The organism is Aeromonas dhakensis (assembly GCF_002285935.1).
GTDB lineage: Bacteria > Pseudomonadota > Gammaproteobacteria > Enterobacterales > Aeromonadaceae > Aeromonas > Aeromonas dhakensis.
Genome location: NZ_CP023141.1, coordinates 4,735,001 through 4,777,500, shown reverse-complemented (window position 1 = coordinate 4,777,500; position 42,500 = coordinate 4,735,001). Strand labels below are relative to the sequence as shown.

The window sequence follows — 42,500 nt, the reverse complement described above, 5'->3', positions numbered from 1 at the left end:
AAGCTATTTAGGTAGCGCCTCGGACGAATACTACTGGGGGTAGAGCACTGTTTGGGCTAGGGGGTCATCCCGACTTACCAACCCCATGCAAACTCCGAATACCAGTAAGTAATATCCGGGAGACACACGGCGGGTGCTAACGTCCGTCGTGAAGAGGGAAACAACCCAGACCGCCGGCTAAGGTCCCAAAGTTCTGGTTAAGTGGGAAACGATGTGGGAAGGCTCAGACAGCTAGGATGTTGGCTTAGAAGCAGCCATCATTTAAAGAAAGCGTAATAGCTCACTAGTCGAGTCGGCCTGCGCGGAAGATGTAACGGGGCTCAAACCAGGCACCGAAGCCGCGGATTCACGCTAAGCGTGAGTGGTAGGGGAGCGTTCTGTAAGTCTGCGAAGGTGTGTCGAGAGGCATGCTGGAGATATCAGAAGTGCGAATGCTGACGTAAGTAACGATAAAGGGGGTGAAAAGCCTCCTCGCCGGAAGACCAAGGGTTCCTGTCCAACGTTAATCGGGGCAGGGTGAGTCGACCCCTAAGGTGAGGCCGAAAGGCGTAATCGATGGGAAGCAGGTTAATATTCCTGCACGACTTGTAATTGCGATGGGGGGACGGAGAAGGCTAGGTGGGCCAGGCGACGGTTGTCCTGGTGAAAGTGCGTAGGTGGTGTTTCTAGGCAAATCCGGAGACACAACACTGAGACACGAGACGAACGCACTACGGTGCGGAAGCCATTGATGCCCTGCTTCCAGGAAAAGCCTCTAAGCTTCAGATTACAAGTCATCGTACCCCAAACCGACACAGGTGGTCGGGTAGAGAATACCAAGGCGCTTGAGAGAACTCGGGTGAAGGAACTAGGCAAAATAGTACCGTAACTTCGGGAGAAGGTACGCTCTTGTTGGTGAAGTCCCTTGCGGATGGAGCTGACGGGAGTCGCAGTGACCAGATGGCTGGGACTGTTTATCAAAAACACAGCACTCTGCAAACACGAAAGTGGACGTATAGGGTGTGACACCTGCCCGGTGCCGGAAGGTTAATTGATGGGGTTAGCGCAAGCGAAGCTCTTGATCGAAGCCCCGGTAAACGGCGGCCGTAACTATAACGGTCCTAAGGTAGCGAAATTCCTTGTCGGGTAAGTTCCGACCTGCACGAATGGTGTAACCATGGCCATGCTGTCTCCACCCGAGACTCAGTGAAATCGAATTCGCCGTGAAGATGCGGTGTACCCGCGGCTAGACGGAAAGACCCCGTGAACCTTTACTACAGCTTGGCACTGAACATTGAACCTAAATGTGTAGGATAGGTGGGAGGCTTTGAAGGCGTGACGCCAGTTGCGCTGGAGCCGTCCTTGAAATACCACCCTTGTATGTTTGATGTTCTAACGCAGGGCCCTGAATCGGGCTCGCGGACAGTGCCTGGTGGGTAGTTTGACTGGGGCGGTCTCCTCCCAAAGAGTAACGGAGGAGCACGAAGGTTGGCTAATCCTGGTCGGACATCAGGAGGTTAGTGCAATGGCATAAGCCAGCTTAACTGCGAGACGGACAGGTCGAGCAGGTACGAAAGTAGGTCATAGTGATCCGGTGGTTCTGAATGGAAGGGCCATCGCTCAACGGATAAAAGGTACTCCGGGGATAACAGGCTGATACCGCCCAAGAGTTCATATCGACGGCGGTGTTTGGCACCTCGATGTCGGCTCATCACATCCTGGGGCTGAAGTCGGTCCCAAGGGTATGGCTGTTCGCCATTTAAAGTGGTACGCGAGCTGGGTTCAGAACGTCGTGAGACAGTTCGGTCCCTATCTGCCGTGGGCGTTGGATGATTGAAGGGAGTTGCTCCTAGTACGAGAGGACCGGAGTGAACGAACCTCTGGTGTTCGGGTTGTCACGCCAGTGGCACTGCCCGGTAGCTAAGTTCGGAATCGATAACCGCTGAAAGCATCTAAGCGGGAAGCGAGCCCTGAGATGAGTCATCCCTGACCCCTTGAGGGTCCTAAAGGGCCGTTGGAGACCACAACGTTGATAGGTGGGGTGTGTAAGCGCGGCGACGTGTTGAGCTAACCCATACTAATTACCCGTGAGGCTTAACCATACAACACCCAAGAAGTGTTCGAAGACTTGTAGCAGATACCGAGAACGAATAACTAAATCAGCTTTTTCAGATTGAAGATTTTGCCTGGCGGCAATAGCGCAGTGGAACCACCTGACCCCATGCCGAACTCAGAAGTGAAACGCTGTAGCGCCGATGGTAGTGTGGCATTCGCCATGCGAGAGTAGGACACTGCCAGGCACCCAATTGAAGAAGCCCGCTCATCTGAGCGGGCTTTTTTATTGCCTGAAATTAAGCCATGCCTGCACAATTTCCCGTGCTATTCCCCTTCTGCTTGCTCCGCAACGGGCAGTGCCATATTGATTCTGCATGATTCCATTCGAGCCCCTTCGAGACATCTCTCCAGCCCTAGGTCAGCATTTCTCCCCCTCCACTGCTAGCCAATTTCCTGATGGTGCAACAATATGGCCATTCTTTTTGTTGATGATCACTATTGCCCTGGCAGGGGATGACAAGGGCTGCGGGATCCTTAGACTATGAACTTCATCGACAAGGGAGCTGTGTATGTTGGGGATCCACGATCTGGCGTTGTTTATCCTGTCAGGCCTGCTGTTGAACATGATGCCGGGGCCCGACTCCCTGCTCATCATGCTGCGCAGCGGCTCCCAGGGCTGGCGGGCAGGCTCCATGGCGGCACTGGGGATAGGGACCGGCACCATGGTGCATGTGCTGGCTACTGCGTTGGGGTTGTCCGCTCTGCTGAGCGCCTCGGCCGAGCTGTTTGCCGTCATTAAGTTGATGGGGGCGCTTTATCTGGTCTATCTCGGCTTATCCATGTTCAGGCAAGGGGGAGGAGGCCGGGTATCGGCTAAAGAGGCTGTGTCCCTGCCTGTGCTCTCCTATGGCCGGATCTTCCGGCAAGGGTTACTGACCAATGTGCTCAACCCCAAGGTGGCCCTGTTCTTCCTTGCCTTTGTGCCCCAGTTCATCGCGCCAGATGCGCCGCAAAAAGCGCTGGCATTCATCGTGCTGGGCTGCATCTTCAATTTCAACGGCATGATCTGGTGCCATCTGCTGGCTTTCTCGACCGCCTATGCGAGCCGCAAGGTGAGGCTGCCTGCAAAGCTGAGTACCTGGCTTAACCGTGTGATGGGAGGCTTGTTCGTGGGGCTTGGCATCAAGCTGGCGGTGGAGTGAGAAGATAAACGTCGTCCATAGAAAAAGGCGTATCCCATCGCTGGGATACGCCTTCGTCTGCACTGCTGCAGGATGACTGAAATCAGTTCATGCCGTAGCGCTTGAGTTTCTTGCGCAGAGTACCGCGGTTGATCCCCATCATCACGGCAGCGCGAGTCTGGTTACCACGGGTGTACTGCATGATCACGTCCAGCATGGGAGCTTCGACTTCGGAGAGAACCATATCGTACAGATCAATCACTTCCTGACCGTTCAACTGGGCCAGGTAGTTACGCAGGGCCTGTTGCACAGAGTCACGCAGGGGGCGCTGGGTCGGCTCGGCAGCGTGATTGTGAGTAGTTGTTACCAATGCATCAGAAGTCAGGGTTTGTTCGAACATATTCGGTCGGCTCTTTAGTTATGCGTTAACCTAATCCATCGAAATACGCTTCGAGTGCCTCGAGTTGTGCGTCTGCACAATCCAGGGCATTGAAGTGCTTACGGAATTCTCGGCCCGTCTCTTCTTCATCGAGATACCAGCCCACATGTTTACGGGCAATGCGCGCTCCCAGATATGCACCATAAAACTGGTGCAGGTTGGTTACATGCTCGTTCATCAGGGTGCGAACCTCTTCCCTGTCGGGAGGTGGCAGCTTGGTGCCCGTCTCAAGAAAATGACGGATTTCCCGGAAAATCCAGGGTCGTCCTTGCGCAGCACGGCCGATCATCACGGCATCAACACCGGTATAGTCGAGGACATACCGGGCCTTCTCCGGGCTGTCTATGTCGCCATTGGCGACAACAGGAATCGATACGGCCTGCTTAATCGCCCTGATAGTGTCGTACTCCGCTTCGCCCTTGTAGAGACAGGCACGGGTACGACCATGCACGGCGAGGGCCGCGATACCGCAATCTTCGGCGATTCGGGCGATCTCCTCGCCATTGCGGTTATCCGGATCCCATCCTGTGCGGATCTTCAAGGTGACAGGCACGTCCACGGCGTCCACCACGGCCCGGCAGATGGATCTGACCAGGTCGGGTTGGCGCAACAGGGCAGAACCTGCCAGCTTCTTATTCACTTTTTTTGCCGGACATCCCATGTTGATGTCGACGATCTGAGCGCCCTGCTCCACGTTGTAGCGGGCGGCAAACGCCATCATCTCGGGGTCGGCTCCGGCAATCTGGACCGATCGCAAGCCCCCTTCAGCAGAGTGATCCATTCTCATCCGGGTTTTCTGGGTATCCCAGACATCCGGGTTGGCCAGCAGCATCTCGGAAACGGCCATGCCGGCACCCAGCCGCAAACAAAGTTCACGGAATGGTCGGTCTGTTACACCGGCCATGGGAGCCACGATCAGGGGAGTTTCAAGCGTGTGGGGACCTATCTGCATTCCACGGTTACCATCGGCTTAGGGCGGCGTATATTACGCATTTTTTAGTCAGGAGAAAAGGTTAGTATTTGAGCGTCAGCCATTTTTTTCTGAAAAAAACGTCGCGCCAAGGCTTGCAAAATCAGGAGTGCTTGAAAATCGGACAGATTGTCGAAGCGAAGCGGCGGGGCAATTGGATGAGGGGGACCATGATTTGCCTGTCCCCATCCCGGACGGGTTTGCGTTATGATAGCGAGCTTGTATCGAGCAAAGACTCCAAACAAATTCATTACAAACAGATTGGGGACGTATGACGGCAAGGTTCATCAAATCTCTCTACCCGTGTCTGCTTGGCGCCATGCTGGGCTCGGCCCAGGCCCAGACGGTCAGTTTCAGCGAAGCCTGGAGTCGGGTCATTCAACAGGATGACGGGCTGGCGGCGGAACAGGCCGGGGTGGAGCGGGCGCAACAGCTGCGCGAAGCCGCCAAGGCCATGTATCTGCCCAAGGTGGACGTGGGGGCCAGCTACACCCACCTCGATCAGCCGGTGGAGCTGGACATGATGGACCTCAACCCCATCGCCAGTCATCCTGAGTTCGGCAAGGTACTGGCGCCCATCATGCAGGCGCTCAAGCTGACGCCCAATGACTTCGTCACCCCCCTCACCAAGCAGAACGTGGTGACCAGCTCGGTCAAGATGCTGTGGCCGCTGTTCACCGGTGGCCGCATCGATGCGGCGCAGGACATTCGCCAGGCCCAGGTGAGCGAGGCGAAGCAGTTGCTGGTGCTCAAGCAGCAGTCCACCTTCGAGAGCCTCTCCCAGACCTATTTCGGGGTGGTGCTGGCGGCCCAGGTGGTGCAGACCAAGCAGGAGATCGAGCAGGGGCTGGCTCACCATCTGGAGCATGCCAAGAAGTTGGAAGCCCAGGGCCAGATCGCCCGGGTTGAGCGTCTCTCCGCCCAATCGGCCTATGACCGGGCCCGTATCGATACCCAGAAGGCGCGTCGCAGCCTGGAGATTGCCCAGCTGGCCCTTGGCCACATGCTCAAGCTCAAGCAGGCGGAGCCCGATACCCAGCTCTTCATCAATCCGCAGATGCCTGAACTCGCAGCCTTCGTGCAGGAGACGCTGGCGGTGCACCCCGGCCTCAAGTTGCTGACGGCCAAGAAGGAGCAGGCGCAAGGGATGATCAAGCTGGAGAAGGGCAAGTACGCCCCAGAGCTGTTCCTGTTCGGCAACTACAACCTCTATGAGGATGACTCGCTGGCCTCCAAGACTACCCCGGACTGGCTGGTCGGGGTGGGCGTCAGCATGCCGCTGGTGAGCCGTGACGGCCGCTCCGAGACGGTACAGGCGGCCAAGAGCGCCGAGCTGCAGGTCAATCTGCTGCAGGCCAAGACCCGCCAGGATCTGGAGTTGCTGGTCGAGAAGACCTGGCGCGAGGCGGCGCAGGGGCTGGAAGAGTTCCAGTCGCTCTCTTCCACCCAGGCGCTGGCCGAGGAGAACGTACTGCTGCGAGACAAGGCATTCGGGCAGGGGCTCTCCACTTCCCTCGATGTGGTGGATGCCCGCAACCAGCTGGCCGGGGTCAAGACCCAGCGCGCCGCTGCCGCTTATCAATACGTCATTTCGCTGGCCCGCCTGTTGGCCCTCTCCGGGCAGATGAACAGTTTCAACCAGTATCAACGCGGGCAGGCGATCGAGGTGAACTCATGATCGCGGCCTGCCTTGCTCCCATTTTCATGTCTGTTTCGACCGCCAAGGGTCGCCCGTTTGCCGAGGTGAATTCATGAGTCATCCCCCCATCAAGAAGAAGATGAGCCAGGGCAAGCCGCTGCTGCTGCCATTGGCGCTGGTGTTGCTGGTCATCTGGCTGGGCTGGCGTTTCTGGCTGGCCTATCAACCCGAGCCGGTGCGTCTGCAGGGGCAGATCGAGGCGCAGCAGTACTCCGTCTCCTCCAAGGTGGCGGGCCGCATCGAGGAGGTGCTGGTGAAGAAGGGGGATCAACTGGCCAAGGACCAGCTGGTGTTCACCCTGGCGAGCCCCGAGATTGAAGCCAAACTGAGCCAGGCCAAGGCGGGCCAGGCCGCGGCCGGTGCCATGGCCGAAGAGGCCGAGAAGGGGGCGCGCGCGCAGCAGATTGCCGCCGCCAAGGATCAGTGGCAAAAGGCCAAGGCGGCCGCCTTGCTGCGCGGCAAGACCTACGAGCGCATTGCCAGCCTGCACCGGGATGGCGTGATGCCGCTGCAAAAACGCGATGAGGCCTGGACGGCCTGGCAGGCGGCCAGGTACAGCGAAGGCATGGCCTGGCAACAGTATCAGATGACCCTGGAAGGGGCGCGGGAAGAGACCAAGATCGCGGCCCGCGAGCAGGCCAAGATGGCGGCAGGTTCGGTGGCTGAAGTGGAGGCCTACCTGGCCGACACCCGCATCAATAGCCCGCATGCGGGTGAAGTATCCCAGGTGCTGCTGCGCAGCGGCGAGCTGGCCCCGCAGGGCTTCCCGGTGGTGACCCTGCTCGACATGAGCGATGCCTGGGCCCAGTTCCACGTGCGCGAAGATCTGCTGCCCCGCTTCGCGCTGGGCACCGAGTTCGATGCTCGCATCCCCGGTCTTGGCGAGCAGACGGTGCGTTTCAAGGTGACCCATGTGGCCGTGATGGGGGATTTCGCCACCTGGCGTGCCACCGACACCCGTCAGGGCTTTGACATGAAGAGCTTCCAGGTGGAGGCGCGCCCGCTGCAACCGGTCGAGGGGCTGCGGGTCGGCATGAGCGTGCTGGTTGAGCTCTGATGGGACGCGAATGGCGGTTGTTGTGGCAGGATCCGTTCGGCCGGGCGCTGGCAAGCTGGCTGCCCCTGCTGCTGATGGGGATCCTCTGCTGGATCTTCTCTGCCGGGTTGGCGCGGGATCTCAAGGTCGGTCTGGTGGATCTGGATCAGAGCGTGCTGTCGCGCCAGCTGGCCTATTCGCTGGATGCCTCCGCCGGGCTCAAGGTCGCGCGACAGTTCGACTCCATCGCTGAAGGGGCCAATGCCCTGCGGGGAGGCGACATCTACGCCCTGGTCGTGCTGCCTGACCATCTCGAGCGGGATGCCAGGCAAGGCACCCAGCCGCGGGTCACCGTGTTCAACAACGGCCAGTTCATCCTGATCGCCAAGCTGGTCAACTCTGCGCTGGCCCAGGTGGTGGGAACCCTCAACGGCCAGGTCGGCGTGCTGACGGCGATGGCTGACGGCAAGGCGCTGCCCGGCGCGCTCGGCCAGGCGGTGCCCATCAACAGTCAGGTGACGGCGCTCTACAACCTCAATGCCAGTTACGCCCAGTTTCTGCTGAGCGCCATCCTGCCTGCGGTGTGGCAGATCCTGGTGGTGCTCTACGGACTCAATGCGCTGGCCCGCACCGACCGGCTGGGACTGGACTGGACCACCAAAGGGGTCTGGTTCGGGCTCTGGCGAACCCTGCTGCCCCACGTGCTGATCGGCTGGGGCTGGGGGCTGCTCTGGACGCTGTTGCTGTTCAAGGGCTTTGCCTATCCCATGCACGGCAGCTGGCTGATGCTGACGGTGGGGTTGGGGCTGGCCTCGGCCGCCTGCGTCAGCATGGGAGCCTTCTTCTACGCCGTCATCCGGGATCCAGCCCGGGCTCTGTCGCTGGCGGGGGCCTACACGGCGCCGGGGTTCGCCTTCATGGGGGTCACCTTTCCGGTCAGCGCCATGGGGGATTTCGCCCAGTTCTGGCGCAGCCTGCTGCCCATCTCTCACTATGTCGAGCTGCAGATCGGCCAGACCAACTACGGTCAACCGCTGGCGGCAGCGCTGCCGCAGTTCGGCGCCCTGCTGCTGTTTCTGTTTCCCCTGCTGCTGGTCGTGCGCCGCTACCGGGCACAGGGGAGCACGACCCAGTCACAAGAGGAGCTCAAGCCATGATGGGATTCCGGGATCTGCTGCGCCTCGAGCTGCGTACCCTGCTGGCGGACAGGGCCATCATGCTGACCCTGTTTGGTGGCGTCTTCTTCTACTCCTTCCTCTATCCGCAGCCCTATCTGCACCAGCTGCCGCGGGAAGAGGCGGTGGTGGTGGTCAACGAGGATGGTAGCCAGCTCTCCCGTCAGCTGGAGTTCATGGCCGATGCGACGCCGCAGGTAAAACTAGTAGCCCGGGCCAGCTCGCTGGATGAGGCTCGCCAGCGGATGATGGCCGGTGAGGCGAGCGGGATCCTGCACATCCCCAATCACTTCTATCGGGATCTGATGCTGGGCAAGAGCGTGACCCTGAGCTATGCCGGCGATGCTTCCTACTTCCTGGTTTACGGCACCATCGCCGAGGGGCTGGCCCAGGCGGGCGGCACCCTGGCCGCCCAGGTCAAGGTGGCCAGGCTGCTGAGTCACGGCGAGGCGCTGCCGCAGGCGGCCATGGGTTGGAATGCGGTGGCCCTCAACGTACTGCCGGTGTTCAATCCGACCATGGGCTATGTGAACTACGTGGTGCCGGCGGTGTTCGTGCTGATCCTGCATCAGGTGCTGCTGATGGGCACCGGCATCCTGGGGGCGACCCAGAACCAGCGCAGCCAGCGCGGCGAGTCAGGCTATTGGCAGGATGCGCCCGTCCTGCCACTGCTGCTGGCCCGTACTCTGGTGGTGGGGGGGCTGTTCGTGCTGCCGGTGAGCTACTTCTTCGGCTTCTGCTTCGATCACTACGATATCGCGCGCACCGCCGAGCCGGCCACACTCTGGCTGTTCACCCTGCCGTTCCTGCTGGCCACGACCTGGTTTGGCGTCGCGCTGGGGGCCCTCTTTACCCGGCGCGATCTGCCGACCCAGGTGGTGCTTGTCTCCTCCCTGCCGCTGGTCTTTCTGGCCGGCTTCATCTGGCCGCTGGAACTCATTCCGGCGCCGCTCAACTGGCTGGCCCAGTGGGTGCCGAGCACTCCGGCCATCGAGGGTTTTTTGCGTCTCAACCAGATGGGGGCCGAGTTTGCTCAGGTCTCCCACTACTGGTGGCAGTTGTGGGGGCTGGCGCTGCTGTATGGCGCCCTGGCGTGTCTGCTGCTGGGCTGGCGTCAATCCCAGAGGCGAAAGGTTCGCCCGGCCGCTCTGGCGCGGGATGCTGTGAGCGAGCCCTCCTCCGGTTAGGTGTTCCCCGAAAGCAAAACGGTCAGCCCCAGGGCTGACCGTTTTGCTATGGCGGTGGCTCATGCCCGGCTGAGGCTTGGGTCGCCGATGGCGTAGATCTGGCCTGCTGTCGCCTCGTCGGTCAGCAGACGCAGCCCGCAGGCGGCGACGTCGGCCCGGCGCACCAGACCGTGCATCTCCTTGCCCTGACTCAGCACCGCCTTGCCGGTCGTCTCCCCATCCTGCAGGCCGGCCGGGCGCAGTATGGTCCACGCCAGCGTGCTGGTCTGCAGCCAGATCTCCGCCAGACTCTTGAGCCGCACCTCGTAGCCGAAGGCGGTCCGTGCCCGCTCGGGCAGATATTGCCAGCTGTCGCCACAACCGAGGGAGGTGACCAGCAGCAGGCGCTTGAGTCCGGCCCGCTCCATCTCGTCGATCACTTGGCGGTTGCCAAGATAGTCGACGGGCTCGGCCTGGCGAAAACTGCCGAGGGTAGAGACCACGTGGGCATCGCGACCCGCGTGCCGGCAGGCGGCTGCTACCGCCTGCGGGTCCAGGGCATCGCCGCTGACGACGTCAACGCCCAGTGATTGCAGCTCGGCGGCCATGTCGGCATGGCGCACCAGTGCGACGACCCTGTGGCCAAGTTGCAGCGCTTGCTCGGTGAAGGCGCGGCCCAGCCCGCGGCTGGCTCCGAAGATGAGTGTGGTTGGCATGGTGCGGCTCCCTTGAGTGAAAGGGCTAGCCTAGAGGGCGGAAGAGATGTTGTAAATGAGAGTTGTTTTTATTTGCCTGACAGGAGAGAAAACGGTGAGCCGAGGGAAGCCCGGCTCACGCAGCATCAGCCGTTGTAATGGCCGATATTGGGACGACGGCTGGGGCCGCTCAGGTGGATATCCACCGGGTTGAACGCCTTGATCGCTTCGAAGCTGAAGTCGCCGATGGCCTGATGCAGGCTCTGGGGGTTGTGGTTGGTGATGAGGATGACGCTTTTTGAGAGGTTGCGGCGACGGCGCAGCAGGTGGCCGAGGAAGCTGGACTGGCTCTCCGCCATCTTGGCGCGATTGGCCGCGACCTCATCGATGATCAGCAGGTCAACCTCTTCCAGGGCGCGCCGGTACTGGTTGCGCTCCTCCTGATCCTGGATGACGTTGAAGAACAGCCGATCAACGATGGAGGCCCACTGCTGGAAGATCACCGACTTCTGGTGGCGTTCGATCAGCTCGTGCGCCACCGCGCCGGCCAGGGTCGACTTGCCGGTGCCGTAGTCGCCATAGATCAGCATGCAGCCACCGCCGCTCTTCTCCCAGTGTTCGAAACCGCTGATGAAGTAGCGGGCCGTCTCGATGGGGTATTGCAGCGCGGGGTCGCCGGCATCCATGCGCTCGAATATCCAGTCCGGGTTGAGGTCGGCTTGGGCGATCAGTTTCTGGATCCGCTCCTGCCGCGCCACCTTCTGCAGTTCGCGCACCTCGGCGTTGGCCTTGGCGTCGTACTCCTTGCGCAGGGTCTCATAGTCGTACTGGCTGCCACCGGTCTGGGCCTGCAGGCGGCGAATGCGCTCGAGCAGGCCACTGACGTGGCGGCTTAATTCGGGGTCGTGCATCCGTTGCTCCTGCTTGGCCTTGGCGATCTTCCGGCGTTTGGCCTCGATCTCTTCCAGCTCCTGGCGCAGGGGATCGTGCGGATCAGTCATGGAGTGCTCCTTCTGCTCGGTCTGGGTGGGGACTGGGGTCTGATTTTGCCTGCTGGCAGGGGCCTTCTTCAATCATTATCCGGATCCTGGCGCTGCGCGGCCAGCCGCTTGGCCTCTTCGATCATCTCCTGCGCCCGCTTGCTCGGGCCCGCCTCCACCGGCTCCGGGGTGACTTGCTGATAGCCGGTTACGCTCATCGGCTGACGGCGGGCGTAACGGCGGGTCTTGAGGGCGCGAATGAACTTGAGCATCCACTGATGCTGGGAGTCGAACACCTCGGGCCGCCCCAGCCAGTAGGCGATGAACTCGCCGAGATCCTCTTCGCTGTAGCTGGCATCGATCACACCGCACAGGCGGGCGAGGGCGGACAACTCTTCATCCGGGCGCCACTGCAGGTGCATCTGGAAGGGGCGCTCCGGCAGGGGGCTGCGCACCCGCTGGGTCAGCAGCGGCAACTGGAACGGACACTGATGGTAGTGCTCACTCTCGGTCTGGCTCTCGACCTGCAGCAGGCCGGCCTCCATCAGCTCGTCAAACAGTTCGGTCAGCTGGCGGGCATTGACCTGAAAGGAGAAGCCGCTGGGATCGCCCGGATCGACCACTGCCAGCGCCCGCCCAAGCTCCGGGTAGTTGAGCCTGGCCAGCTGATTTTCCAGCACCAGCCGACGCAACTGCAGGGTATAGAGGCTGCGGGCAGGGTGGGACAATCTGGGGTGGGCGAGAGCGCTGTATTCGGCTGGGGTCATGGCATGCTTCATCGACGAAATTGAGGGGCATTATCCCCCATGGCGGAGCTGCATACAATTGATGGTGGCTGGGGTGAGATGCTGCAGGGCGGGGGCGCAGCCGATCTCTGCCCGCGCGCGTCAGGGGAGTGGTTGTCTCTCGTATGCTCCCCTTGCTGGGCGAAGCGATGCCCGCAGGGCAAGGCGGGTTTTCGAGCAACCTCATTACCTGCTTTATTTCAAACAGTTGACGGTCTAAATAGCTATCTGGCATAGCTTTAATGGAGATTATTCTATCATCCGATTGGTCAGTGCAGTCGGTTATGGTCTAGGCTTGAAGCTAAATAACTGGTTGACTAATAAGAGCTTTATCAAGATGTCAAAAGCCGGATTACGGATCCTGGTGGTGGAAGACGAGGTCGTTTTTCGCCACTCCTTGGTAAATTATCTCGAGCACGATGGCGCCTGCGTCTTCCAGGCTGAAGACGGTATCGAAGGTCTCTCCGCCGCCGCGCTTTACCACCCCGATGTTGTCTTGTGTGACCTGAACATGCCCAACATGGATGGCCATGAGGTCATCGCCTGTCTCTCTGCCCGCTATCCTCATACCCCTGTCATCGTCATCTCGGCCCAGAGCAAGATGGAGGCGGTCGAACGGGCGCTGCGTGCCGGCGCCCGCGACTTTCTGCTCAAGCCCATCTCGGACTTCGGTCAGGTGCGCCGCAGCATAGAGCAGTGTCTGGCGGCCAACCACGGTTATGGGCAGCAGCTGGAGTTGATGGATCACATGGATTTTTTCCGCGAGCACGACAAGGCGGCGACCCGGTTGCTGGCCTGGTTGAAGCCACCCGGTCTGCAGGAGTGGGGCCCCTGGCAGGTGACCTTCAAGGGGATGGGCAACCTGTTCATTCCCGATACCTTCAAGGTGGATGACAAGCTGCTGGTGCTGGTGATGGAGCTGCCGGTGCTCGGGGTGGATGCGGCGTTTTGCGGAGCCCTGGTGCGCTCCCTGATGAACGGGCCCTATCGCCAGTTTCAGCGCGGCGAGAGCCTGTTGCTGACTCAACCCCATCGGCTGCTCGATTATCTCAATCTGCAGCTGATCGAATCCGGCTTGCGCCACTCGTTTGCCATGGCCGCACTGCTGTTTGATCAGGAGGACGGGCTGGTCTTTGCCAATGCCGGGCTGACCTCGCCCCACTGGCTGGTGCGCTCCGGGGGGCTGCCGCTCGGTCTGCTGCGCACCAGCCACTACGCCTTGCACAGGCGCAGCTGGCATGAGCCGTTTGACCTGCAGTTTCGCAGCGACAGTGGCAGTGCCCTGCATGTGCAGGTTCGACATCATTGAGGCCTTGTCAGACGGCCACAAACAAAGAGGGCGCCCGTGGGCGCCCTCTTTGTTGCTGACAATCTTGACCGCTTAGACGGCGGCAGATTGCAGCTTCTTGTCGTGTTCCTGCGGCTCTTTGGCCGGGCCTTCGGCGCCGTGCATCCAGTAGACCAGGCGGTTGGCCATGGTCAGCAGGATCAGGGCGCTAATGACGGCTGCCAGCGCGATGCCACCGAAGATGGCCATGGCGCCGGACTCGCCGACGAAGGAGCCGATGAAGCCGGCAGCATAGTTGGCGAGAGCCACGAAGCCGAACCAGGCACCCATCATCAGGGAGGCCAGACGCAGCGGAGCCAGTTTGGTCACCATGGAGAGGCCGATCGGGGAGAGGCAGAGCTCGCCCAGAGTGTGGAACAGGTAGGCGCCGACCAGCCAGAACATGGAGGTCTTGACGGCCTGATCACCACCTTGCTCCAGCACGGCACCGATCATGAACAGGAAGCCGATGGCCAGGAACAGCAGACCCATGGCGAACTTCACCGGGGAGTTCGGCTCTTTCTTGCCGAGCTTGATCCAGATGGCGGCCACGATGGGGGCCAGCGTGATGATGAAGAAGGGGTTCAGGGACTGGAACCAGGCGGTCGGGACTTCGAAGCTACCGATCATGCGGTCGGTATACTCCTGTGCGTACAGGTTCATCAGACCGCCAGCCTGCTCGAAGCCGGCCCAGAAGATGATGGTGAACAGACCCAGCACCAGGATGACCTTGATGCGATCCACTTCCTGCTTGGTCAGTGGAGCCTTCTGCTCTTTGGAACGCTGCTCGGCGGCGCGCTGGGCGGCCGGCACGCGGCCGATATCACCGAGGAAACGCTGGGCCATGGTGGCTTGCACCACCAGGGAGAGCAGCATGCCGATACCGGCGCTGACGAAGGCGGCTTGCCAGCCGTAGGCGGTGGCGGCTGCGCCACAGATCACGCCGGCCAGCAGGGAACCCAGGTTGATGCCCATGTAGAAGATGGTGAAGGCACCGTCGCGACGGTGGTCACCTTCCTGATACAGATCACCCACCATGGTGGAGATGTTCGGTTTGAACAGACCGTTACCCACGATCAGCAAGCCAAGACCTGAATAGAACACGGTGTTGACCATGTCCGGGAACATGGCGTGGGGCAGGGCCAGCGTGAACTGGCCGGCGGCCATCAAGACGGCACCGAACAGGATGGCGCGACGCTGACCCAGGAAGGTATCAGCCAACCAGCCGCCGATGATCGGGGTGATGTAGACCAGACCGGTATAGATGCCGTACAGCTTGAGGGCATCGGCCTGAGTCCAGCCCATCCCGCCGTTGGCAGTCATGTCAGTCAGATAGAGCACGAGCACGGCACGCATGCCGTAGTAGGAGAATCTCTCCCACAGTTCGGTACTAAAGAGCAAAAAAAGCCCTTTAGGGTGACCTAAAAAGGTCCCTTTGGACGGATTATTCATTGGAACTTCCACCTGTGTCTTATATTTTTTTAGAAATTTTATGCAAGGGCTAGGAACAAGCCTTAATCCTTATAGAACAAGCGTGATTAAATTACAATATTATGATTTAGCGATATTTTATCTATCAATGGTTGAATATTTGTTTATAAAATGAAAAAGGGCATCGAATGATGCCCAGTATAATATTCTTTCGTTTGGTCAAATATTCAGCGATTACAGCTGCTTGGCAAACTGCTTCAGCCAATTGATAAATTCGCCGTTCAGCTCCGGATGGCGCGCGGCATATTCCACGTTGGCTTTCATGTAACCCAGCTTGCTGCCGCAGTCGTGGCTGCGCCCTTTCATGAAGTAGGCGTTGACCTGCTCCTGCTCCATCAGCATGGCGATGGCGTCGGTCAGCTGGATCTCGTCACCGGCACCGGCGGGGGTGCGTTCCAGCAGCGGCCAGATGTTGGAAGAGAGCACGTAACGGCCGACCACCGCCAGATTGGAGGGGGCTTCATCGCGAGGCGGCTTCTCGACAATGGCCTGCATTGGCAGGGACATGCCCTCGCTCAGCACCTCACCTTTGATGTCGGCGATACCGTATTTGTCCACTTCGCTCTCGGGGACGGCTTCCACCATGATCTGGCTGATGTGGTTCTCTTCGAACATGTGCACCATCTCGGCCAGATTGTCCTGCTTGAGATCGCTGGCCACCTCGTCGATCAGCACGTCCGGCAGCAGCACCGCAAACGGGTTGTCGCCGATCAGCGGGCGGGCGCAGAGTACCGCGTGACCCAGCCCTTTGGCTTCACCCTGACGCACGTGCATGATGGTGACGTCTTTCGGGCAGATGTGTTGCACCTCTTCCAGCAGCTGACGCTTGACCCGTTTTTCCAGGGTGGCTTCCAGCTCGAAGCTCTTGTCGAAGTGGTTTTCGATGGAGTTCTTGCTCGAGTGGGTAACCAGGATGATCTCTTTGATGCCGGCCGCGATAGCCTCGCGCACCACATACTGGATCAGTGGCTTGTCGACGACGGGCAGCATCTCCTTGGGGATGGCCTTGGTGGCGGGGAGCATGCGGGTACCCAGGCCGGCGACGGGGAGAACAGCCTTGCGGACCACAAGAGGATTATTTTTCATGGATCAGTTCCAAAGGATACAAAGTGGGCCCATGATACCCGAAGAAAAATAGGGCAGCCACAGGCTGCCCCCAGAATGGAAGTGGTGGAAACCGGTTACTTGACGATAATCATGTCCCGATTTGCTTCCAGCGTGGCCGGCCCGATACCGCTGACATCGGCAAGCTGGTCAACAGTGGTGAACTTGCCCTGTTTCTCGCGATAATCGACGATGGCCTGTGCCTTCTTCTCGCCGATGCCCTTGAGTGCAGTCAACTCGTTGATACTGGCGGTATTCAGGTTCACCTTGCCACTCTCCTTGGCGGTGGCAACCGTGGTGGCCGGTTTGGCGGCGGGCTTGTCGGCGGCCAGCAGGGGCTGGCTGAGCAGCGGCAGGCAGCTCAGCAGCAAGGTGGCGGTCAGGGTCTTGTAGTTCATGGCGTCACGTCCTTGTGTTGTGGGTTTCGCTATTGAGGATTAGTCGAGTCGCGCCACTTTGGGTCTGTCATATCTGACACTGTATAAGTCAGAGCTAACGGCTATAAGCCTCCTCTATCCAAAATGGGTACACTGCTCCAACCATTTGACCAGGATGTCTTTTTCCATGTTTTTTCCCGCAATCTCCGAGCTGGAGCCCATCGCCCGTGCCGCCGGTGAGGTCATCATGGCCATCTACAGTCAGCCCTTTGCGGTGGAGTACAAGGGGGACGAGAGTCCGCTGACTGCCGCCGACAAGGGGGCACACGAGCTGATTGTCGCGGCGCTGGCCCGGCTCACCCCCGACATTCCCGTGCTGTCGGAAGAGTCCTCCCCCGAGGTGATGGCGGCGCGACTCGGCTGGTCCCGCTATTGGCTGGTGGATCCGCTCGATGGCACCAAGGAGTTCATCTCCCGCAACGGCGAGTTCACCGTCAATATCGCGCTGATCGAGCATGGCCAGCCACTGTGGGGTCTGGTCTATGCCCCCGTGCTGGACAGGCTCTGGTATGGTGGCAAGGGGGTGGGGGCCTCGCGCATTGCCGATGGCAAGCATGAGGCTATCCAGACCCGACCTCATCAGGAAGGCACACCCTGGCGCGTGGTGGGCAGCCGCAATCACCTGTCACAGGAGACCCTCGATTACCTGGCGCGCTTTGGTGACATGGAGCGGGGCGAGATAGAGCTGGTCTCCATGGGCAGTTCGCTCAAGTTCTGCATCATCGCCGAGGGGGGCGCCGAACTCTATCCGCGCCTCGCACCGACCTGCGAGTGGGATACGGGGGCGGCGCAGGCGATACTGGAAGGGGCGGGCGGCAGTGTCACCCAGCTCGATGGCTCGCCGCTGCGCTACAACAAGCCCGAGATCCTCAACCCCTGGTTCGTGGCCAAGGCATAACGGGACGGTGGAATGCAAAAAGGCCGGACGGGAGTGAGTCTCCAGTCCGGCCTTTTTATTTCTCTACTGCCCTTGGGTCAGAAGACCTTCTTGAACGGCTTGATGGTCACCTTGGCGTAGACACCGGCCGCCACATAGGGGTCGGCATCGGCCCAAGCCTTGGCATCCGCCTGGCTGGCGAACTCGGCGATGACGGTGCTGCCGGTAAAGCCGGCATCGGCCGGATCCTCGGCATCGATGGCCGGGTTGGGGCCGGCGGTGAGCAGCCGTCCCTCATCCTGCAGCGCCTGTAGCCTGGCCAGATGGGCCGGGCGCGCCAGCTTGCGCAGCGGCAGGCTGCCCTGAACATCTTCGGAGTAGATGAGATACCACATGAGAGGATCCTTTTCTGATGGCGGTTATTTTTTCAGTTCGTCTTCTTGCTTGGTCAGCTGCTCGGCAGGCAGGTGGCGGTAGAGATAGACACCGCTCAGCAGGGTGAACACCAAGGTCATGCCAAGCAGACCGAACACCTTGAAGTTGACCCACACCTCCTGTGGCAGGTTGAAGGCCACATAGAGGTTGAGCAGGCCGCAGACGGTGAAGAAGCCGACCCAACCGAGATTGACCCGATCCCAGACGGGATCCGGCGCCTGCAGCTCCTTGCCCAGCATCTGCTTGATGAGGTTCTTGCCAAAGCCGTAGCGGCTAATGAGCAGGCCCAGCGCGAACAGTACGTTGATGACGGTCACTTTCCATTTGATGAAGGTGTCGTCGTGGAAGATGACTGTCAGGCCGCCAAAGAAGCCGACTAGCAGGAAGGTGAACAGCTGCATCTTCTCGACCTTGCGATAGCGAACCCAGCTGTAGGCGAGCTGCAGACCGGTCACCACCACCAGGGCGCCGGTGGCCATGTAGATGTCGTAGAACTTGTAGACCGCAAAGAAAACGATAAGGGGAATAAATTCAATAAATTGCTTCATGTCTGGCTCGTCGCCCTCAAGAGTGGAACGCAAAATTTCATCCAGTGTACCTGCCCGATGGGCAACGGCAAATGAATAAGACCGCTCATTCGCCAGCCAGTTCCTCAGCCAAATAGCTGCCCTGCGATCTCATCGCCCAACCGTTTCTGATCTGCCAGCAGATCGCGAATATGACGCTCTTCGATGAGGGGGTTGAGCAGCACGGCCCGCAGCAGGGTGAGCGGTTGGGCACCGTAGCGACCCACGGCCCGCTGGGTGCGGGAGACAAAACTGTGTCCCTCGGCGCGTTGGGCTTTTTGCAGCGCGACGTTGAAGGCATTGACCTGTTCATTGGCGGCTTCGTCCAGCACCTTGCCCTGCAGATGAGGGGGGATGCAGCGATAGGAGAGCAGGTTCATCACCGGGGCCGACATCAGCTCGAAGGCCGGATCCTGGTCGATGAGGCTGGCCATCAGGCGGGCCCGGTCGTAGTTGGCCTCGATGAGCTCGGCATAGCCCTGCTGGCCGAACAGCTGGAAGGCGGCATCCAGATAGAGGGCGTTGGCCGGGCGGGTTCCCTCCAGGGTGAAGCGCCCCTGATCAAAAGAGCTGGCGCGGATGGCGTAGGGGGCCTCCCGCTTGACTGCCATCATCAGGTCCGGCTGGCGGCAGAGCAGCATGCCGGTACCGAGCGGTACCAGCAGTTGCTTGTGGCCATCCAGGGTGACGGTGTCGGCGTGCTCGATCCCCGCCAGCAGCCCCTGATAACGGGGAGAAAAGAGGGTCGGGCCACCCCAGGCGGCATCCACGTGGAAGTGGATCTGCTCGCGAGCGGCGATGGCTGCCAGCTCAGGCAGCGGATCGATGGAGCCGAAATCGGTGCTGCCGGCCACACCGACCAGGGCCAACACCTTGAGTTTCTGCTCCTTGCACTGGGCCAGCGCCTGCTCCAGCGCGGCCAGACTGAGCCGGTTATGCTGGTCGGTCTCGAGGCGCCAGACGCTGCGCGCCCCCAACCCCAGCAGATCCATCCCCTTGTCGAAGGAGTAGTGCATCAGCCGCGAGCCCAGGATGACGGCGCCGCGATACCCCTGCTCGTAGAGGGCGAACAGGTTGTCGCCGCAGGCGCGGTTGCGGGCCAGCCAGAGGGCGGTGACGTTGGCGATGGTGCCACCGCTGGTCATGACGCCGAGCGCCGCATCCTTGGCATGCATATGGGTGCCGTAAAAGGGCTCGTCGGCGCGATAGACGAGGCGGTGCAGCTTGGCCAGCACCTCCCGCTCCAGAAAGCTGAGCAGACGGGAGGACTCCATCTTCATCGGGTTCTGGTTGAGCATCACCACCAGACGGGAGAGCTCGGCGGTGAAGGCCGGCAATGGTGCCGTCATATGGCCCATGTAGCGTGGCGAGGTCAGGTGGGAGGCGCCGGGCACCAGGGTTGCCAGCCTGGTCAGGTAGTCCGCCATGGCGAGCCCCGCTTCCGGCATGCCCGATTGTTCAAGCTGGTGGGTGAACTGGTCGCGCTGATAGGGAGCCTGACTGTCATCCGAGTGGTGGAAGGTCTCCAGCAGATCCGTCATGGCCTGGCCAAAGGCCGGATCCGGTTGTGCAAACAGCTCAGTCAACTTCATCAGGTTCTCCAGACCGGGTTGCCGGGGAGTCGGGGGTGAACAAGGGGCGGCAACAGCTAAGTGGGCATCGGCCGCAGAGCATACACCAAAGGTTAACGGCTGACAGCCATGTGCGCGGTGGGGAAACATCGCAAATGGGGACGGCTCATCTTTAAGCTAACACTTGTACTCTGAAATGACGGCAGCTAGAGTGAGCGCAGTTTGGGCAGGAGTATGCAATGAGCAGTGTGACGGATTATTCGCCCCGCGAGGAGCTGGCCAACCGCCTCAGCCACGGGCTGGGGCTGGTGCTGGGGATCCTGGGGTTGGTGTTGTTGTTGAACAAGGGCTGGGCGCAGGGCACCCAGGCACTGATCAGTTATAGCCTCTATGGTGGCAGCCTGGTGCTGCTCTATCTGGCCTCGACCCTCTATCACAGCATGGCGGAGGGGCCGGCCAGGCGCTGGTGCAAGGTGTTTGATCACTGTGCCATCTATCTGCTGATCGCCGGTACCTATACCCCTTTTCTGCTGGTGGCGCTCGACACGCCGCTGGCACAGGGGCTGATGGTGGTGATCTGGGGGCTGGCGCTGGCAGGGGTGGTGTTCAAGCTGCTGTTCATCAACCGCTTCAAGAAGCTGTCGCTGTTTACCTACCTGATGCTGGGCTGGCTGTCGCTGCTGGTGGTCTATCAGCTTTATATCCATCTGGAGGGGGAAGGCTTGCTGCTGCTCGGGCTGGGTGGTCTCATCTACAGCCTGGGGGTGATCTTCTATGTGGCCAAACGTATCCCCTACAACCATGCCATCTGGCATCTGTTCGTGCTGGGGGGCAGTGTTTGTCACTTTATGGCCATTTATGGTTACGTCGCATAACTAGCCCTTAATTGGTATTTTTTGCCGCGCAAAAGGATAAATTCGTGCGGTATCACACAGTTGACCGCGGCGTTTGCTGACAAGCTAGGGACAGTTCAATTCGCAAAGGATGCACGAAATGAGTGATATCGCGCTTTCCATCAGCATGTTGTCGCTGGTGGCAGTGCTGGGGCTCTGGCTGGGGAACTGGCGAGTCTATGGCGTTGGTCTCGGGATCGGAGGGGTGCTGTTCGGCGGCATCATAGTGGGCCACTTCGCCGGCCTCTCGGGGCTGGCGCTGGATGAGCAGACCCTGCACTTCATTCAGGAGTTCGGCCTGATCCTGTTTGTCTACACCATAGGCATTCAGGTCGGTCCCGGCTTCTTCTCCTCCCTGCGCAGCTCCGGCCTCAAGCTCAACGGGTTTGCCGCCCTGCTGGTACTGCTCGGCTGCGCCGTGGCGGCAGCCCTGCATCAGCTGTTTGACGTGCCGCTGCCGGTGATCCTGGGGGTCTTCTCCGGCGCCGTGACCAACACCCCTTCCCTCGGTGCCGGTCAGCAGATCCTGGCTGAGCTGGGGGCCGCCCCCGGCTCCACCGGCCTGATGGGGATGGGCTATGCGGTCGCCTATCCGTTTGGCATCTGCGGCATCTTGTTGACCATGTGGCTGATCCGCATGTTCTTTCGCATCAAGATCGACGAAGAAGCCTCCCAGTTTGAACAACAGGCCGGCAAGACCAAGGAGAGTCTGCAGACCATCAACATCGCGGTGCGCAACCCCAACATCCACGGTCTGATGCTGAACGAGATCCCGAGTCTCGACGAAGCCGATGTCATCTGTTCGCGCCTCAAGCGCGGCGAGGAGCTGATGGTGCCCAAGCCTGAATCGCGCATCGAGCTGGGCGACCTGCTGCATCTGGTGGGTGAGCGACACGCCCTGCGCAAGGTACTGCTGGTGCTGGGGGAGGAGGTGGAGACCTCGCTCTCCACCCGCGGCACCGACTTGCGGGTCGAGCGGGTGGTGGTGACCAACGAGCAGGTGCTCGGCAAGAAGATCCGCGATCTCGACATCAAGCAGAAGTACGACGTGGTGATCTCGCGCCTCAACCGGGCCGGCATCGAGCTGGTGCCGACCAGCCAGACCAGCCTGCAGTTCGGTGACATTCTCAACCTGGTAGGGCGACTCGACGCCATCGAGGCGGTCACCAATGTGGTGGGCAACGTGCAGCAGAAACTGCAGCAGGTGCAGATGCTGCCGGTGTTTATCGGCATCGGTCTCGGCGTGTTGCTCGGCTCCATCCCCTTCTACCTGCCGGGCTTCCCGGCCGCGCTCAAGCTGGGCCTGGCGGGCGGGCCCCTGGTGGTGGCGCTGATCCTGTCGCGCATCGGCAGCATCGGCAAGCTCTACTGGTTCATGCCCCCCAGTGCCAACCTGGCGCTGCGGGAGATCGGCATAGTGCTGTTTCTGGCGGTGGTGGGCTTCAAGTCTGGCGCCGGCTTCATCGATACCCTGATCAACGGTGACGGCCCGGCCTGGATGATGTACGGGGTGGCGATCACCTTGATCCCGCTGCTGGTGGTCGGGGTGCTGGCCCGTCTGTACGGCAAGATGAACTACCTCACCCTGTGCGGTCTGCTGGCCGGCTCCATGACGGATCCTCCCGCCCTGGCGTTTGCCAACGGCATGCATCCCACCAGTGGTGCCAGCGCGCTCTCGTACGCGACCGTCTATCCGCTGGTGATGTTTCTGCGGATCATCTCGCCCCAGTTGCTAGCCATCCTGCTGTGGGCCGGCAGCTGAATATGACCCCGAATGGGAGCACTGGAGGTGCTCCCTTCATATTTTTGCAACACATTGATCATCTTGATTTTATTTTTTATTCCCACCGCTATTGACCCTTCTGTTTAACCGACCGTTCCGGCCTCGAATCAGTCTATCCATTCGAATTTTCTAACTGGTTTCTGGTGCCGTTCACGGGCACATTAGACGGTGGAATATTGCATGCCAATAGAGATTCAGGAGAGAACATGAGCAACCACGAAATTGCATTGGATCAGGACGTTGTCGTTACCCAGTTGAAAGGCAAGGTTTACCTGGTCGCCGCAGATGGCAGCCAGCAACCGCTCGCCGAAGGCGATATCCTGCCCAAGAATGCCGTGTTGATCACTCCTGAGGGCGCCAGCTTCAAAGGTGGCAACCAGACTTTCACCCTGAGCCCGACCAACGAGCAGCAGGCTGAGGATGAAACGTCTCAAGAGCCGCTGCTTGCCCAGAACGTGCCGAGCGACAATCCCAATGACATTGCTGCCCTGCAGCAAGCCATTCTGGGTGGCGCCGACCCGACCAAGGCGTTTGAAGCCTCTGCTGCCGGTGGGGCTCCTGCCGCCGGTGGCGGTATTGGCGGCGTAGCCGGCGCCAGCGGCAATGGTGGCTTCGTCACCATCGACCGTACCGGCGATGCCACCATAGCGGCGGCGGGTTTTGATACTACCTATCAAACCGATGCCGGCGTGACTGCGGATGCACTGCCGGGTGAAGAGAACCGCCTGATCGATCTGGTGCCGCCGGTGATCACTGTCTCTGCGCCTGACAATACCAACGACACTACCCCGACCATCACGGGTACCACGGATGCCGCCGCCGGCAGTACCGTGACCCTGCTGGTGACCGATGCCAATGGCAACCAGCAAACCCTGATCACCACCGTCAATCCGGATGGCACTTTCAGCGTGGATGTCACCACGCCGCTGCCGGATGGTTCCTACACCGTCACGGCGAGCGTCACCGACCCGGCCGGCAACACCGGCACCGCGACCGACGACGGCAGTGTGGATAGTACCGCTCCCTCGGCACCGCAAGTGGACATCCAGGACGGGGCGGACAATGTCATCTCCGCCAATGAGCGCGAGAACGGGGTGGATGTCATCATCCGGCTGCCGGGCGATGCCAAGGCCGGCGATCGTCTCGATGTGGACTGGAATGGTGATGGCGTACCCGACTCCAGCAGAATTCTGACGACCGACGATATCGGCCGCACCCAGGTCACCCTGACCATCCCCACCACGGATCTGCCGGTCAACGGCCCCATCACGGTGGATGCCACCCTGACCGACCCGGTGGGCAACACCTCGCCCAAGGGAACCGACAACAGCGTGGTGAATGCCGCCCCCCAGCCGGGCGACGACCAGTTCACCGTGGCAGAAGATGGCACCGTCACCATCAATGTGCTTGGCAACGACACGGATGCGGATGGTGATCCTCTCACCATCACCGCCATCAACGGCCAGGCCATTGCCGAAGGCGGCACGGTTGCGATCAGCAACGGCTCCGTCACCCTGAACAATGGCCAGTTGATCTTTACACCGGCTCCGGATTTCAACGGCAACATCGCATTTGAATACACAGTTACCGATGGCCTGAACAGCGCCACAGGCGGCGTGACCGGGACTGTTACGCCGGTCAACGATGCCGCAGTGATCTCCGGTACTGACACCGGTGGCGTGACCGAAGACGAAAGCAACCCGACCCTGACCGAGACCGGTACCCTGACCGTGTCCGACGTGGACGGGGCGGATGAAGCCAAGTTTGTGGCAGGCAACGGCGTGGCCAGTACTGGTGCACTGGGCAGCCTCTCCATCACCGAAGGCGGCACCTGGACCTACAACGTCGACAACAGCAAGGTGCAGTACCTGGGCGAGGGCGAGACCAAGGTCGAGACCTTTGTGGTCGAGTCTGTCGATGGCACCACCCACACCGTCACCGTCACCATCACCGGCGTCAACGATGCCGCGGTGATCACCGGTACCGACATCGGTGGCGTGACCGAAGATGAGACCAACCCGACCCTGACCGAGAGCGGTACCCTGACCGTGACCGACGTGGACGGCGCCGATGAGGCCAAGTTTGTGGCCGGCAACGGCACCCCGAGCGCGGGTGCACTGGGTAGCCTGACCATCACCGAAGGCGGTGTCTGGACCTATAACGTCGACAACAGCAAGGTGGAGTACCTGGGCGAGGGCGAGACCAAGGTCGAGACCTTTGTGGTCAAGTCCGTGGACGGCACCGAGCACACCGTCACCGTCACCATCACCGGCACCAACGACCAGGCGATCATCAGCGGCGATGCCGAGGGCACAGTGACCGAGGGCAATGGCAACATCGTCCTGAGTGACAGCGGTACCCTGACGGCCGTGGACGTGGACGGTAAGGATGCCGACAACACCTTCCGCACCGACGTGGCGGCGGTGGCGCACCCGACCGAGGGTGCCCCGCTGGGCAGCCTGACCATCACCGAAGGCGGTGTCTGGACCTATAACGTCGACAACAGCAAGGTGGAGTACCTGGGCGAGGGCGAGACCAAGGTCGAGACCTTTGTGGTCAAGTCCGTGGACGGCACCGAGCACACCGTCACCGTCACCATCACCGGCACCAACGACCAGGCGATCATCAGCGGCGATGCCGAGGGCGCAGTGACCGAGGGCAATGGCAACATCGTCCTGAGTGACAGCGGTACCCTGACGGCCGTGGACGTGGACGGTAAGGATGCCGACAACACCTTCCGCACCGACGTGGCGGCGGTGGCGCACCCGACCGAGGGTGCCCCGCTGGGCAGCCTGACCATCACCGAAGGCGGTGTCTGGACCTATAACGTCGACAACAGCAAGGTGGAGTACCTGGGCGAGGGCGAGACCAAGGTCGAAACCTTTGTGGTCAAGTCCGTGGACGGCACCGAGCACACCGTCACCGTCACCATCACCGGCACCAACGACCAGGCGATCATCAGCGGCGATGCCGAGGGCGCAGTGACCGAGGGCAATGGCAACATCGTCCTGAGTGACAGCGGTACCCTGACGGCCGTGGACGTGGACGGTAAGGATGCCGACAACACCTTCCGCACCGACGTGGCGGCGGTGGCGCACCCGACCGAGGGTGCCCCGCTGGGCAGCCTGACCATCACCGAAGGCGGTGTCTGGACCTATAACGTCGACAACAGCAAGGTGGAGTACCTGGGCGAGGGCGAGACCAAGGTCGAAACCTTTGTGGTCAAGTCCGTGGACGGCACCGAGCACACCGTCACCGTCACCATCACCGGCACCAACGACCAGGCGATCATCAGCGGCGATGCCGAGGGCGCAGTGACCGAGGGCAATGGCAACATCGTCCTGAGTGACAGCGGTACCCTGACGGCCGTGGACGTGGACGGTAAGGATGCCGACAACACCTTCCGCACCGACGTGGCGGCGGTGGCGCACCCGACCGAGGGTGCCCCGCTGGGCAGCCTGACCATCACCGAAGGCGGTGTCTGGACCTATAACGTCGACAACAGCAAGGTGGAGTACCTGGGCGAGGGCGAGACCAAGGTCGAGACCTTTGTGGTCAAGTCCGTGGACGGCACCGAGCACACCGTCACCGTCACCATCACCGGCACCAACGACCAGGCGATCATCAGCGGCGATGCCGAGGGCGCAGTGACCGAGGGCAATGGCAACATCGTCCTGAGTGACAGCGGTACCCTGACGGCCGTGGACGTGGACGGTAAGGATGCCGACAACACCTTCCGCACCGACGTGGCGGCGGTGGCGCACCCGACCGAGGGTGCCCCGCTGGGCAGCCTGACCATCACCGAAGGCGGTGTCTGGACCTATAACGTCGACAACAGCAAGGTGGAGTACCTGGGCGAGGGCGAGACCAAGGTCGAGACCTTTGTGGTCAAGTCCGTGGACGGCACCGAGCACACCGTCACCGTCACCATCACCGGCACCAACGACCAGGCGATCATCAGCGGCGATGCCGAGGGCGCAGTGACCGAGGGCAATGGCAACATCGTCCTGAGTGACAGCGGTACCCTGACGGCCGTGGACGTGGACGGTAAGGATGCCGACAACACCTTCCGCACCGACGTGGCGGCGGTGGCGCACCCGACCGAGGGTGCCCCGCTGGGCAGCCTGACCATCACCGAAGGCGGTGTCTGGACCTATAACGTCGACAACAGCAAGGTGGAGTACCTGGGCGAGGGCGAGACCAAGGTCGAGACCTTTGTGGTCAAGTCCGTGGACGGCACCGAGCACACCGTCACCGTCACCATCACCGGCACCAACGACCAGGCGATCATCAGCGGCGATGCCGAGGGCGCAGTGACCGAGGGCAATGGCAACATCGTCCTGAGTGACAGCGGTACCCTGACGGCCGTGGACGTGGACGGTAAGGATGCCGACAACACCTTCCGCACCGACGTGGCGGCGGTGGCGCACCCGACCGAGGGTGCCCCGCTGGGCAGCCTGACCATCACCGAAGGCGGTGTCTGGACCTATAACGTCGACAACAGCAAGGTGGAGTACCTGGGCGAGGGCGAGACCAAGGTCGAGACCTTTGTGGTCAAGTCCGTGGACGGCACCGAGCACACCGTCACCGTCACCATCACCGGCACCAACGACCAGGCGATCATCAGCGGCGATGCCGAGGGCGCAGTGACCGAGGGCAATGGCAACATCGTCCTGAGTGACAGCGGTACCCTGACGGCCGTGGACGTGGACGGTAAGGATGCCGACAACACCTTCCGCACCGACGTGGCGGCGGTGGCGCACCCGACCGAGGGTGCCCCGCTGGGCAGCCTGACCATCACCGAAGGCGGTGTCTGGACCTATAACGTCGACAACAGCAAGGTGGAGTACCTGGGCGAGGGCGAGACCAAGGTCGAGACCTTTGTGGTCAAGTCCGTGGACGGCACCGAGCACACCGTCACCGTCACCATCACCGGCACCAACGACCAGGCGATCATCAGCGGCGATGCCGAGGGCGCAGTGACCGAGGGCAATGGCAACATCGTCCTGAGTGACAGCGGTACCCTGACGGCCGTGGACGTGGACGGTAAGGATGCCGACAACACCTTCCGCACCGACGTGGCGGCGGTGGCGCACCCGACCGAGGGTGCCCCGCTGGGCAGCCTGACCATCACCGAAGGCGGTGTCTGGACCTATAACGTCGACAACAGCAAGGTGGAGTACCTGGGCGAGGGCGAGACCAAGGTCGAGACCTTTGTGGTCAAGTCCGTGGACGGCACCGAGCACACCGTCACCGTCACCATCACCGGCACCAACGACCAGGCGATCATCAGCGGCGATGCCGAGGGCGCAGTGACCGAGGGCAATGGCAACATCGTCCTGAGTGACAGCGGTACCCTGACGGCCGTGGACGTGGACGGTAAGGATGCCGACAACACCTTCCGCACCGACGTGGCGGCGGTGGCGCACCCGACCGAGGGTGCCCCGCTGGGCAGCCTGACCATCACCGAAGGCGGTGTCTGGACCTATAACGTCGACAACAGCAAGGTGGAGTACCTGGGCGAGGGCGAGACCAAGGTCGAGACCTTTGTGGTCAAGTCCGTGGACGGCACCGAGCACACCGTCACCGTCACCATCACCGGCACCAACGACCAGGCGATCATCAGCGGCGATGCCGAGGGCGCAGTGACCGAGGGCAATGGCAACATCGTCCTGAGTGACAGCGGTACCCTGACGGCCGTGGACGTGGACGGTAAGGATGCCGACAACACCTTCCGCACCGACGTGGCGGCGGTGGCGCACCCGACCGAGGGTGCCCCGCTGGGCAGCCTGACCATCACCGAAGGCGGTGTCTGGACCTATAACGTCGACAACAGCAAGGTGGAGTACCTGGGCGAGGGCGAGACCAAGGTCGAGACCTTTGTGGTCAAGTCCGTGGACGGCACCGAGCACACCGTCACCGTCACCATCACCGGCACCAACGACCAGGCGATCATCAGCGGCGATGCCGAGGGCGCAGTGACCGAGGGCAATGGCAACATCGTCCTGAGTGACAGCGGTACCCTGACGGCCGTGGACGTGGACGGTAAGGATGCCGACAACACCTTCCGCACCGACGTGGCGGCGGTGGCGCACCCGACCGAGGGTGCCCCGCTGGGCAGCCTGACCATCACCGAAGGCGGTGTCTGGACCTATAACGTCGACAACAGCAAGGTGGAGTACCTGGGCGAGGGCGAGACCAAGGTCGAGACCTTTGTGGTCAAGTCCGTGGACGGCACCGAGCACACCGTCACCGTCACCATCACCGGCACCAACGACCAGGCGATCATCAGCGGCGATGCCGAGGGCGCAGTGACCGAGGGCAATGGCAACATCGTCCTGAGTGACAGCGGTACCCTGACGGCCGTGGACGTGGACGGTAAGGATGCCGACAACACCTTCCGCACCGACGTGGCGGCGGTGGCGCACCCGACCGAGGGTGCCCCGCTGGGCAGCCTGACCATCACCGAAGGCGGTGTCTGGACCTATAACGTCGACAACAGCAAGGTGGAGTACCTGGGCGAGGGCGAGACCAAGGTCGAAACCTTTGTGGTCAAGTCCGTGGACGGCACCGAGCACACCGTCACCGTCACCATCACCGGCACCAACGACCAGGCGATCATCAGCGGCGATGCCGAGGGCGCAGTGACCGAGGGCAATGGCAACATCGTCCTGAGTGACAGCGGTACCCTGACGGCCGTGGACGTGGACGGTAAGGATGCCGACAACACCTTCCGCACCGACGTGGCGGCGGTGGCGCACCCGACCGAGGGTGCCCCGCTGGGCAGCCTGACCATCACCGAAGGCGGTGTCTGGACCTATAACGTCGACAACAGCAAGGTGGAGTACCTGGGCGAGGGCGAGACCAAGGTCGAGACCTTTGTGGTCAAGTCCGTGGACGGCACCGAGCACACCGTCACCGTCACCATCACCGGCACCAACGACCAGGCGATCATCAGCGGCGATGCCGAGGGCGCAGTGACCGAGGGCAATGGCAACATCGTCCTGAGTGACAGCGGTACCCTGACGGCCGTGGACGTGGACGGTAAGGATGCCGACAACACCTTCCGCACCGACGTGGCGGCGGTGGCGCACCCGACCGAGGGTGCCCCGCTGGGCAGCCTGACCATCACCGAAGGCGGTGTCTGGACCTATAACGTCGACAACAGCAAGGTGGAGTACCTGGGCGAGGGCGAGACCAAGGTCGAAACCTTTGTGGTCAAGTCCGTGGACGGCACCGAGCACACCGTCACCGTCACCATCACCGGCACCAACGACCAGGCGATCATCAGCGGCGATGCCGAGGGCGCAGTGACCGAGGGCAATGGCAACATCGTCCTGAGTGACAGCGGTACCCTGACGGCCGTGGACGTGGACGGTAAGGATGCCGACAACACCTTCCGCACCGACGTGGCGGCGGTGGCGCACCCGACCGAGGGTGCCCCGCTGGGCAGCCTGACCATCACCGAAGGCGGTGTCTGGACCTATAACGTCGACAACAGCAAGGTGGAGTACCTGGGCGAGGGCGAGACCAAGGTCGAGACCTTTGTGGTCAAGTCCGTGGACGGCACCGAGCACACCGTCACCGTCACCATCACCGGCACCAACGACCAGGCGATCATCAGCGGCGATGCCGAGGGCGCAGTGACCGAGGGCAATGGCAACATCGTCCTGAGTGACAGCGGTACCCTGACGGCCGTGGACGTGGACGGTAAGGATGCCGACAACACCTTCCGCACCGACGTGGCGGCGGTGGCGCACCCGACCGAGGGTGCCCCGCTGGGCAGCCTGACCATCACCGAAGGCGGTGTCTGGACCTATAACGTCGACAACAGCAAGGTGGAGTACCTGGGCGAGGGCGAGACCAAGGTCGAGACCTTTGTGGTCAAGTCCGTGGACGGCACCGAGCACACCGTCACCGTCACCATCACCGGCACCAACGACCAGGCGATCATCAGCGGCGATGCCGAGGGCGCAGTGACCGAGGGCAATGGCAACATCGTCCTGAGTGACAGCGGTACCCTGACGGCCGTGGACGTGGACGGTAAGGATGCCGACAACACCTTCCGCACCGACGTGGCGGCGGTGGCGCACCCGACCGAGGGTGCCCCGCTGGGCAGCCTGACCATCACCGAAGGCGGTGTCTGGACCTATAACGTCGACAACAGCAAGGTGGAGTACCTGGGCGAGGGCGAGACCAAGGTCGAGACCTTTGTGGTCAAGTCCGTGGACGGCACCGAGCACACCGTCACCGTCACCATCACCGGCACCAACGACCAGGCGATCATCAGCGGCGATGCCGAGGGCGCAGTGACCGAGGGCAATGGCAACATCGTCCTGAGTGACAGCGGTACCCTGACGGCCGTGGACGTGGACGGTAAGGATGCCGACAACACCTTCCGCACCGACGTGGCGGCGGTGGCGCACCCGACCGAGGGTGCCCCGCTGGGCAGCCTGACCATCACCGAAGGCGGTGTCTGGACCTATAACGTCGACAACAGCAAGGTGGAGTACCTGGGCGAGGGCGAGACCAAGGTCGAGACCTTTGTGGTCAAGTCCGTGGACGGCACCGAGCACACCGTCACCGTCACCATCACCGGCACCAACGACCAGGCGATCATCAGCGGCGATGCCGAGGGCGCAGTGACCGAGGGCAATGGCAACATCGTCCTGAGTGACAGCGGTACCCTGACGGCCGTGGACGTGGACGGTAAGGATGCCGACAACACCTTCCGCACCGACGTGGCGGCGGTGGCGCACCCGACCGAGGGTGCCCCGCTGGGCAGCCTGACCATCACCGAAGGCGGTGTCTGGACCTATAACGTCGACAACAGCAAGGTGGAGTACCTGGGCGAGGGCGAGACCAAGGTCGAGACCTTTGTGGTCAAGTCCGTGGACGGCACCGAGCACACCGTCACCGTCACCATCACCGGCACCAACGACCAGGCGATCATCAGCGGCGATGCCGAGGGCGCAGTGACCGAGGGCAATGGCAACATCGTCCTGAGTGACAGCGGTACCCTGACGGCCGTGGACGTGGACGGTAAGGATGCCGACAACACCTTCCGCACCGACGTGGCGGCGGTGGCGCACCCGACCGAGGGTGCCCCGCTGGGCAGCCTGACCATCACCGAAGGCGGTGTCTGGACCTATAACGTCGACAACAGCAAGGTGGAGTACCTGGGCGAGGGCGAGACCAAGGTCGAGACCTTTGTGGTCAAGTCCGTGGACGGCACCGAGCACACCGTCACCGTCACCATCACCGGCACCAACGACCAGGCGATCATCAGCGGCGATGCCGAGGGCGCAGTGACCGAGGGCAATGGCAACATCGTCCTGAGTGACAGCGGTACCCTGACGGCCGTGGACGTGGACGGTAAGGATGCCGACAACACCTTCCGCACCGACGTGGCGGCGGTGGCGCACCCGACCGAGGGTGCCCCGCTGGGCAGCCTGACCATCACCGAAGGCGGTGTCTGGACCTATAACGTCGACAACAGCAAGGTGGAGTACCTGGGCGAGGGCGAGACCAAGGTCGAGACCTTTGTGGTCAAGTCCGTGGACGGCACCGAGCACACCGTCACCGTCACCATCACCGGCACCAACGACCAGGCGATCATCAGCGGCGATGCCGAGGGCGCAGTGACCGAGGGCAATGGCAACATCGTCCTGAGTGACAGCGGTACCCTGACGGCCGTGGACGTGGACGGTAAGGATGCCGACAACACCTTCCGCACCGACGTGGCGGCGGTGGCGCACCCGACCGAGGGTGCCCCGCTGGGCAGCCTGACCATCACCGAAGGCGGTGTCTGGACCTACAACGTCGACAACAGCAAGGTGGAGTACCTGGGCGAGGGCGAGACCAAGGTCGAGACCTTTGTGGTCAAGTCCGTGGACGGCACCGAGCACACCGTCACCATCACCATCACCGGCACCAACGACCAGGCGATCATCAGCGGCGATGCCGAGGGCGCAGTGACCGAGGGCAATGGCAACATCGTCCTGAGTGACAGCGGTACCCTGACGGCCGTGGACGTGGACGGTAAGGATGCCGACAACACCTTCCGCACCGACGTGGCGGCGGTGGCGCACCCGACCGAGGGTGCCCCGCTGGGCAGCCTGACCATCACCGAAGGCGGTGTCTGGACCTACAACGTCGACAACAGCAAGGTGGAGTACCTGGGCGAGGGCGAGACCAAGGTCGAGACCTTTGTGGTCAAGTCCGTGGACGGCACCGAGCACACCGTCACCGTCACCATCACCGGCACCAACGACGCACCGACCCTGAATATCGACAAGGGGGTTGTGGTCTCTGAAGAGGGGCTTGCCGGCGGCATTGCCGATACGGCGGGCAGCAGCGATACTACCGACAGCGTGGCCGCCAGCGGCAAGATCACGGTCGGCGACGTCGACAGCCAGGATACCCTCACCATCAGCCTGAACGGGCCGGCTGGCCTGACGGCTGGCGGTGCCGCGGTGCAGTGGAGCTGGAATGCCGCTACCAAGGTGTTGACCGGTTATACCGGCACTCCGGGCGGCGCCGATTACAAGGCGGTCATGGATGTGAAGCTGACCGCACCTGCCGGCAACGGCAAGGGAGACTGGAGCTATGACGTGACGCTCAAGGCCCCGCTGGATCACCCGGTCAAGGGCAGTGAAGACGTACTCAACTTCCAGATCGGTGTGACCGTATCGGATGGCAAGACCACCACCACCGGCAGCCTGCCCATTTCGGTCGAGGACGACTCACCGGTGGCTGGCGACATGGCGGCCGTCTCCGTCATCAAGACCAACATCCCGGATACCCTGACCGGCCTGTTTGATCTGACCAAATACAGTGGCAGCAACCAGACGACCCTGAACGTGAGCGGCTTCAGCATCACGGCGCTGGGCTTTACCTCGTCGACCAACTCGGCCCTGACGACGGCCAATGTCAACGGTTCCAGCGCCGGCCTGGGGGTTTCCAGCGTTGGTTCACCGAACCACAACCTCGCCAACGAGGTGGACTTCCGCCACTTCGCAGACGGCACTTCGGCATCCGAGCAGCTGATCATCAAGCTGGATGCGGGCAAGGTGGCCTATGGCGCCAACATCAAGTTCAGCCAGATGTTCGGTGGCGAGCTGGAGAGCGGGGTGGTCGAGTTCTACCGCGGTGGCGTGCTGATCGGTACCCAGACCTTCAGCTCCAACGCGGCGGGTGGCGACTATGCCGGTAACTTCCAGGTGCAGCAGGGTGGCTTCGATACCATGGTCATCAAGGCCACCAACAATGGTAACGGCCTCTACGCCGACAACAGCGACTTCACCGTGAAGAGCATCGAGTTCCTCGGGGCGACCACGGCACCGGCCATCGCCTACGGTTCCGGCACGGTTACCCCGCAGTGGGGCGCTGACGGCAAGGGCTACATGCAGCTGGTCGGTTCTACCGAGACCGGGCTGACCACGGCGACCGGCAAACTGATCACCACCTCGATGGAATCGGCCAATACCCTGATCGGCACGGCCAGCGATGGCACCCTGGTGTTCCGTCTGGAATTTACCCCGGCCACCGGCAAGTGGGAGTTCTTCCAGTATCAGAACATGTCCAAGCCGCTGGGCGATGGCGACATCGACTTCCAGGTCAAGGTGGTGGATGGCGACGGCGACTACAGCCTGGGCTCTTTCGCAACCAAACCGCTGTTTACGCCCATCGTGCAGTCGGTCTCCAGCGAGAGCGCGACCGAGGGTGGCAACCTGCTGCACACGGTGACGCTGTCGGATGCGACCCAGGAAGCGACCCAGTATGACTTCGGCATCAAGGGCAGCGGTACCAACCCGGCTTCCAGCCTTGACTGGGGTACTGCCCAGTTCAGCAACGGGGTGACCTACAACAGCGCCACCGGCAAGATCACCGTGCCGGCCGGGGTGTCGGGCTTTACCGTGACCATCCCGACGGTGGACGATCGTCTGGTCGAAGCGAATGAGACCCTGACGGTGACTGTGGGCGGTCAGAACGGCATCGGTACCATCATCGACAACGATCGTGCGCCGACGGCGGCCGGGGGCCATAGTGCCGGGCAGGAAGACAAGCCCCAGGTGCTGACCTGGGCCCAGTTCGGTGCCAGCGATGATCAGGTTACGAGCGATCTCAGTGTGAAGATCGGCACTCTGCCTCTCAGTGGCAAGCTAGAGTACCTCAATGCTGCAGGCCAGTGGGTTGCCGTGTCGAGTGGTGCCCTCATCTCTTATGCCGATGTGAGTGCTGGCCATCTGCGCTTCGTGCCTGGGGTGAACGAGTCGAGCTCAAGTGCCAGCGATGGCGGCGGTGTCGTCATCGGTAACATGAAGGGGGACTACGCCAGCTTCGATTATCAGATCAGCGACGGTGCCAACCTCAGCAACAGCGGCAAGCTGGTGATCGATATTGATGCGGTAGCAGATAGACCCACGGTCAATGTCACCCTAACGGGGAATGGCATACCGTCTTACAACCTGAGCTTCCCGAGCGCGAGCGTCACCACGGATCAGTTCCAGTCAGGTAATTTCAACAAGATGGCTTTTGGCATCACCAATTGGCTGACAGACAGTAGCAGTGGTCAGGAGCGGGTTGATGGCACCAAGGTCAACGACTATATCGTCAGTGTGAAGGGCGGCGGTGACCACTTTGTCGGTGGCCTAGGCAATGACGTGCTGGTCGGTGGCAATTCTGTGACGGGTGATACCCTCGACGGGGGAGACGGCAATGATGTGCTGGTATCGGGCCTCGGCAGCGACGGCCTCTATGGTGGTGCCGGTACTGATATCGCGGTGCTGACTGGCAACCGTGCCGACTACGCCATCAAGAAGGGCAGCGGATATTCGGTCAATGATCGCTGGTTCGACTTCTCCGTCACGGAGAAGGGCGCCGGCATCACCAAGGCACTGCACGACGTGGAGTATGTCCAGTTTGCCGACGGTATCTACCAGCTCAACCAGAGCACGGGTGAGCTGACCCTGGTACAGCCAGTGGTTGTTGATTACCCGCTGGAGGTGAGTGCCTCCCTGACCGACCGGGATGGCAGCGAAGTGCTCGATAGCTTAGTACTGAGCGGGATTCCGAAGGGAGCTGAACTCTACAGCGGTAGTCAGTTGCTGGGCACCGTCGGAGTTGATGGCCAGCTCATTCTCACCGCCAGCAGCGGTCTGTGGAATACGAGTGCGCTGGATGTGAAGCTGACCGGACTGACTCTGCGAGTGCCGGGCGGCAGCGCCGGTCTGGTGGATCTCCAGGTGGATGCTACCGCCAAGGAGGTGGGTACCGATCAGACCAGTACCGCGACCGACAGTGACAGCATTCGTCTGAGCTACTTCCAATCCACCGAAGGGGAGCCGGGGGATCAAAACCGTATCTACGGCAGCGAGCACAATATCGTGGTCGGGGATCTGGATGGCAGCGTGGTGCTGCCGGGCCAGAACTACAACATCGCCTTCATGGTCGACAGCTCGGGCAGTATCGGCACCAGTGCCATGAACACCATCAAGAGTCAGCTGGCACAGGTGTTCTCCAGCCTCAAGGCGAGCGCCGGGACCGATGGGGCCGGGATGGTCAACATCTTCCTAGTGGACTTCGACACCATGGCCAACAAATCGGTCAGCGTGAACCTGAAGGACAGCAATGCCCTGAGCCAGCTGCAAGCCATTCTCGACAGCATGGATGGCAGCACCAACAGTGGCGGTGGTACCAACTACGAAGATGTGTTCAAGACCACGGCCAACTGGTTCAACAGCTCAACCACTCAAGGTAACACCAATGCCAAGAACCTGACCTACTTCATTACCGATGGTAAGCCGACTTACTATCTCAGTAGTGAGGGTAGCAATCCGCTGATCGATGACTATCCGAATGATTCTCGTGATGTCTATCTCAATCAGCTGCTGCAGAATGGCTATGTGCCAGGTCAAGTTTACAAGAGCAGCGGATATACCATTATCGATGCTCAGGGGGCCGTGTATAAGGTCGATACCAAAGGCGCGTCAACCAAGATTGGCTATATGCGTCCCGATGGTCTGGGTGGTTATACCTACTCGACATTGGACGGTGATGGCCGTAATACCACCAATACTACGATTACGAACTCCGTTGCCGGCTTTGCCTTGCTGACAGGAATGGGGGTTACGGTAGAAGCGATCGGACTGGGAGCCAACATCTCCTACAACGATCTCAAGTCCTACGACTCTGACGGCGTCATCATGACCGGTGTCAACGCCAACGACCTGGCCAACGCCATTCTGGGTACCTCGGTGAACAACCTGCCGGGCAGCGACCGGATCGACGGCGGTGCCGGTGACGACATCCTGTTCGGTGATGCGATCCACTTTGCCGGTATCAACGGTGAAGGCTACGCGGCCATCAAGCAGTATGTGGCCGGCAAGCTGAGCGCAGGCTCGGTGACCGATGCCCAGGTCCATGACTACATCACGGACCATGCCAGCGAGTTTGATCAGTCCTCCAGCAACGACAAGGCGGACGTGCTGATCGGTGGCGATGGCAACGACATCCTGTTTGGTCAGGGTGGCGATGACTTCCTGTTCGGCGGGGCCGGCAACGACATCCTGTTCGGTGGTGCCGGCAACGACACCCTGTATGGCGAGAGCGGCAACGATACCCTGTACGGTGGCAGCGGCAACGATACCCTGTTTGGCGGTAGCGGCGACGATACCCTGAGCGGTGGTCTGGGCAATGACATCCTGGTTGGCGGGCTTGGCAATGACATCCTCAAGGGGGATGGCGGCGCCGATACCTTCACCTGGCTGCAGGGCGATACTGCTGCGGGCAGCGTGGCCAAGGACTACGTGGTCGACTTCTCCAAGGCGGAAGGTGACAAGCTGGATCTGAGCGACCTGCTGGATCACGATGGTTCTCGCAACCAGAACGATCTGAAGAGCCTGCTCTCTGTCTTCCAGGACAGTGAAGGAGTGCATCTGCAGGTCAAGGAGAGCAGCGCCGCCCCCGTGACCCAGGAGATAGTGCTGATGAACCACACGTTCGACAGCCTCACCGGCAGTGCCGCGGCCACCTCGTCTCAGGTGATCGACTACATGCTCAACAACAACATGCTGGATATCGACAAGTAATCCGGTCGACCCCAGGCAAAAAGCGGCAGAGCAATCTGCCGCTTTTTTATTAGCGTTGTTTCCCGTCCTGAATATGATTTACACCTTGCTTTCGGTTATACCGAGACCTCGATGGAATAAGACATGGAGCAAATACAGTGTGACTGATTACTGAGTTTTAAACTGGCTTAGGTCGAGTAGATTGAAAAAGGTAAGCTGACATAGAAACAGGCACAAGTTTGTTATCGGGCCTGACTAGATTTTGCCGGTGGTGTCTGAGCTAATTCGGGGGCTGATATTATCTGTCTGCCGGACAAGAGCGAACCTTTAAACCTTAGTTTGGTGATGAATACCTGTTCATGTAAGAAAGTAGGCTACCACTCGGACTTGGGGGGATATTGCTCGCGCTTGTATCCGTCGGTGCATGAGTGGCATAGGTCCAGTACTCGATGACGGATGGCTATGGTTGAAATCAGGATACATAGGCGGAACGGGCGACCGAGATTTTGCAAGGAGAGTTGCTGTTACAAAGCCCTCGGAACCAGGCACAAGCGGGGGAAATGGTACATGACCTGAAGTGACCACATCAGGCATTGAAATACAGAGCCCCCGATGTGGTGCATCAGGGGTTCTCAGTGCTAAAAATGCGAACCTATTTCAGGGCTAGACACATTATTATCCCTGCGTTAGTTCAGGTAGGGAAGGGGGCCGGAGCATCGAAGGTCATCCGTTCGCCGCTGCGGGGGTGGCTGATGGTCAGGCTGGCCGCGTGTAGGTAAAGATGAGGCGCCGCCGCCAGTGCCTCCGGATTGGCGTAGAGGTTGTCGCCGAGGATGGGGTGCCCCAGCTCCAGCATATGAACCCGTAGCTGATGGGAGCGACCGGTAATAGGGGTCAGCTTGATCAAGCTGTTGCCATTTTCCACCTTCAGCTTCTGCCACAAGGTCAGGGCGTGACGCCCCTCCTCAAAGTCCACCTTCTGCTTCGGGCGGTTGGGCCAGTCGACACAGAGCGGCAGATCCACTTCACCCGCATCCAGTTCCGGCTCGCCCCACACCCAGGCCAGATAGTGCTTCTCGGTTTCCCGCTCGCGGAATTGCCGGCTCAGCTCCCGGTGAGAGTTGGGATTGAGGGGGATCACCAGCACGCCTGTGGTCGCCATGTCGAGACGATGGGCGGCCGCCGCCTTAGGGTGCTGTTGCTTCACCCGATGGAGCACGCTGTCTTCATTCTCGGGGCCGCGCCCGGGGACGCTCAGCAGGCCAGTGGGCTTGTTGACCACCATGATGTCCTTGTCCTTGAACAGGATATCGAGCCAGGGTTCCAGGGGCGGTGAGTATACAAACATAGCGTCTCGCATCTTTGGTCAAAGCGGGGGCAAGCCCCCATCAGTTATGGATTACCACGATAAAAGTGCATGGCAGCCAACTCGCGTTGGGTCTGGTCGTTATCAACCAGACGATGCTTTCACAGTTTTATCAGTTATGGGTAACCACGATAAAAAGTGCATGGCATCCAACTCGCGTTGGGTCTGGTCGTTATCAACCAGACGATGCTTTCACCGTTTCATCAGTTATGAGTAACCACGATAAAGCGGATGGCATCCAGCTTGAGTTGGGTCTGGTCGATCAGGTGGTGCAATTCTGCCTGCAGATTGCGCAGATAATCCAGTTCGCTGTCGCGCACGTTCGGGTTGACCGCCTTGAGCGCCTCCAGACGATCGAGATCCTGCTGCAGAGTTTGCGCCATCTGAGAACGGGCCTGGTCGACAATATTCGCCTTCAGTCCTTCGGCAATCGCCTGACCCTGGCCAATCAGACCGTGGATCACTGGCTGGGAAGCGGTGACCAGCTTGCTGCCCAGGTGGCGGTTGACCGGCGTCAGCTGGCGGTTGAAGGCATCGAACGCCACCTTCTCACCCAGGTTGTTGCCGTTCTTGTCCATCAGCAGCCGAATCGGGGTAGGCGGCATGAAGCGGTAGAGCTGGGGATGGGTTGCAGACTCGGCAACGAAAATCAGCTCCAGCAGGATGGAACCGACCGGCAACGCCTTGTTCTTGAGCAGAGCCACCGAGGTGGCACCGATCTCTGAACCCAGGATCAGGTCGATACCGCCGCGCATCATGGGGTGATCCCAGGAGAGGAACGATATGTCGTCCCGCGACAGGGCGGTGGTGCGATCAAAGGTGATGGTCATGCCGTCTTGCGGCAGGCCCGGGAAGCTCGGCACCAGCATGTGATCGCCCGGCATCAGCACCAGCGCGTTCTCGCCGCGATCATCCTGATTGACGCCGATCTCGTCGAACATCTTGAGGGCGAAGGAGATCATGCCGGTGTCGTCATCTTCGGCGGCCAGCTTCTCGACCAGCTGCTGGGCGGCTTCGCCACCGCTGGAGTGGATCTCCAGCAGACGATCGCGGCCCTGTTCCAGTTTGGCCTTGAGGGGCTCGTGCAACTCGCGGGTGCGGGTCAGTAGTGCTTCGAGGGTTGTCTGCTCACCAGTGTTGGCGGCCAGCAGCTCGAACAGCTCGTCACGCACCGCTTCAAACACCGGGCGGGCGGTCGGGCAGGTCTGCTCGAACGCATCGAGGCCATCGTGATACCAGAGTTGCAGGGCGCGCTGGGAAGTGCCCTCCAGATAGGGAACGTGGATCTCGACGGTGTTCTGCTGGCCGATGCGATCGAGACGGCCGATTCGCTGCTCCAGCAGATCCGGGTTGAGGGGCAGGTCGAACAGCACCAGATGGCTGGCAAACTGGAAGTTGCGACCCTCGGAGCCGATCTCGGAGCAGAGCAGCACCTGGGCGCCCCCCTCAGCTTGAGCGAAATAGGCGGAGGCCTTGTCCCGTTCCAGGATGGACATCCCTTCGTGGAAGACGGCGGCGCGGATCCCCTCGCGAGTACGCACGGCCTCTTCCAGCGCAATGGCGGTGGCCGCTTCGGAGCAGATCACCAGTATCTTCTGCTGACGGGCAGAGATCAGCAACTCAAGCAGCCAGTCGACGCGCGGGTCAAACTGGGTCCAGCTGGCGTTGTCGCCTTCAAACTGCTGGAAGATCTTCTCGGGATAGAGGTAGCGCAGGGCACGGGTCTGCAGATCGCCGCCGTTGCCACCCATCATGCCCATCACCTTGATGGCGGTCTTGTACTGCTCCGGCAACGGCATGGGGTAGACGTTGAGATGACGCTCGGGGAAGCCCTGAATGTTGGCGCGGCTGTTGCGAAACAGCACGCGACCTGTGCCGTGCTGATCCAGCAGCTTGGCAACTGCCTGCTGACGGGCGGCCGCATCAGTGAGATCCAGACCATCCAGCTGGCCTGCCAGGGTCTGTTTGGCCGCTTCGCTCAGGGCCTCGCCATCCAGCAACTCCTGGGCGGCACTGGCGACTTGACCATAAGCCTGCTCCTCGGCGAGGAAGGCCTCGTAGTCGTAGAAACGCTCGGGGTCGAGCAGGCGCAGACGGGCAAAGTGGCTCTGGTGGCCCAGCTGGTCAGGGGTCGCGGTCAGCAACAGCACACCCGGCACCTGTTCGGCCAGCGCTTCCACCATCTCATAGGCACGGCTTGGCGCCTCCTCGCTCCACTCCAGGTGGTGTGCCTCGTCGACGACCAGCAGATCCCATTCGGCTTCCAGCAACTGCTCGAAGCGGCGGCGTTTCTTGCGCAGGAAATCGAGGCTGCAGATCACCAGCTGCTCGGTTTCGAAGGGATTTTCCGCATCGGCAAAGGCCTCGATGCAGCGCTCCTCGTCAAACAGGGAGAAGTGCAGGTTGAAGCGGCGCAGCATTTCGACCAGCCACTGGTGCTGGAGTGTTTCGGGCAGCAGGATCAACACGCGATGGGCGCGGCCGGAGAGCAGTTGCTGATGAATGATCATGCCCGCTTCAATGGTCTTGCCGAGCCCCACTTCGTCGGCCAGCAGTACGCGCGGTGCATAACGGTGGCCTACTTCATGGGCGATATAGAGTTGGTGCGGGATCAGGCTGACCCGGCCACCGGCCAGACCGCGGGTCGGATTGCGACGACGTTTGTGCTGGTTGACCAGCGCTTCGTAGCGCAGGGTAAAGCGGGACATCCGGTCGATCTGGCCGGCGAACAGGCGGTCCTGCGGCTTGTTGAACTTGATGAAGTTGTTGAGAAACACTTCCTTGAGGGCAACCGGCTCATCATTGTCGGTGCGAACACCTACATATATAAGCAGGCCATCTTTCTCCTGCACTTCATCGACCATCATGGTCCAGTCTTCGTGACTGGCTATCTGATCGCCCACATTGAAGCTGACCCGGGTGACCGGCGCCTCTTCTTTGGCATACATGCGGTTTTCACCGGTAGCCGGAAACAACAGGGTAACCATGCGTCCTTCAACAGCAACGACAGTCCCCAAACCCAGATCCGTCTCTGTATCACTAATCCAACGCTGGCCAAGTGCAAAAGGCATTAAACTCTCCAAAGCCCAAGAGTGTGTGAATCGCAAAGGGGCGCTATGTTACCCGAAGGCGTGAGCGCGATCACCATGGATATGGCGATGGTGGCAGCCATTTCATCCTGCTGTTGATCCAACTCTTGTCCTGCATGATTGAAGATAGATGGCGTTGACTACGGTCGAGGAAATTGCTGGATTAAGCGACTTCTTGATTGATTGTTGAGCGGTTGAACGATTTCTTCGAATTTAATGCGAATTGTCGCTTGCAAGCGTGATCCAGATCCCTATAATGCGCCTCCATCGACACGGCAAGCGGCAACGCAGAAAGCCAAGTCGGTAGCCTCGAAAAACCTTTGCAAATAA

23 protein-coding genes and 2 rRNA genes (1 of these 25 cut by a window edge) are annotated in these 42,500 nt (G+C 61.0%); 12 read left to right on the top strand and 13 right to left on the bottom strand.

Features of this window, described 5'->3' with window-relative positions:
• The 3 genes from CK627_RS22010 to CK627_RS22000 form a co-directional block, all read left to right on the top strand.
• Positions 1-2,081: ribosomal RNA gene (locus CK627_RS22010) — 23S ribosomal RNA — on the top strand (it extends 808 nt beyond the left edge of the window).
• A gap of 83 nt (positions 2,082-2,164) precedes the next feature.
• Positions 2,165-2,279: ribosomal RNA gene (gene rrf / locus CK627_RS22005) — 5S ribosomal RNA — on the top strand.
• 324 nt (positions 2,280-2,603) lie between these two features.
• On the top strand, positions 2,604-3,236 hold the full coding sequence (locus tag CK627_RS22000; RefSeq protein WP_010636277.1) for a LysE family translocator: 633 nt from the start codon (positions 2,604-2,606) through the stop codon (positions 3,234-3,236).
• A gap of 82 nt (positions 3,237-3,318) precedes the next feature.
• On the opposite strand, the gene fis is transcribed toward CK627_RS22000, so the two are convergent.
• Both fis and dusB read right to left on the bottom strand, forming a co-directional pair.
• The gene (fis, locus tag CK627_RS21995; RefSeq protein ID WP_005309538.1) at positions 3,319-3,615 is read right to left on the bottom strand and encodes a DNA-binding transcriptional regulator Fis; all 297 of its coding nucleotides are present in this window, start codon (positions 3,613-3,615) and stop codon (positions 3,319-3,321) included.
• Positions 3,616-3,640: 25 nt separating this feature from the next.
• Positions 3,641-4,606, bottom strand: coding sequence for a tRNA dihydrouridine synthase DusB (gene dusB, locus CK627_RS21990; RefSeq protein WP_005309541.1), 966 nt, complete (start codon positions 4,604-4,606; stop codon positions 3,641-3,643).
• Positions 4,607-4,943: 337 nt separating this feature from the next.
• Between dusB and CK627_RS21985 the strand changes: the two genes are divergently transcribed.
• From CK627_RS21985 to CK627_RS21970, 4 genes are all read left to right on the top strand, one after another.
• Positions 4,944-6,302 (top strand): TolC family protein, encoded by a 1,359-nt coding sequence (locus CK627_RS21985; protein WP_095593389.1) that lies wholly within the window; start codon positions 4,944-4,946, stop codon positions 6,300-6,302.
• Between the two features lie 73 nt (positions 6,303-6,375).
• Entirely contained in the window at positions 6,376-7,380 is a 1,005-nt protein-coding gene (locus CK627_RS21980) for an HlyD family secretion protein (protein WP_017783356.1), read from the top strand.
• On the top strand, positions 7,380-8,516 hold the full coding sequence (locus CK627_RS21975; protein WP_095593388.1) for an ABC transporter permease: 1,137 nt from the start codon (positions 7,380-7,382) through the stop codon (positions 8,514-8,516). The genes CK627_RS21980 and CK627_RS21975 overlap by 1 nt, the downstream gene beginning before the upstream one ends.
• Positions 8,513-9,721, top strand: coding sequence for an ABC transporter permease (locus CK627_RS21970; protein WP_095593387.1), 1,209 nt, complete (start codon positions 8,513-8,515; stop codon positions 9,719-9,721). The genes CK627_RS21975 and CK627_RS21970 overlap by 4 nt, the downstream gene beginning before the upstream one ends.
• Before the next feature lie 59 nt (positions 9,722-9,780).
• Here the strand turns inward: CK627_RS21970 and CK627_RS21965 are convergent, their stop codons facing one another.
• The 3 genes from CK627_RS21965 to CK627_RS21955 form a co-directional block, all read right to left on the bottom strand.
• The gene (locus CK627_RS21965) at positions 9,781-10,416 is read right to left on the bottom strand and encodes an SDR family oxidoreductase (protein WP_095593386.1); all 636 of its coding nucleotides are present in this window, start codon (positions 10,414-10,416) and stop codon (positions 9,781-9,783) included.
• Positions 10,417-10,541: 125 nt separating this feature from the next.
• Positions 10,542-11,396: a DnaA ATPase domain-containing protein gene (locus tag CK627_RS21960; RefSeq protein WP_095593556.1), complete on the bottom strand. Its 855-nt coding sequence runs from the start codon at positions 11,394-11,396 to the stop codon at positions 10,542-10,544.
• A 68-nt stretch (positions 11,397-11,464) separates the two neighbouring features.
• Positions 11,465-12,142: a DnaT-like ssDNA-binding domain-containing protein gene (locus CK627_RS21955; protein WP_095593385.1), complete on the bottom strand. Its 678-nt coding sequence runs from the start codon at positions 12,140-12,142 to the stop codon at positions 11,465-11,467.
• A gap of 355 nt (positions 12,143-12,497) precedes the next feature.
• Here CK627_RS21955 and CK627_RS21950 point away from each other — a divergent pair, with 355 nt between their 5' ends.
• Positions 12,498-13,469, top strand: coding sequence for a response regulator (locus CK627_RS21950; protein ID WP_005309570.1), 972 nt, complete (start codon positions 12,498-12,500; stop codon positions 13,467-13,469).
• Positions 13,470-13,541: 72 nt separating this feature from the next.
• Here the strand turns inward: CK627_RS21950 and CK627_RS21945 are convergent, their stop codons facing one another.
• From CK627_RS21945 to CK627_RS21935, 3 genes are all read right to left on the bottom strand, one after another.
• Positions 13,542-14,939, bottom strand: coding sequence for a peptide MFS transporter (locus CK627_RS21945; protein WP_026459194.1), 1,398 nt, complete (start codon positions 14,937-14,939; stop codon positions 13,542-13,544).
• A 213-nt stretch (positions 14,940-15,152) separates the two neighbouring features.
• Positions 15,153-16,064 (bottom strand): UTP--glucose-1-phosphate uridylyltransferase GalU, encoded by a 912-nt coding sequence (gene galU / locus CK627_RS21940; protein ID WP_095593384.1) that lies wholly within the window; start codon positions 16,062-16,064, stop codon positions 15,153-15,155.
• A 95-nt stretch (positions 16,065-16,159) separates the two neighbouring features.
• Complete coding sequence (locus tag CK627_RS21935; RefSeq protein ID WP_005309580.1) at positions 16,160-16,480, bottom strand: ComEA family DNA-binding protein; 321 nt, start codon at positions 16,478-16,480, stop codon at positions 16,160-16,162.
• Positions 16,481-16,646: 166 nt separating this feature from the next.
• Between CK627_RS21935 and cysQ the strand changes: the two genes are divergently transcribed.
• Positions 16,647-17,417, top strand: coding sequence for a 3'(2'),5'-bisphosphate nucleotidase CysQ (cysQ, locus tag CK627_RS21930; protein WP_167385403.1), 771 nt, complete (start codon positions 16,647-16,649; stop codon positions 17,415-17,417).
• A gap of 77 nt (positions 17,418-17,494) precedes the next feature.
• Here cysQ and CK627_RS21925 read toward each other — a convergent pair whose 3' ends face one another.
• The 3 genes from CK627_RS21925 to CK627_RS21915 all read right to left on the bottom strand — a co-directional run bounded on the left by CK627_RS21925 (position 17,495) and on the right by CK627_RS21915 (position 19,989).
• Positions 17,495-17,791, bottom strand: a complete 297-nt coding sequence (locus CK627_RS21925) for a YciI family protein (protein WP_095593382.1) — start codon at positions 17,789-17,791, stop codon at positions 17,495-17,497.
• Positions 17,792-17,815: 24 nt separating this feature from the next.
• Entirely contained in the window at positions 17,816-18,379 is a 564-nt protein-coding gene (locus tag CK627_RS21920; protein ID WP_005309592.1) for a septation protein A, read from the bottom strand.
• Positions 18,380-18,483: 104 nt separating this feature from the next.
• On the bottom strand, positions 18,484-19,989 hold the full coding sequence (locus CK627_RS21915; RefSeq protein WP_010636288.1) for a pyridoxal-dependent decarboxylase: 1,506 nt from the start codon (positions 19,987-19,989) through the stop codon (positions 18,484-18,486).
• A gap of 218 nt (positions 19,990-20,207) precedes the next feature.
• Here CK627_RS21915 and trhA point away from each other — a divergent pair, with 218 nt between their 5' ends.
• The 3 genes from trhA (at position 20,208) to CK627_RS23130 (ending at position 37,736) form a co-directional block, all read left to right on the top strand.
• Entirely contained in the window at positions 20,208-20,843 is a 636-nt protein-coding gene (trhA, locus tag CK627_RS21910) for a PAQR family membrane homeostasis protein TrhA (protein WP_010636289.1), read from the top strand.
• Positions 20,844-20,961: 118 nt separating this feature from the next.
• Positions 20,962-22,623 (top strand): putative transporter, encoded by a 1,662-nt coding sequence (locus CK627_RS21905; RefSeq protein ID WP_095593381.1) that lies wholly within the window; start codon positions 20,962-20,964, stop codon positions 22,621-22,623.
• A gap of 227 nt (positions 22,624-22,850) precedes the next feature.
• On the top strand, positions 22,851-37,736 hold the full coding sequence (locus CK627_RS23130) for a retention module-containing protein (protein ID WP_095593380.1): 14,886 nt from the start codon (positions 22,851-22,853) through the stop codon (positions 37,734-37,736).
• Positions 37,737-38,406: 670 nt separating this feature from the next.
• Here the strand turns inward: CK627_RS23130 and rluA are convergent.
• Both rluA and rapA read right to left on the bottom strand, forming a co-directional pair.
• Positions 38,407-39,063, bottom strand: a complete 657-nt coding sequence (gene rluA / locus CK627_RS21895) for a bifunctional tRNA pseudouridine(32) synthase/23S rRNA pseudouridine(746) synthase RluA (RefSeq protein WP_095593379.1) — start codon at positions 39,061-39,063, stop codon at positions 38,407-38,409.
• A 221-nt stretch (positions 39,064-39,284) separates the two neighbouring features.
• The gene (rapA, locus tag CK627_RS21890) at positions 39,285-42,152 is read right to left on the bottom strand and encodes an RNA polymerase-associated protein RapA (RefSeq protein WP_095593378.1); all 2,868 of its coding nucleotides are present in this window, start codon (positions 42,150-42,152) and stop codon (positions 39,285-39,287) included.
• Positions 42,153-42,500 lie beyond the last annotated feature (348 nt).

Excerpts from the sequence above, each read along its gene's own strand:
- CK627_RS22000 (WP_010636277.1), top strand. The coding sequence starts at position 2,604 with ATGTTGGGGATCCACGATCTGGCGTTGTTTATCCTGTCAGGCCTGCTG.
- fis (WP_005309538.1), bottom strand. The coding sequence starts at position 3,615 with ATGTTCGAACAAACCCTGACTTCTGATGCATTGGTAACAACTACTCAC.
- dusB (WP_005309541.1), bottom strand. The coding sequence starts at position 4,606 with ATGCAGATAGGTCCCCACACGCTTGAAACTCCCCTGATCGTGGCTCCC.
- CK627_RS21985 (WP_095593389.1), top strand. The coding sequence starts at position 4,944 with ATGCTGGGCTCGGCCCAGGCCCAGACGGTCAGTTTCAGCGAAGCCTGG.
- CK627_RS21980 (WP_017783356.1), top strand. The coding sequence starts at position 6,376 with ATGAGTCATCCCCCCATCAAGAAGAAGATGAGCCAGGGCAAGCCGCTG.
- CK627_RS21975 (WP_095593388.1), top strand. The coding sequence starts at position 7,380 with ATGGGACGCGAATGGCGGTTGTTGTGGCAGGATCCGTTCGGCCGGGCG.
- CK627_RS21970 (WP_095593387.1), top strand. The coding sequence starts at position 8,513 with ATGATGGGATTCCGGGATCTGCTGCGCCTCGAGCTGCGTACCCTGCTG.
- CK627_RS21965 (WP_095593386.1), bottom strand. The coding sequence starts at position 10,416 with ATGCCAACCACACTCATCTTCGGAGCCAGCCGCGGGCTGGGCCGCGCC.
- CK627_RS21960 (WP_095593556.1), bottom strand. The coding sequence starts at position 11,396 with ATGACTGATCCGCACGATCCCCTGCGCCAGGAGCTGGAAGAGATCGAG.
- CK627_RS21955 (WP_095593385.1), bottom strand. The coding sequence starts at position 12,142 with ATGACCCCAGCCGAATACAGCGCTCTCGCCCACCCCAGATTGTCCCAC.
- CK627_RS21950 (WP_005309570.1), top strand. The coding sequence starts at position 12,498 with ATGTCAAAAGCCGGATTACGGATCCTGGTGGTGGAAGACGAGGTCGTT.
- CK627_RS21945 (WP_026459194.1), bottom strand. The coding sequence starts at position 14,939 with ATGAATAATCCGTCCAAAGGGACCTTTTTAGGTCACCCTAAAGGGCTT.
- galU (WP_095593384.1), bottom strand. The coding sequence starts at position 16,064 with ATGAAAAATAATCCTCTTGTGGTCCGCAAGGCTGTTCTCCCCGTCGCC.
- CK627_RS21935 (WP_005309580.1), bottom strand. The coding sequence starts at position 16,480 with ATGAACTACAAGACCCTGACCGCCACCTTGCTGCTGAGCTGCCTGCCG.
- cysQ (WP_167385403.1), top strand. The coding sequence starts at position 16,647 with ATGTTTTTTCCCGCAATCTCCGAGCTGGAGCCCATCGCCCGTGCCGCC.
- CK627_RS21925 (WP_095593382.1), bottom strand. The coding sequence starts at position 17,791 with ATGTGGTATCTCATCTACTCCGAAGATGTTCAGGGCAGCCTGCCGCTG.
- CK627_RS21920 (WP_005309592.1), bottom strand. The coding sequence starts at position 18,379 with ATGAAGCAATTTATTGAATTTATTCCCCTTATCGTTTTCTTTGCGGTC.
- CK627_RS21915 (WP_010636288.1), bottom strand. The coding sequence starts at position 19,989 with ATGAAGTTGACTGAGCTGTTTGCACAACCGGATCCGGCCTTTGGCCAG.
- trhA (WP_010636289.1), top strand. The coding sequence starts at position 20,208 with ATGAGCAGTGTGACGGATTATTCGCCCCGCGAGGAGCTGGCCAACCGC.
- CK627_RS21905 (WP_095593381.1), top strand. The coding sequence starts at position 20,962 with ATGAGTGATATCGCGCTTTCCATCAGCATGTTGTCGCTGGTGGCAGTG.
- CK627_RS23130 (WP_095593380.1), top strand. The coding sequence starts at position 22,851 with ATGAGCAACCACGAAATTGCATTGGATCAGGACGTTGTCGTTACCCAG.
- rluA (WP_095593379.1), bottom strand. The coding sequence starts at position 39,063 with ATGTTTGTATACTCACCGCCCCTGGAACCCTGGCTCGATATCCTGTTC.
- rapA (WP_095593378.1), bottom strand. The coding sequence starts at position 42,152 with ATGCCTTTTGCACTTGGCCAGCGTTGGATTAGTGATACAGAGACGGAT.